We start from the raw sequence: 57,671 nt of genomic DNA, 5'->3' as shown, positions 1-57,671 counted from the left end.
ACGGACCCTCGCGCGGCTCCAACATCTCGCGTACTTCTTCCTTGCCGATTAGCTGCATACCCTTGCCTCCAAGTCGTTGTCGTGTCCCTATCTGAGTCCGATCCTACTCTGTGACGATGAGTAAGAAGCGCCGATCCCCACTGCTGACAGGACCGAGAACCGACAGGAGAAGCCCAACGCGATTCGACGAAGGGTGGGAGGTCGTGAGGCTGCATGCCTCAGCCCGTTTCGAATGGCCAGCCGGGGAGTTCGCAGCGGAGCGGGCGGTCGTGGCGGTAGCCTAGTTCGTACTCCGCCTGCATCAGCGTATGGATCTCTCGTGTACCCTCGTAGATCACCGCGCCCCGGCTATTTCGCAGGTACCGCTCTACGGGGAACTCGTCGCTGTACCCGTAGGCACCGTGGATTTGCACTGCGTCGTTGGCTGCGGCAAATGCGTTATCGCAGTTGATCCACTTTGCCATGCTCACCTCGCGTGTGCAACGCATGCCTTGGTTTTTCATCCACCCACATCGGTAATAAAGAAGACGTCCTATGTCTCGCGATGCCGCCATGCGCGCTACCATCTGCTGGATGAGCTGATGCCTGCCGATCTCCTGGCCGCCCGTCCTTCGGTCCCGGCAGTAGGGGATGCACGCGTCTAGGCACGCGACGATGATGCCGACGGCGCCGCTCCCCACGGTGTATCGCCCGTTGTCCAGCGCCGACATCGCGATCTTGAAACCCTCACCCTCTTCACCTATTCGGTTTGCAACGGGTACGCGCACGTCTTCCATAATCAACGTGCCCGTGTCTCCAGCTCGTACACCCAACTTGCCATGGATCGGTTGTGTTGTAAAGCCGGGCATACCGCGCTCCACAATGAACGCTGTCATGCCGCGTGCCTTCTTCTCGCGGTCAGTGTATGCGACCACCAAGAAGTTGTCCGCCAGGTCGGCCAGGCTGATCCACGTCTTCTCGCCATTCAGCACATACGTGTCGCCGTCGCGTACCGCGGTGCTCCGAATGCCTATCACGTCCGAACCGGCGTTGGGCTCTGTTAGCCCGAACCCGGCGAACTTCTCGCCCTTCGCCTGCGGAACCAGGAAACGTTGCTTCTGATCCTCTGACCCCCACTGAAGCAGTGCCAAGCTGTTCAGTCCGACGTGGACGGACATGATGACGCGGGCCGTGCTATCGGCTCGCTCCAGCTCTTCGCACACGAGGCCCAGGCTGATGTAGTCGGCGTCCTGTCCCCCATACTTGGCGGGAATGCACACGCCGAGAAAACCCGCTTCCCCCATCTTCCTCAGCAGCGTGGGGTCGGGCTTTCCTTCTCGGTCACGCTCCTTCAGGCCGGGTAGCACCTCGGTCTCGGCAAATCGGCGCGCGCTCTCCTGAATCAACTTGTGCTCGTTCGTTAGGGAGAAATCCATGCGGCGAAGTGTACCTACGCGACTAGAGCAGTCCTGCCAACCCATCAGCCTCCGCAACGCCAATGCACTTTGCCTCGGGCTCGATGCGCCGCAACAACCCACACAGCACGCTGCCCGGCCCACACTCGAAGAACTCCGACGCTCCCTCGCGCACGGCGGCCCGGACGCAGTCGGTCCATCGTACGGGCGACGCAATCTGCCGTGCAAGCAACTCGGGCCATGCCGAAGCGTCCGTCACGAAATCGCCCAGGACGTTGGATGCCACACGGGCGGTGCCGGCAGCAAACGATACAGTCGCTAGTGCCGAGCGCATCGCCGCGGCGGCTTCCTCCATCAGCGGCGAATGAAATGCGCCCGAGACGTTCAACGGGACCACCCGTCGCGCTCCCGCCGCCTTGGCGCTCGTGCAAGCCGCTTCTACCGCGGCAGGCTCACCGGAAATGACCACTTGTCCCGGTGAGTTGTAGTTGGCGACCACCACGATGCCGTTCGAGACACCCGAGCAAGCCGCTTCCACCTGGGCATCGTCCAACCCGATGATTGCGGCCATGGTGCCGTTCTTTGCTTGCGCCATCAGCTCTCCCCGGCGGTCCACCAGCCGGGCGCCGTCTTCCAGCGAGATGACTCCTGCCGCCGCCAGCGCTGCATACTCGCCCACGCTGTGGCCCAGGGCGAACGACGGCACGACGCCTTTCTCTCTCAGCGCCGCGGCCGTTGCGACGCCGCACGCGTAGAGCGCGATTTGTGCGTTCTCGGTGAAGCGTAGCGTTTCCTCATCGGCCTCGTCGCATAGCGCGGCAACGTCGCGGCCGACCACCTCGCTAACCCGCTCGAACGCCTCGTGGGCTACCGCCGATGCCTCGCGGATGCTCCGACCCATGCCGGGAACCTGGGAACCTTGACCGGGGAACAGAAAAGCCTTACTCACGGATCAGGCTTTCTACGGCAGGAGACCTATCCCTGCCCAGAAGCCCGCAACGGTCCCGGTGGAACCCGTCGGACCTTTTGGCAGTATAATAATTGCAACGTGGGGGCGAACGGGCTCGACAGGGTCGGTTTGCGCTCGAGCTGCGAGCCGAGGTGCCGTTGGCCTCGTAAAAAAGCGGCACAAACAGTAAGTGCGAACTCTTACGCTTACGCTGCCTAATTAGCTGCAGCCGTCTCCCAGCGCCGGGTCGGTAGGCGCGAAGGAGGCGTGGACAAATCCGACTAGCGTCTCCGGCTTCGGTCCGTAGCACGGAGAGGCGAGAAGAAACCGGACTGGCGAGAGTGGCATCCCCGCCTGCGGGTTAGCGCTCCGCGAGATCAGAAGGCAGGCTACGCTCGTAGACGCCCGAGAGGCATCGGCTTTGGAAGGGGGTTCAACTCCCCCCGCCTCCACCACGGCATCCGCACGAACCAGCCAGATTTCGGAGGCTGGATCTGGGGTGGCCTTACAGCCAGAGTGCGATCGAGATTGAAGGTCCGACTCGGCGAGTCTCTGGTTTCCCAAGGTGCAACGGCACCTGTTCTGGGACTGAAATCTCCATGCCGCTGCGTCGAACCCATTAGGAAGGGTCGCGATCGCGTTGCGGGGTGATTGCGTCGGCAGCGCGTAACGGTAGTCGGTGTTGGGGGAGTCGTCTGGGGCTGGGACAACTCGCACCACCCCGGTTGCCGCTTGGAACGTTCGGCAGGAGCAGTGGGCGCTCCCTGCTCAATGTGCCGGGTGGACCTGCCGACCCGGTATGGAATACCGGCTTCGGGAGACGCCACTCATGACGAGACGCACGCGACGCTATAAGCCCAATAGTGTGTTACCGGTTGTCTGGTTGTCACTATCGGCCGTGTGCTCAGCGAGTGCCGCCGACGCGAATGTGGACGAGCCGGTCAGACCCGCTGTAAGCGTTCAAATGGAGTTCTTCACGCGCTACGTGTGGCGTGGACTGGCGTGGAGCGAGGGGCCGGTTCTTCAGCCTTCAGTAACTGTAGGCTCGGGCCCGTTCGAAGCAACCGGATGGGCAAACTTCGGTCTCGATCGACGCGATGGCACCTCGCTGAACGAAGCGGACCTTTTCCTGTCCTATCAGACGAATGCGGGAAACCTGGGAGTGGAGACGTCTCTCCAGTTCTTCGCGTACCCTAACCAGGCGGACTCACCGGCGACTGGTGAAGCGGTGGTGTCGCTGCACTATCCCGTCGGGCCCTTTACCACATATGTCTCCCATGCCGCGGACTTTGTCCACTACCGCGGCGCGCACTACACCGAGATTGGTCTGTGCTACTCATACGAGATGGATACTCGGACCTCGCTCGACGTGTCGGTGGGCGTGTCGGTCGGTTCGCGCAAGTTCAACGATGTGTACGTGGGCGTCGGGAAGGCCGCGTGGAACGCGGCCACACTGCAGATGGCGCTCGAGCACGAACTGCTACCCGGCTGGAACCTATGCACCTCCTTGTCTCTCACCGAGTTGCTCGATTCCGATCTACGGGCTAGCGGCGCGGACCGCAGACTGGCTGTCATCGGATTCAGCATGTGCACCTCGTTCTAACGTCTCGCGGGCCTGCGAGGCGACCGGTCAGGTACGGCTGCCTATTTCGCCTGCGTGTTGACGGTATGGGGACGCAGGTGAAGATACTCCACGTCGCGCTGCGACGCCCTCCGACGGGCGGGCGGTGGGACAGCACGTCGAGACTGCGAGGCTGGAGCTTGACAGTCCTGCAATCGGTCGCCCGGTCCGGGACGGCTCGCATCATCAGATAGGAGGCTAACTATGAGCGAATTCCAGAAGGCGCTGCTGCGCTTCCTGTACGTCGTCTTCGTGGTAGTGATTGCCTTGGTTGGGTGGTCAATGCTCCGGCCCGCCGCGAAGGCCGAGGCAGCTACCCCAGTCGGGCCCGATCTGTACGGGCGGCCCATCGGTGTGACCGCTACTGGCACTTGCATCGTTCGTACGAAGCCCGAGTTCGCCGAAGTGACGATCGGCGTGTACCAATCGCAAACGACGGCGAAGGCGGCCAAGGATTACGTGAAGTCTACCTGCGCGAGAATCCTGTCTACCCTGGGCGAGGCAGGTGTGTCGAGCAAGGACATCAAGACGCAGCGGTTCGCTCTCGCGTCGGAGTGGATTCCTCGCAGTCAGGACGCTAAGAAGTGGAATTGCGAGGAGTCGTTCCGCGTGCGAATCCGGGATCTCAACAGAGTCGCCGAGATCGTAGACTCAGCGGTAAAGGTAGGCGCCAATCGCGTCGGCGGACTGGTGTACTCGGTGGAGGACGTCAGTAAGATCCGGGCGGCGGGACGCGGCAAGGCAGCGGAGACGGCTCGCAAGAAAGCCGCAGAGCTCGCGAAGGCGCTCGGTGGCAAACTCGGTCGCCTGACATCGTGCAACGAAGGGTATCCCTACGACTACGGCCGCTACGGCGGGTACTACGGATACGCACCGGCTTCACCCCACGCACAGACTACCGTGGATCTGCAGCCTGGTGCGGAGCCTGAAGATGCGGAGGAGGTGACGATCCAGCCAGGCGATCTGGTGACGACCGTGGTTGTGACGGCAACCTACGAGGTGGAGTAGAGAACGGGTAACAGCAACCGATTTTCGGGCGGGTCATAGCAGGGCCGACAGCTGCTCTCTATCGCCGGCACTGACCCCTCGAGGTCTGGATAGAGCAGCTCGCACGCCCTCCCTCTCGCTCCGGGAATCACCGGTCTTCCCTCAGGCGACCGGCAGCGAGCTCGAGGGGGCGTCGGCGGGACTTGACCCACGGCGGTCGCGGCAAGTACACTCATCTCACCTCGGACGCGCCGCTCGAGCGCGACGTTCCGGACCATTCGGTTCGGGTTCCGCTAGCGGGGCCCGATGCTCGCTTACCATCAAAAGTTCTCGACTCACTGGAGGGCATCCCGATGAGTGTTCACGCACACAAGACACGCACGCTCGAAGAACCCATGTCGAGGGCTGACGATGGGTTCAGTTGCCCTCGCACCTCGATACCTCGCGGGCTCCGTCGTTAGCTCGGTTCCGCCCTGCCAGGAGAGGATCTGATGCAGGGCGTGCGTCGGTTCATCCCCCGCTTCGGTCCGGAACTGATTCGTCAGGCTACTCCGGCCGATGCAGTCGTTCTGGTAAGTTTGGCCGTGCTGGTGTACATCGGCGCGGAGCTCGCTCGCCAGGCGCCCGAGGTGGTGCAGGGACCGCGCATCAGCCTCTCTCCCTCCGCGCTTCCATTCTACGCGGTGCTGTCTACACTGCGAATGTCGGCGGCCTACGCCCTGTCGCTACTGTTCACTCTCGTCTACGGATCGGCGGCTGCCGCAAGCCGAAGAGCCGAACAGTGGCTGCTTCCCATCCTAGACGTCCTCCAGAGCGTCCCGATCCTGTCGTTCCTGCCCGTGGTTCTGGTGGCGTTTGCAGCCATTCTTCCTGAGCGCGTCGCCGCTGAAATCGCCTCGGTCGTTCTGATCTTCACCAGCCAGGTCTGGAACATGACGTTCAGCTGGTACCAGTCTCTGAAGACGGTCCCGCGAGAGCTCCGCGAAGCCGGCGCCATCTTCGGCCTCAACCCGTGGCTACGGTTCCGGCAACTAGAGCTTCCATCGGGCGCGATCGGGCTGATCTGGAACAGCGTCATGAGCTGGTCCGGAGGCTGGTTCTTCCTGATGGCAGCAGAGATGTTCACCGTCGGCTCGCGAGACTTCCGATTGGCGGGTCTGGGAAGTTACCTCCAGACTGCGGCAAACGAAGGCAACGTAACTGCATTGTGCTGGGGGCTCGTCGCACTCGTAGCGGTGATCGTTCTACTCGACCAGCTTGTGTGGCGGCCGCTGCTCGCGTATGCGGAACGGTTCAAGCTGGAGATGATAACGTCCGAAATGCCCGCTCGCTCCTGGGCCTACGAGACTCTGCACCACTCTCGAATCGTGCGATGGTTTTCGAATGCCGTGCTGCGGTCACTCGGCGAGCGAGTGGATGCGTGGATGTACCGACGATATTCGCGGCGTCCCGTGACAGCCGCTCGAGATCAGAACCCACTCTTGCGAACCGTACTAGGTATGGCTCTCGTCATCGCGCTCATCTGGGGTGCATATCGGACGAGTGACATGATCATTCGTGTCACCGCCGAGCAGTGGGTGGAGATAGGCATCGGACTTTTTGCCACGTTCGCCCGTGTTGGCGTGGCCCTAGTCATAGCCACGGCGTGGACGGTGCCTGTCGGTGCGATCATCGGAACCAACCGAAAACTAGCATCATGGCTCCAGCCGATTGCCCAGACGGCGGCCGCAATCCCAGCCACGGCGCTGTTTCCAGTGCTACTACTCGTGCTGCTCGGACTTCCCGGTGGGCTGAACATCGCTGCTATACTGCTGATGCTGTTGGGGACTCAGTGGTATCTGCTGTTCAACGTGATCGCTGGAGCGAGCGCGATGCCCCAGGACCTGAAGTTCACTGCATCGCTGCTCGGATTGCCGAGGAGCCTGCGCTGGAAGACCCTTATCCTACCATCGATCTTCCCATCGTTCGTCACAGGCGCCATCACCGCAAGCGGCGGCGCATGGAACGCGAGCATTGTCGCGGAGTACGTCGAGTTCGGAGGCAGGACTCTTTTCACCACCGGCATCGGCGCAACTATTGCGAAGGCAACGGCAGCGGGAGATTATCCTCTGCTCCTTGCAGCGACGCTGAGTATGGTTCTCTCCGTCGTTTTGATCAACAGGCTGTTCTGGCGCAGATTGTACCGACTGGCCGAGAGGCAGTTCCGATTGGAGTAGTAGTATGACGAATGATAGCAGTCTGGTTCTGTTGAAAGACGTTACTCAGCGATACCGGGGGACGCGGCGGGAGTTCGTCGCGGTCAAGGATATCAACCTCGGCATCAAAGAAGGCGAGTTCGTGCTTCTCGTCGGGCCGTCGGGATGCGGCAAGAGCACCCTCCTTCGAATCGTGACGGGTCTACAGCGTCCCACCGAGGGTGAGGTGATCTACCGCGGACAACCTCTGGTAGGAGTCAATCCCCATTCCACGATAGTCTTTCAGACCTTCGCACTCTTCCCGTGGCTGAACGTACAACAGAACGTAGAGGTTGCGCTGCAAGCGCGCGGTGTGCCGGCCGAAGAGCGGAGGAAGCGAGCGATCTCCTTGCTGGACATGGTAGGTCTGGACGGGTTCGAGACTGCCTACCCACGTGAGCTCTCCGGTGGCATGCGCCAGAAGACGGGGTTTGCACGTGCCATGGCGGTAGAGCCGGAGCTACTCTGCCTCGATGAGCCATTCTCTGCGCTGGACGTACTGAGTGCGGAGTCACTTCGGGGCGAGTTGATGGAACTGTGGCTCAGTGGTAACATCCCTACCAAGGCCATCCTGATGGTGACACATAACATCGAGGAAGCGGTGTTCATGGCAGACCGAATCGTGGTGATGGATAAGGACCCTGGCAGGATCATCGCACACATCAACGTCGCACTACCACACCCACGCGACCGTCACTCGCGAGCGTTCGCGGAAATCGTGGACCAGCTCTATGCCACGCTTGCCGGCCAGACGCAGCCGGAGTACCTCGAGATGGGCACGGCTCCGGGCGAGCCCGGGCGGACACGTGCGCTGCCGGACGTCGAGATCGACGACCTGATCGGTATGATGGAGCGGCTTCAAGAGGAGCCAGAGCGTAAGGCCGACATCTTCCGTCTGGCGACCGATCTCAAGGCGGACTCCGATCATCTGCTGGCACTAACAGAGGCAGCCGAGTTGTTAGGCTTTGCCACGCTGGCGCAGGGGGACATCTCATCCACACCGCTAGGCGACACCTTTGCCGAGGCGAGCATCCTGGCGCGAAAGGAGATCTTCGCCATGCGGCTTCGCAGGCTGCCACTGTTCCGATGGTTGCTACGACTCCTGAGGGCGGCCGACGACAAGCGGCTGGAGTACGACGTGACGCTCGCAGCGCTGGAGCTGGAGTTTCCGCCCGAAGATGCCGCGCGGCAGTTGGAGCTAGCCATCGCCTGGGGCCGCTACGCCGAGCTGCTCGCCTACGACGACAGCACCTCGACCATCTACCTGGAAAAGCCGGAACCCGAAGTCGTCCGAGCCGGCTAAAGGGCAACAGCAGGTTCCTATGGTGCGCCACACAGCACATCGCTAACGCGGCCGCGAAGCTGGTGAAGGCTGAGCCCAGGACATTTGGCGGGTGGGGGAGGGAGGCGAGCCGGGATGGAGAAGTAGCGCCTGGTCCCCAGACGGCGCATCAGCTCAAGAACTAGGAGAACACCGATGAAGCTTCGACCCGTGCCCTTCACCCAAGTCACATTCGAGGACACCTTCTGGGCCCCGCGCCAGAAGACCAACCGCGAGGTCACCCTGCATCAGCAGTTCGAGCAAATCACCGGAACCGGCCGCTTGAACAACATCCTGAGGGCAGGCGGCAAGATGGAAGGGGGCTTCGAGGGCTATCGGTTCAACGACTCGGATGTGTACAAGTGGCTCGAGGGAGCCGCCTACTCGCTTGCCACGCATCCGGACCCCAAGCTCGAAGCCGCCGTAAACGAGAGCATCGAGGCGTTCGAGGCGGCGCAAGAGGCCGACGGCTATCTGAACTCCTACTTCACCGTGGAGCACCCCGAGCAGAAGTGGCAGAACCTTTCGATGAACCACGAGCTGTACTGCGCGGGGCACCTGTTCGAGGCGGCCGTAGCGCACTACGAAGCGACGGGAAGCAGGCGCCTCTTGGATATCGCCGTGAAGAACGCCGACCACATCGCTTCCATCTTCGGTCCCGGCAAGCGGCTCGGTTATTGCGGCCACCCGGAGATCGAGCTCGCGCTGTTTCGCCTGGCGCGTGCCACGGGAGACGACAAGTACCGCGAGCTCGCGCAGTTCTTCATAGATGCGCGAGGCAGTCGCCCGTCGCCCTTCGAGGCAGAGCTTCGCGACCCCAACGCACCACGAAACATCGTGGATTGGGCGGGGTTGTGGTTCAAGCGCGGGGAGTACGACGGCGGCTACACCCAAGACCACTTGCCCGTGCGCGAGCAGAGCGAGGTGGTAGGTCACGCAGTTCGCGCGCTCTATCTGTTCTCCGGCATGGCAGACCTGTACGACTGGACGAAGGACGAGACACTGCTAACAGCTCTACACCGTCTGTGGGACAACCTAACCAAGAAGCGTATGTACGTGACAGGTGGGGTAGGTCCCTCCGCATCGAATGAAGGCTTCACACGGGACTACGACCTGCCGAACGAGACTGCCTACGCAGAGACCTGCGCGGCCATTGCGCTGATTCTATGGGCGCATCGCATGTGGCTGATCGAAGGCAAGTCGGAATACGCCGACGTGATGGAGCTGGCGCTGTACAACGGTTTCCTTTCCGGCATCTCGCTGGACGGCACGAAGTACTTTTACGAAAACCCACTAGCGTCGAGTGGTACGCACCACCGACAAGAATGGTTCGGGTGTGCGTGCTGTCCACCCAACATCGCGCGTCTCCTCGCATCGCTCGGCTCGTATGCCTACGCGGTTTCCGGTGACGAGGTGTGGGTGGCACTGTACATAGCAGGGTCGGTGCAGGTGGAAATCGGTGGCCGCAAGGTAGTTTTGCGACAGGAAACGGAATACCCATGGAACGGCAGGGTGAAACTCAGCGTGCAGTGCGATGGGCCGGCGGAGCTCGGCTTGCATCTGCGCATTCCGGCGTGGTCCTGCAACGCCGAGTCGCTGCGCGCCGGCGGGTGGCACGTGTCCGATGGGTATGCCACCATGCGACGCGTGTGGTCGAACAGTGACAGCGTAGAAGTGGACTTCGGCATGACGCCGGAACCCGTGTATGCCAACCCGCTCGTTCGTGCCGACACCGGACGCGTGGCTTTTCGTATGGGACCTATCGTGTACTGCGCCGAGCAGGTAGACAACGGGCCCGGTCTGCCATTCGTCAAGGTGGAGCCGAAGGTCGAGGCGCGCCGAGGTGAGGTGCTCGGCGGCGTGCACCTGTTAGATGTGGATGGCGTAGTCGTGCCCCCATCGGCGTGGGAGGGAAAGCTGTACTCACCGGAGGTACCTCCGCAGACACCGAAGAGGCTCACGCTGGTCCCGTACTGTCTGTGGGACAACCGCGAGCCGGGTGAGATGGAGGTCTGGCTGCCGCGGAGATAGCGTATGTACGCAACCCTGTCCGTGGCTAGTCCCAGCCCACCACCGGCCCCAACCGCCGGATGCCTGCTCGGGCGGCCGTTAGGGTTTGTTGCGCCAGTATTCCAGGAGCTCCGCGGCACGCGAGCCCGGATCGATCTTGGCGACAACCCCGCCCGATCCTGGATCGTGGTCGGGGTCATTATCCAGGATCGAGAGTGCATGCATCGCTCGGAAGAGCACGCGAGCGCTGGTGTGCCCCAAAACACCCTTTACTGCGGCACGACATGCGACCCGCTTGCCCCGGGTGATTTCCTCCAGGGTTTGAACCAGGACTAAAGGATGCTTGGATTGCAACAGCTTCTTGTAGGCGACGTCCGGGTCCGGCGCTCGTCTGAGCCACCCGATCACGTCGGTGGCTACCGACTCGGACTTCTCAGTCAGCGCAACGACGCGGTCAGCGAACTGCTCCATGTACTGCCAGTCATCGTTGTACAAGAGCACGCTTAGGGCAAGTGCAGCCTCTTGGTCGTCACCAGACTGTGTGCGACTCAGAACAGCGGGGTAGATGGTCCTACGGAACCACGCTTCATAGTCTCCTCCAACCTGGGACAGTCCAACATCCGGAGTGGGGATGAACGGCCAACTCAAGCGAAGCCGGGCTGGTGCAGCCCATGCCAGCAGCTCGAGTCCACTCGCTCGGGACGCATGCTCGGGAAGCACGAGCGTGGAGGCAACGCCATTCACCAGGCCACGGAATGCCAGCTGCTCGTGGCACTCAGCAACTGGCCACCCGACTGGCCAGAAGGACAGGGGGCTTACCAGGTCCAGCGGACCGACTACCGTCGGCCCGCCGTCCGGAGGCCGCACCTCGTAGAAGAACACTCCCGGCGAGATGCTATCCAGAAGAAGGTAGCCGCGGCTGTCGGGTCGCTTGAGAAACGCCAACACCGCCCGCCCTTCCGGCGAGCTCGGCAGTATCGCAGCGTCTCCCTTTGGCGGTGGTGGCCAAAGCAGAACAGCGATGCGCTCCGGTAGCTGACCCTTGGCAACCCTGAGGACGTCGCACGGCACAAGACGGAATGCGCGATTCTCGATCAGAATACTCCCGTCCGCTCGCTTCGCCAACAGGTTACCATTCTCGTCTGTTAGGAGTGAGCCTCGGGTGTCCACGACATCGAGCCGAATCGTGGTCGCTTCGGCGGGCCTGGGCCGAACGTAAGCCACCGCGTCGGCCAGACACCATAGGCCCAACACGCCGTCAGTGAAGGCGCCGCGTCCTCCGTCGGACGTCTGCGCCACCAGAAGTATCGACCATGGTATGAGGTTCAGCATCCCATGAACTCCAGTCTCTCACTATCACCAGTGAGCCGTCGCGTCGGTCCACATGCTCATCTGGAACTCACCGACCTTGCATCCCCCATCGTTGGCAAAGGCGCCCTTGGTTCCCGCCCAATACTCGTGCCGGAGCGGACCGAGCCCTGGCGGTCCATCAGAGGGCCATTCCCTAGTATCGGCTAGTATGATGTGGTCGGGTCCGAATGTGCCGAAAGGCCGAGTTGGGTTCTGAGCGTTGTTAATCAGGGTGATCCAGTAGGAACCGGTGGCACCGTTCCACAGGAACGGCTGAGGCAGGAGCCTCCCGTCATTGTAATGCGTGGGAACACCGTCGGGGAAACGCTCTTGCACCCACACGCCTCTCATCGCAGCCGAGAGCTGATCGAAGAGCGTGTAGTAGTAGTCGTCCTGGTATACCCATTCCGGAGGGCCGATTACCGATATCGTGTTGATCGGGTTCACCACCATCTCGGCCAACTCGACGCGGATCGGCTTGTGGCCCGTGAAGCGTCTGTAGTTCGAAGACGGGACGTTGTGGGGTGGCCTCGGCACGTTGTCCGTGTCGTCCGGCACCACGGCCGTGCCCCAGCCGGGGATGTCCAACTCGTATTCCAGGCGAACCTGGATCTGGCCCGGGTTGCTCGGGCCGTTCGCCTTGATCGTGATGCTGGTGGCTTGGGTCGTACCGTTTAGGGCGGGGTTAGAGGTGAAAACACCAGGATGCGTGACGGTCCAGCGAAAACGGGTTCCCGGGGGTTGTTGGGCTGCACGGTCGGCTGATATCCAAGCCTCGCTGGTCGCCTGCTCTGACCTCTTGCGCGGGACGAGGTAGCCAACGTTGTAGCCGTAGTATGATAGATACCAACATGTCGTGCTGTCCTGATGGATATCGTAGTGCTGGGGGTGATCCCTAATCTGCACACTGATGGGCCCGCCCAGTACATAGACATCGGCTTCGGCATGCCAAGTCCGCGTACATCCTTCCGATCCGTTCTCCGACACATCCACAGAGACGTGGCAAACGCCAGGACTGGTGAACCGCAGGTAAAGCTCCGCACCCGGCGGATGATGCTCGGGGTCCGCGAGGTGCGCCCCACAGCCCTGGAAGGTCCATTCAAAGCTGAGTGGAGTACAGCGAACGTCAATCGGGGGAAGGCCTGAGACGCGCAGCCACATCTCGGCTTCCTCACGCCCGCTCTCCGCGCTCCAATCCAGCGCAGCGAACGGATACGGAAGTGGCTCTATCATCGCGCCCTGCGCCCACCCGAGCAGCGGGCTCAGCGCCAAGATCGAGGCCGGAACCCAGTAACAGCGCAATCTCCACCTCCAACGCCATATTGACGTCTGCGGCCCCCTGATGATACGGGCATTCTCGCTGGTTGTCAAGAGGTTTCATGGGTTCTGCTAAAAGAAAGCACCAGCTAGACTATCATAGTTCACATAGCAAACTCTCGTGCTACGAGACATGGCCGTTTGGCTTTCACTCCTCCACCGGAGCTAGCGAACTCGGCGACGAGCGCGTGAGGCCCACCCCCGCCAGCACCACCGCTCCGGCGAGCACCTGCACTGCGGTAAGCCGCTCTCCCAAGAAGAGCCAAGCCGCAAGGCCGGTGAACACGGGCACCAGGTAGCTTACGGGCGCGGTTCGGATCACGCCGTGCCGTGCGATGGCCCAGTTCCACAGCATGTAGGCCAGATACACGGGGAACACCGTCGCATACGCGAGCAGCAGCCACCCGGACGTGTCAATCGCGGCCCAATCCTGCCGCATTACGTCCGGCAGCGACACGGGAATGAGCGGGACGATGCCGATGAGTAGCCCGTACGCCATCAACCGCACCGGGGTCATCCGTTCCAGCAACGGCTTATTCAGGATGCCGTACGCTGCGAAACACGCCGAGCTGCCGAGCGCCATCAGGTCGCCGGGACCGAGCCTCGCCTGCCCGAGCGAGCCGCCCTTGGTGATGAAAAGCGCGACACCCGCCATGGAGATGGCAATACCCGCCCACTGCCCGCGCGTCACCGTCTCCAGCCGAAACAGCGCCAAGATCAGCGCCGAAAACACCGGCGTCATGGAGAGCAGCAAGGCCATGTTGGACGCCTGCGTGCGCGCGAGGCCGGAGATGAACAGCGACTGGTAGATGCCGAAGCCTAGCAGCCCGGAGACGATCATCGGCCGCAAGTCGGACCGCCGCAGCCGCAGGTCGCCCTCCGAGAACCACAGCGTGGCGAACGCGAGCGGGATCATCAGGGTGAATCGCGCCAGGTTGAAGGCATGCGGCTGGAACTGGTGAAAGGCCACCTTGAACACCAGGAAGCTGCCCACCCAGATAGCCAGCACGGCCAAGAGGGCCGAGTCTGCGGCAAGGTCCTTCCTTTGGCTCACTGCGATATCACGCCGAGCACACGCATCGGGCTCATTATCCCGATCGGCACGTGCTGCCGACGCCCGCCGGTTCTTCGGTCCCGGCGCGTGGTGCGCTAGAAGACGCTACCGCCGGCTACACCGCCGGTATGCGATGCAGATAAGGAGCAATCCCAATCCCAACGCTCCACTCGGCTCGGGCACCGGTGTGGATAGCCAGACGTCCGCCAGGTTCGTACGAAGGTCCACCGCGATTCAGAAGACGTGGCCGTTAGGGCCTATCTTGACGCCCTTGCAGGTGTAGTTCCACACGTCGTCGCCGAGCGCATTCGCCGAGATGTCCAGCGAGTCCACGAAGGTCCGCACCCACCCGTTGAACTGCGGGCCGTACGCCCACCACATTACGCGCCCCCAGTTGTCAATCTGCGGTGCATCGGTGGGAGTGCCGGTGGGCCCGAGATGTTGGTAGTGTCCCGCCAGATGGTGTTCTTGAACTCGAGTCCCTTCCGGAAGCCGATCCATACCGCTTGTCCAGTGTTGCTGATGCCCATCGGGAATGCCGCACGAGGTATATCTCCGTACACAGCCAGCGACAGGTTCTCGTGATTCTTGAAGACGTCCGAGTAGCCGTAGGCGAGGTTCCAGTCGATGCCCGCCCAGACGATATCGCCATTGTCGTTCATGCCCCGCGAATAGGCATGGTAGTTTCTGGGCGCGTTTCCGAAGTGCGATCGGCTGTAGTTCACGTCGTCGATGAAGATGTCGGTGTAGCCGTCCAGGTCCGGGCGGGTCCATAGCACGTCGCCGCGGCGGTTGAGATACGCGGCCCCTGCGGAGTAGTCGGGACCCACGATGCTGCGCGAGAGAGGGTAGTCGTCGAGGAACACGTGGGACTGGCATAGTACGCTACTTCCCCCTTCGCGTTGGTCCATACTACTGCGGAGTGGCTGCAACATCGTAGACTTGGGAAAGCAGCTTTTCGTGGCGGCACTGCTCCTGCGCCAGCGCATGGGTGCCTAATTGCACGAACGCTGTGCATATCGCCGCTACGAGATGGCAAACCTGCTTCATGATGTCCCTCTTTTGCAGGCGACGGTGACGCCTAGACGCTACATAGCGCGCCTTAGGCGCCACCGCACCAACGCGCGCCTAACTCCGCTTAGCCCAGATGGCGCGCATCACTCCATCTCTTTATTGCGTTTCCGATCACCTCGGGCGCACGGCACTGGCCGTGGATTCAGACCCAAGGGACCGTGCCCATATTGTATCACGGCTTGGCACGACTCGCGACTCTTCGAGCCAGTGTCGCCCACCTGCGCCTAGTTAGTGCGGTTGCGCTCGCCGCCCTGTCCACCGGGCGGAATGCCGGCCAAGAGGGTAAACTAGCATTTCGAGCGTAAGGCGGGGCAGCCCCGGACCGATTACAAAGGTAATCGGCCCGCTGTTCTTAGGGGGGCGCGCGCCGATCCGCCAACTAGTCTACGGAGGAATCTGGGAATGAGAAAGGCCATCGTTCTGATCGTAGCGGCAGCGGCCCTGGCCCTGTCCGCCAGCAGTTTCGGGGGGCGAAACTGCTGCCAGCCGAGCAGCCTCGGGGCTCCGGATTACAGCATTCTGCGGCACACGGGCAAGTTTCGTGCGATGAAGAACTGCGGCGATCTGTGTGGGCCGTGTGCGAAGTCCACATGCGGCTCCATGGTCAAGAAGTCGGCCTGTTGCCCTGCGAAGATCACCTGCTGCGGCGCGGCCGCCAAGTAGTTCTGCTCGGCAGAAAGGTCGTCAGGCCCGGCCCCTCGGCCGGGCCTTATCGTTAGCGTCATTCATGTTGACGTCGGCGACAGGCACCCCGCCATAATCAGTGCACTCACGACAGACTTGTCCGACCCATGGAGGGTCTTCGATGAAGAAGACACTGCAAGCGCTTGCCTTTAGCCTAGGCTCCGCCATCCTGGCGACAACGGCCGTCGCCCACGTTGAGACCTACGAGCCCAAGCTCGGTGCGCCGGACGTCAGCATTCTGCGCCACACCGGGAACTTCCGCTACAAGAGCAACTGCAAGACCTACGGTCCATGCTCCAAGGGCATGTGCCCACATGCAATGAAGCCAGTCGCTAAGTAGGGCCGGTGTCGGACCCGGTCTGTCGGTTCGTCAATCCCCGAGAGGATGCAAGGCAGTTAGGTCCGCCGCGGCTTGCTGTCATTCCAAGATAGGTCCGGGCTGGGCTACCGTCATGCTGAGCCTGTCGAAGCATGCCGCCGGTTGTCGCAAACGTAGTATCCTGAGCCGGGAGCATGCGGCTTGCGGGGACATGCTTCGACAGGCTCAGCATGACGGAGACGGGCTCAGCATGACGCGTGCTTCGACAGGCTCAGCATGACGTTTGCTTCTGCAGACTCAGCATGGCGGGGTGGGCTTGTGGGGTGCTCTCGCGCGTGCAGCAACAGCCTCTCAATGCTACCTTCCCGCGCACCGCGATGCTATCACCGGGCGGCGAACCCAAGGGACTGTCATCCCGACGGAGCGCACGCCTATGCCGAGAGCTAGTAGTGATCCTACGATAGCGACTGAGCGAACCCCTTGTGATCGCGCGTGCAGCGTGCGGGGATTTGGCCACCGGGGTGCAGCGCTTCGCGGGAGGAACCAGAAAGGGTTGCCTCAGTTGCTCGTGGCAGGCATAGTGTGGCAGAACAGGCTAGCTGCCGATCCCTCGGGATGACAGTGCGTGGAATCCCACATGACCCTAACGATACGTCACGTCTCAGTCGGCCTGGTTATCGGTCCTTTGGATGCAGTCCTATCCCGCTCCTGTCCGGATACTCGGGCGTCTTGGGCGCCACATAGGGCCTGCGCTTGAGTTCGTCCAGCATGTGTCGAATCGCAGCGTCGAGCTGCGGATCGCCACCATCTACCATCAGCGCGGGATCGTCAACCACCTCGATGTCCGGGGCCACGCCGTAGCCCTCCACTCCCCACGTGCCGTCGGTCTCGAAGAAGGCATGCCTGGGTACGCGAAGCACCCCACCATCTATCAGTTCCGGATTCCACGAGAGGCCGACGAGGCCGCCCCACGTGCGCGTGCCGATGAGCTTTCCAACGCCTGCCTTGCGGAAGTAGTAAGGGAATGCGTCGCCGCCGGAGCCGGCAAGCGAGTTGATCAGCATGCACTTCGGTCCGAGGTGTGAGATGCCGGGCACCGGGTCGTTTCGCCCGTTCCGTGTGTGGAAGTATGAGAGTGCAGGGCGATTGAGCAGTTCGATGAACTTGTCAGGAGATTGTCCACCCCCGTTCCAGCGCTCGTCCACGATGAGCGCTTCTTTGTTCATCTGCCCGATGAACTGGCGGTTCAGTTCGTTCAGCCCGTTGTTAGCCGTATCCGGCACATGGATGTAACCGACACGCCCGCCACTCCTCTCCTCGACATACTTACGGTTCTTCTCCACCCACGTGCGGTAGCGCAGTGCTCCTTCGTTGGCTGTTGGCTTGACCACTACGTCGCGCGCCTTCTCGTCCATCACCGGGTTCTCGCTCACGGTTATCGTGATCGTACGCCCCGCGGTGTTTAGGAACGCAGCGTGAATCTCCTTGCTCACGTCTATAGGCACACCATTCACTGCCAGCACGTAGTCGCCCACCTTCACATCAACTCCTGGCTGACCCAGCGGTCCACGCGCATCGTCATCCCAAGCGGCCCCACCGAGAATCCGCGAGATGCGATACGCTCCTCGGTGGACTTCGTAGTCGCAGCCTAACAGCCCGACGTTTGCGGGAGGTGCCTGCTCCACGTCGCCGACCTCCCAGATGTATGCGTGCCCGACGTTGAGCTCGCCTATCATCTCACCCAAAATGTAGTTCAGGTCGCCCCGGCTCGAGCAGTCTTCCAGCATCCTGGAATATTGCTCCCGGATAGCTGGCCAGTCCACGCCGTGCATGTTCCCAGCATAGAAGTAGTCACGGAATAGCCGCCATGCATCGTTGAATATCTGCCTCCACTCCTCGCGAGGCTCGACGTTCGCAGTCATGCCCTGCATCGGTACCATCTTCTCTGTTTTCTGGTTGGGTGACGCAGAGATGACCGCCAGCCCATCACCCACGGCTACGAGCAGCTTCTTGCCGTCCGCCGAGATGGTGAATTGCTCGACCCCCGCGAGCACCGGCTGCTCTTGCGCCTGCGGTCCGCTCATCTCGAACAGCTTGATGCCCGATCCGCTCCGCGTGTACATCAATTTCCCGTCCGCTGTGACGTTCAGGCTGTGAAAGGAGCCCGGAGGAACTGGTAGCCGAATAGCTCTGGATTCGAACCCATCCAGGTCTATTGCTAGGGGCTTCTCCTCTTCTCTCGATTTGTCCCCGTCACTGGCCGGCTTGTCGTCCTTCTTGTCACCTTCCCCCGCAGGCTTAGTGTCCTTCTTGAAGCTCTCCTCGTCGCTCTTGGGCAGGAACGGCGACTTGATATCTTTTCGCAACGGCACGGCGAGCAGCACGTCCGTGTTAGCGTAAACCGCTCTCCACCCTCCGAACTCGTCGAACACGGGCGAAGTCACGTTTCGATTGCTGGCGAGAAACAGATAGTCGCCCTTGCGGTCGAACACGGGCCAGCTATCGGGGAACACGCCCGCCGTGACTTGCGTCGCCTTGTCTTCTGCTACGTTGTACAGCCACACTGCCGACAGGCGGGTGTTCGACAACTTCGTGTAGACCAGCCAGGAGGAATCGTGAGACCACGCAACCCTGGAGTTGTAGCCGCTTCCGTCAGTGTCCACCACCTTCGGCTCGCCGCCTTCCGCCGAGATAAGACAGATACGGCCCTTCTCGTCCTGGAACACGAGATTCTTCGAATCTGGCGACCACGTCAGGTTCTGGCGATAACCCGCTCCGAGCGAAGTGAGTTTCTTCGTCTCACCCGAGCCGTCCGACGGCATCAGGTACAGCTCGTACTCCCCGCTCTCGTCGGACCAATAGGCGATCCACTTGCCGTCCGGGCTCCATGTCGGCTCGCGCTCAAACACGCCGCTCGTTCGCGTCATGTTGCGCAACGTGCCTTCTTCGGCGGGCAGCGACCAAACGTCGCCCCGCGCCGACACCACGACGCGCTTTCCGGTGGGCGATAGGTCAAAGGAAGAAAGGTAGCGCGCCGCGTTGACGGCGCGAGCCCTCAGCGTCGGCCTAGCTCCCGGAATACGAACCTCCACCCTCTTGCTCTCGCCCGTAGCGAGGTCGAGCAGGCGGATATCCGGTCCGTGCTGGTACACGATTTCTCCTTTTCCATCGGGACCCGGTCCGATGGAAGGCCACTTCACGTCGAAGTCTGCATACCTCGTAACCTGTCGTCGCCGACCGCTCTTCGTGTCGTAGGCCCAGATGTTGAGGCGATGAGACGGACCGTCGTCGGACAGGTAGTACACGGTGTCGCCATGCCACATCGGGAGCGAGTCCGTGCCCATCCAGTCCGTGATCTTCTTCGACTGGTGGGTTTCTAGGTGGAACAGCCATATGTCCGTCGCCTGCCCTCCGGTGTACCGCTTCCAGGTAGAGAAGTCCGTCGAGTGCAGCACGTAAGCCAGCCACTTTCCATCCGGGCTGATCGCTCCGTTCGCGCCGTACGGCACCGGGAGTTTTTTGGGCTGCCCTCCAGATGCAGGCACACGCATCAGTTGCGATTGCGAGCCATGCAAGTCCCTGCCGTACGAAAAGAAGAGAATGTCACCGGACGCCGTCCAGTCGCACGGGATTTCTTGGTTGGGATGGTATGTGACGCGGAACGGCACTCCGCCCTCGACCGGCAGCGTGTAGATATCCGAACCGGCATCATAGCCGCCCAGGAAAGCCACCTGCGAGCCGTCTGGGCTGAACTTGGCAAAGACCTCACCCCCGACGGCGCTCGTGAGTGGCTGTGCAACCCCTCCGGTCCGCGGCATAACCCACAGATTGCCCGAGTATGTGAACACGATGTGCTTCGCACTCACATCCGGATAGCGGATCATCCCCGCGTGGGGAGCAACGCTATCATCCTGAATCAGCAGCACCAGGGGCATCATGCAACCGATGCCGCCCGTGGCCAACACCCCGAGCGACGCAGCCGTCAAAGCCGAACGAAAGAACCCGATCATCGTTTCGCCTCCAGGCGAGGGGTTCCATGCCGGGATTCTTCTTCCTTTTCTGGTCCCAGAGCCCAGCATTCAACGGGTCAGGGCCGCTCGTCGGGAACCGCAGTGCCGTTCTGGTTGTCCGTTCCATTGAGCGTGGCTATCGGGTACGGCCCTGCCACGCAGGGTTCAGCGTGGGTCGCTCGGGACGGTTGGCCCGCCCAAACTCGCAACGAGTGCGGAGCCGTCTGACTCGGCACGCAAGGCTTGTTGCAAAGATAAAAGCCTCGGAAAGGGGAGTATATGCGCTCAAGCCTTCGGCAACTTCTCGTCTTCATACCCACAGCCCTCGCGCTCGCGGGTAGTGCTCAACCATGGCCGTTCGACGGTCCGAGGGCACAGGCGAACGATTATCCCGACATCAACGTGCTCTACATCGAGCGCACCCCCCGGCTGTCGTTCAACCCCAATGATATGACTTACAGCAGCGGGCTGCCGAGTGTGGGCCAGGCGGTGACTTACCTGGCACATATCAAGAACTGGGGACCGGTTACCCAGGATGTCGAGTACCTGTGGTACTTCGACGGCGTGCCGGGACTGGGTGGTATGGTGCAGATTCCGGCAGGGCAGACCGTGCAGGTGGCCTTCGACTGGAACTGGGACCCCGCCGATCACGACCTGAAGATCGTTGCCGACCCCAACAACCTGCTCACCGAGCTGACCAAGTTGAACAACACCGTGGAGATCAGAACTAACGCGCTCCTCGTCGGTCTGTGGGTGGAGCAGGGCCTCTACGATTATTTCCACGAGAATCAGTACAAGCTGAACGACGGTGCGAACGGCTTCGAGGATTGGGGGCAGCGGATGATACGCCGCTGGAACGAGATGCACGCGAAAGCCAAGTTCCCGTTCTGCCCTAACGGTGCGCTGGACAGAATGTCGCTGGACAAGGTAGTGGTGGTGCCGAACGGTGCATTGCCCCTGAACGGCGGCATTGCCACCAACAACCCGGATCGGCTTGACCGCACGGTGGACATGATGTGGGGATATCCCTACAACCCCAACGATATCCTGCCCGGTGCCTTTTATGGCTTCCGATGGAACGGTCCGTTCTTGATTGACATTGGTAGCATCCACGAGATGAACCACGCCAGGTTCATGATTGACAACTACGGCTTCGACGTGCACCAGAGCGAGAGCGCGCCTTGGTCCATAGATGTCCGCGACGATGGCGGCAATATCATTACAGGGACCATGTACATGCCCTTCATCTCTTGGCAAGGAGTGCACTACAATAAGTGGTCCGACATCATGGGTGGGCCTGCCATATACGATGCTTACACGGCAAGCGTGTGGAACTGGAAGCACCACAAGCGCGGACGTGGTAACCAAAACTCGCCTCCGGATATCGGCGTCTTCCTGACCGACCTGCCACAGAACAACCACTTCCAGTTCATAGACGAGAACGGTGTGCCCTTGGCCGGGGCAACGGTGGACGTGTATCGCGCGACGGGCGGCACGGGCTGGTACGCCAAAACATACGACAACGTGTCCGACGCAACGTTCACGACGGACTCCAACGGCTATATCACGATGCCTCAGAACCCGTTCGGAAGCCCCATCCGACACACCTATGGGCTAGCCAATACCGTGATGATCTTGAAAGTCCGCCACAATGGACAGCTCTACTTCACATTCCAGGAGATTACGGATTTCAATCTGGCCTACTGGAGAGGGAATACCACCAACGCGTACTACGTGCGCCAGATCGACCTTCGCGACAACCCCGCCACCGTGCCGAACAACGCTTGGCTCGGCAACTACTTCAACGGCACCAACTACCAGACGTTCGTCACGAGCCGCACGGATAGCGGCATAGACTTCGAGACTTCCGGCGCTCTAGCACCCGGCCTGGACGAAGACAACGTGAGCGTCTTCTGGCACGGGAACTTTACTTTCACGGACGGATGGAAACGCTTTACGATTACCACGGACGGCGGTGTTCAGCTCTTCATCGACGAGAGGCTGGTGTTCGATGCGTGGAATAACACCACTACCAATACTTTCACGCCGGACATCTATACGATGAACTGGTCGAACTACGTGAACCCCGGTCAGGCGAGTGCGGACACCACGAGACACAGAGTGGTGGTGCGTTACCGCCACGGCACGGGGACTGCACGCATCCAGGTTAGCTGGACGGACCAGCCGCCGCCAGACGAGATACCCTATGACGCTTGGCGAGTCGATCTGTATAGCCAGAAGAACTTAACAGGCTACATAACTAGTAGACTGGAAGATCGAATCGATCACGAGTACGGCAGTGGGAGCCCCGATCCTGCGATCAACGGTGACAACTGGAGCGTGCGCCGCACCGGATACTGGTACTTCCCGGCGGGTACGTACGACTTTACCGCTAGAACCGACGATGGCATACGCATATGGATAGACGATGTTCTGGTGCTGAATAAGTGGTTCGATCAGAATGCGACCACCTACACCTTCACTCATGAGATGGACGAGGGCTACCACCTGATACGAGTGGAGCACTACGAGAACGGATCGTCGGCCACAGCCAAACTGACGTGGGAGCTTCAGACACCGGTCTACGGAGGCGAGGTCGTGCTGGGCCACTGGTCGGCACCGGTCGCAGGCGTGCAGCTCAACTTGTTGGTAGGTACGTCGCAATACACGGTTACTCTTGATGCCGAGGGCAAGTTCTCGATGCCCGGGTCGATTCCGGCCGGCACCCATGACGTGAAGCTGTGGGGCCGGGCCTGGTTACGAAGGACGGTGCCCGCGGTCACCTTCCCGCTGACGGAGACACTCCACTTCAGCCTCCTTAATGGTGATTGCCAGGTTAACAACGCGGTGGATATGGGTGATCTCGCTCGCGTGTTGATCACGTACGGAGGCACCGATCAGACCGCTGACCTAGATGGAGTGGACGGCGTCACGCTTAATGACCTGAACATCGTGCTGATCAACTTCGGTAGGCAGGGGGATAGCTAGCCTGGGATTGGCGCACACTGACAGGTTGCATCGGTCCATGCAAGTGAAGGAGAATCGATGAGATCAGCCATCCCGTGCCTGGTGTGCGTGTTCGCTGTAGTGTCGGTCTGCATCTGTCATGCGGGTCCGCAGCACTGGGGGTTCGGCTTCTCCTACTTCGCAGCTCTCGAGGAGGTCGGTGGGCAGCGGCGGCTCGTCGTGTACGAACCCCCTTTGCGTGCGAAGGACGGAATGTGGCCCAGCCGTTGGATAGACCGAACCACCTCCTTCGACGATGTGCCGGTAGGTGGACTAACGGTGGGTAACTTCTGGCCCGCCAGCTTCGACACGGACCACATCGTGGCGATTCGGGTGGTGGGTAGCCAGGTCTTCATGTACGTGTACGAGCCGCCACAGCACTTTGCGGTCCGCCAGTGGTCACAGAAGAGCGTCTCGACGGGCGTAAGCATCAGTGGTACCTTCCTGGGTGCAGCCGGCGGAAACCCGCGTGGGGCTACCAAGGATCAACTGCTGATAGCGACCGAGTACAACGGAAACGTGCGCATCGCTATGCTGAATCCTCCTACTAGCTCGATGGGTACTACCTGGAGCAAGATCGCCGAGTCGGACTTGCCCAACGTGCAGGGTAGCTTCATCGCGTTCGCATGTGGTGACTTCTGGGGCGAGAAGAAGGACTACATCGCTCTTGCCACGGTAGTTGGAGGCCAGACTCGCATCGCCTTCTACCGATACACCGTGGCAGGGAACCGCTTCGAATTCGTAGTGGACGACCGGGCGGGCGATCTGCCCAACTTGGTACCAGGGGGCTTGTGCGCCGCAGACTACCAGAAGGATGGGTTCGACGTGTTGACGCTGGTGCCTCCATTCGGCGGGTACCAGCTCCGTGTCGCGCCTGCCAAGCCGGGTGGAAAGTATGATCCAGGTCCGCAGTATGATGGCAAGGCGCTGTCAGGACAGTGGATGCCAGGCAATGGGGGCTACGCCAGCAAGAAGGTGATGACAGGGTTCTTCGGTGCGGAAGCGGGGAACAGGTTGGCCTTCGGCGCTGGGCGGCTCTTCGGGTATATCAACACCGACCTGAACTCGCGCTACAGCATATCGAACACAGCGGACGCCCAGATATCCTTTGCCAAACGCAGCCCACGCAAGGACGAGCGTCCCCCCTATGGCTGGCCTGCCTACGGCGAGACTGTCAGTTACGAGATCAACTTGCAGAACACCGGTGCGAGCACCATCCCGGGTGGAAGTGTTCGGCTCAAGGTGTGGGTGGATCGCGACTACCGGAACGCCGACACGGACCCCGTCACCTGTGATACGCCGGATTACGACTTCCTCATCGGTGAAGACATCCCCGCGTACGATGCTAACAGCCCGAGCTACGTGTCGCGCATCGTGACCCTCAGCTGGCCATACCAACTCATCTTGGCCGGTCCTCGTGCTACGTGGCGAAAGATAAACCTGGACGACGTGGGGGAACGGTGGATAATCGCCGTGTTGGAGTGGGCAGACGATGCTAATCAGCGGAACAACCGATACGAGTTCGCCATCCACGGCCTGACATTCCACCCCATCTTCCGAAGCCAGGCCTCGCTTGCGGATAGACAGCCCACGGTGCTGGGGGATCCACCCAGCAAGGAGTACCTTAGTCGCAAGCTAGCGGACGCCGTGCAGTGTATGTGGGAGCGATCCGCCACTCGTGACGGCCAAGATGTCCTGCAGCGGCTCTGGTTCGACAGTTACGAAATCGGATGGCCTTCCGACGCCGCGGATCCTAACCAGGCCTGGCAGATCGTGCAAGCCAAGTACGAGGGCTGGCGGGAGCTAGATGGCTGGTGGGGACACTACCAGGGTTGGGAGCGGTTCAACTGGGGCGACGGTGGTGCCGAACTGCACGAGACGGGTCACCTCTTTCACCCTCTCGGTGACCTGTATCAGTATTACGCACACCCAGTCTTTACTTCCGCTTCCCAAATGGCGGATGGGACACCTGTACAGGTCGCATCGTGGTGTTGGGCTGCTGATAGTTATGGACCCGGGCAGACGAAGATCTCCTGGCCTGCCTGCGAGATGATGAGGCGCTTCCTGGTGGGAGCTCGCAATAATAGTATCTCTGGATGGGAGTCGTTGGCCCCGGACCGCACGTGGGTGCGAGTGCTCGACTGCGATGGCAGACCGGTGCAGGGGGCCGAGGTGAGCCTCTACACGTATGGTGCAAAGACCCCCCTCGCTAGTGGCACTACCGGGTCTGATGGAAGATGGGAGATCACATCCCTGTTCGGCAGTTCTACGACCGACGCTTTCGGAAGAAGGCATTACACACAGAACCAATCGCTGATACACAGTCTCGCACAGGTGTTCACGGTCCGTATAGGTCAACACTACCTAGATGCCACGATCTGGGGCATAGAGGACACGGCATCTCACAGCCGTCATACCTACATGGGTCATTCGATGGTGAACGAGACTGGGTGGACATGGGACTTCCACACGAACTATCGTGCAACCGCGGCTCCTCCTGATTTCACCGTCACCGCTGCCGTCGAAGGGCGCAAGGTGAGTCTCGAGGTATCGGGACCGCCCAACGCGACGTACCGCGTGTACCGCCGTTGGCAGCCGACGTTCGTTAGGTACGCCATCGGGGATTTCGCCGCCGACGGCAATACAGTGCGTGTCGTACAGGATATGGCGGAGGCCGACTCCTTCGACGCTAATCGATACCGCGCGATGTACGAAGTGACTCGCATCGTAGGTACTGCCCCCGCGACTCCTGGCGGCGTTCAAGACGCCGTGGAAACTCTTCCTCGCAGCGTCTTCGTAACCGGCTTGTCCAACGCGTGCGGCATCAGCGATGACGGACAGGGCAGAATGCTGGTCGCCTCCAACGCTGGAATCGCTAACCCCTTCTGCCAGCTTTTCGATGGGACGACACCCTACCGCGAGCTCTTCTATCACTTCCGCTTCGGCCACACGGCACAGAAGGTCGTGGCGTCGAAGCTTACGGCGGGCAAGTATTACGCAACGCTGCAGTTCGCTGACATGACACCCGAGTACCGCTTCGACCTCGTCACGGCTCCCACGTCGGCCCCCTACGGCTATGACGTTCGCAACGACATACCGTCCTATCAGGCGAGCTCCTTCAGTAAGACCCCACCATATTGGATACAAAACTCTCAGGCAGCGACTCGCTATCTGCCCGGAGACTTGGTTATTGGTACCGCCACGTCTTCCAGAGTCAACGCGGTATCGGGAAACCGCATCTACACCGATGCGTTGGTGTTCAATCAGTCGGACACGAATCCGTGGTTCTCGGGCAGTCGCCTTGCCGGCTATACAGGTACCGACTCGGCTCGGCGGGAGCTCCAGTCTGCCAGAGGACTTGCAGTGTTCTTGCGCTCCGGCGCAGAGTACGTTGCCATCGCAGACACAGGGAACCGCAGGTTGGTCGTGTGGGATGCGAACACGAAGTACGTGACACACTATCAGTTCGAGGACGCCGGTGCCAAACCCGCGGCGGTCGCGGCGCATCCGCTGACTCAGGGCAAAGTATACGTTGTGGATCGCGGCATGAACCGTCTGTACCGCTTCTCCTTCGACGGGTCCTCGCTGTCTGTGGACTCTGGCTTCCCAGTGTCGGTGGTGGCAGGCGATTGGTCGGGTGGTAAGGAGGTGGGCCTTGCGACAGCCAGTGCAGACGGCTCGACCGTGCTGTTGGCAGTGACAAATGCATCTTCAAAGGTAGTAAGGGAGTACAATGAGCAGGGAACCGTGCTCGCCACGTACAACGTCCCCACCGGCAACTACATGGGCAACGCAACGCTCGACGCACCTAGCGACGTGGCCTACGTTACGAGAGAAGGGCGACTCGGCCTCTACGCTGTGGATGGACTGGATCGGGTAGTACTGCTGGTGGAACGCCCCGGTATAGGTGCCCCTGGTCGAGTTAGTACTTCTCCCGCCGCCATATCCGAATTGGCCGTGTCCAGACCGGTACGATTGTTAGTACTAGATGCACGGGGGGAGGAAGACACCTTCGGCCAGGACCTCGTGGATGGCTACACGCAGTGCCTTTTCGAAGCCAGCCATGGTAGGGTCGAATACCGGGTCGTCGAGTACGCTCTCGTGCGTGGGAGTAGCCTGCACCAGCTTCTCCGGCACGCCGAGGTAGCAGTCCGAGTGAACGCAGGCAACGTGGACGAAGTACTCGTTCTGGTCTCGAACGACTCTCTAAAACCCGGCGCATTCATGTTCGGCGAAGAGGCGATCGAGCTCGATGCTAGTGGTATCTCCAAGCCTCCCTACCGACGGACGTTCGTAGTGACGGTGGCGGATGTTCGGGAAGGGCTAGGCGGGCTCCTGGCGACCTACTGTCGAAGGGCAGAAAAGTTGCTGACCCACGCATTTGGTGGCTGGAACGGGTATCCGCCACGACACGATTGGGACCGGTTCACGTTACACGAAGCCATCGCACCCGGTGAAGCGGCGTGCGGCACACTGTCGCACCCGCCTGGTGACACCACGGTGCTGAGCTCATCCGACGACTGGCTGCACAACTGGCCCAACCTGCGCGGTACCCGTAGGGCGCTGAACCCCGAGGAATGGGGCTCCGGCGAGACGGTCGCTCACGCCAAGTGGTGGCTCAGCCACCTTCCACACGCTGCCGGCCGAGATGCCGCGGGGAAACCCCTCGACTGGTGGTGGCACATCGTCCTTCAATCCCCCGTCGCGCCATCGTCCACGCGGCAGCCCGGGCTTTCGCCGTCTCGGCAATAGGTTGCCCGACCATCCCCGGCAGGGATCACACCTTCCCCGGCGAACACCATCCGCATGGAACAGCCCGACCAGAAAGCCGACAAGAACGAAAAGAAGGAAGAACGCTATCCGCTGACCACCGACCAACCGCCGGTCGTTACCTCCCACAAGCTGCAGATCGGCCAGAAGACGCTAGCGTACGAAGCACACACCGGCATGCTGCCCATCAACGGGCCGACCGGTGAGACCGAGGCGGGAGTCTTCTTCATGGCGTACTTCAAGAAGGGCGCGGACCGCGCGAAACGACCCCTCATGTTCTCGTTCAACGGCGGGCCGGGTTCGGCCTCGCTCTGGCTGCACCTGGGTGCCGTCGGGCCGAAGCGCGTGCGGTTGCAGGACGACGGGAACCTACCGCCACCGCCCTACAAACTGGTGGACAACCCGGAAACCTGGCTGGAGGACACGGACCTGTGTTTCATAGACCCCGTCGGCACAGGTTATAGCCGTCCCGCCACCAAGGAGCTCGGCGAGAAGTTCTGGGGACTGAAAGGTGACATCGAGTCGGTGGGAGAGTTCATTCGGCTGTTCCTAACACGCTTCGAGCGTTGGACGTCCCCGCTCTTCTTGGTAGGCGAAAGCTATGGCACGACTCGCGCTGCCGGCCTCGCCGGGCACCTGATTGAGAAAGGTATCGCCTTCAACGGTATCATCCTCGTCTCGTCCATTCTCAACTTTCTAACAGCCCGATTCGTCAAGGGCAACGACCTGCCGTACGTGCTCTTCCTGCCTACATACACCGCTACCGCGTGGTATCACAAGAAGCTGCCGAAGGACCTAATGAAGGACCTTCACAAGACGCTGGCCGAGGTGGAACAATGGGCGGGCACCGAATACACCCTCGCACTCGCAAAAGGTGACAGGTTGTCAGTCAGGGAGAGAGACGAGGTGGTATCGCGTCTCTCGCGGTACACCGGGCTGGAGCCCAGGTTCATCCGTAACTGTGATCTTCGTGTGAACATCCACCATTTCTGCAAGGAGCTGCTCCGCGACGAGGGACGCACGGTCGGACGGCTCGACAGCCGCATCAAGGGTATGGACGCTAGCGGAGTAACCGAAAGGCCGGAGCACGACCCTAGCATGGCAGCGATTCGTCCCCCCTACACTTCCATGATCAACGACTACATCCGCGGCACCCTCGGCTACAAGACCGACGTTCCTTATTACGTGCCTTATTACGTGTTAGGCGAAGGTATCGAGAAACCGTGGGACTGGGGCTCGGCGGGCGAGGGCCCTCCGGATACCAGCGAAGCACTCCGATCGGCGTTCGCGAAAAACCCCTATATGCGTCTCATGGTGGCATCGGGCTACTACGACCTCGCCACACCCTACTACGCGACGAAGTACACGCTGGCGCACATGGGGCTCGATAGATCGCTGCGGGATCGTATCAACACATCCGAGTATGAGGCTGGGCACATGATGTACATCCACGGCGTCTCGCTGAAGAAGCTGAAGAAGGACGTCGCCGCGTTCATCAGTTCCGCTCTCGAGTAGGTGCGATAGCAGTGTTGCCCCCGCCGCCGGATCGATAGGCAGGGCTTCTGAGACTGCGCGAGCCTGCTCGCTTTGAATGCATCGCGGTCGGTCGCTGTCAAAGGCACAAGCAGGTTCGCGCAGTCCGGAAACCAGCGGAGCATTGCCGAACGCGAGGGAAGTTTTCATTCTTTTGAAAGCATCCGGGTTGTTGTCATACGCCCCCGTTCCTTACCCGCCGAGTTTGGGCATGGGGGATGCGAACCGGCAACAGTGCGGGTTACATGCCGTGGCGCGTACGACGGCGCGAAGTGTCGCGTAGAATGGAAGCGTGCCGAAGGTGAAGGAGTGCCGCATCGCCGCTCCTTTCGCCCTGGAGGAACTGGTGGCGGCAGCAAACGGCCTGCTACGCACACGCCCCGACATCCTGGTCGGCAGGCGCGCTAGGCGGGTATTCTTCCGCCCCCGACCGGCGCTCCGAAGTACGCCCGCTACAGTTACGAGCATCTTTTGCGCCTGCTCCTGGCTCAGGGGCTGCGGTTGGTGGCGATCCGGGCGAGCGTAGAGGACCTCGCCCGGGGCGGCCAGGCACGCCTTGAGGAACCACAGGAGATTGTCGACGGCGGTCCGCCGAATGACGATTGTAGCGCGAATGCCGGCGAATCTCGCAGTCGAGGAGCCATCCTTGCGCCGTTGAGCGCAACTCCTCACGTGATAGGGGTGCCGGCGAACCGACAGAACGAAGCTCTGTTTTTCCATTTGCCTTCCAACAGGCCCCTCGGAATTGACCGAGACCTACAACGAAGTCCTGTTTTCGACCCTGAAGGCTCAATGGAAAGTGAGACTGGAGCCCATGACGAGAATCGGACTCGTGACCTCTTCTTTACCAAAGAAGTGCTCTACCACTGAGCTACATGGGCTTCTGGTGGCGCGACTAGGATTCGAACCTAGGTAGGGTACTCCCGACAGATTTACAGTCTGTTGCCATTGACCGCTCGGCCATCGCGCCATGAGAGACGGGGAATCAAATACCATAGTGGGAGCCGAATCGTCAAGAGAAACCTGATTGCAAGAGACGGCCGTCTCTACACTACGCGAGAGCCTAAGACGCTCAGGCCTGAGGCTTCTCGGCGTGCCGTCTGCGGCGGGGCTGGGCCGAGCGGAGTAGGACGCCACATTCGGCCAGATCGGCAGCCAGCCTCTCCGCGCTCCAGCCCTCCCGCAGCGCTTCGAGCACCATCTCGAGGAGCGTCGCCTCCACCCGCCCACTCTCGGTGACGGCCTCGAACCGAGCCGTGCAAGGCACGTTCCCGAGATACACCCCGAAGGTGACCGCCTGGGCGATGTCTACCAGCGGGTCCGGCAGCGCCTCGTCTGGCACGGGCCAGTCCCCGTGCAGAGCGTGAGTTCGGGGGCGGGAGGACTCCATCAGCTCGCGAATCAGATTGGCCGCGGCCGGCCGCTCGGAGCCCCAGTGGCTTACTGCCAGCGACACTTCCTCCGGCCAGCGCCCTTCAAAGCCGACTAGCCCACCAACCAAGAACGGATGGAAACACTCGGTCGGAATGCCCTCCGCGAGCCAAAAGCGAAGCAACTTCAGGCCACGTCGGCACTGAATGGAGGGTGGAATCCGCGAAGGGGGAGGTTGCCATTCCATCTCTCGCTCGATCTCGGCGATCTCGCGGGCAAAGCGAACCAGCAGCTTAGCATGGCGCGAAGGACCGACCTCGGCGCGCGCCTGCTGCCACTGCTCGGACCACCAGGGCGGACGGTGGAACCGCAGCGTGAAGTCCAGCAGACTGGTGATGACGCCGACCAGATTGTCCAGCGCTTCAGAGCGCGCAGCGACCAGGAATCGAGAAGGGCCCAAGGTGTCTCCCAGTTCGCCCATTGCGCCCACCTTCTCCTGCTTCGGGCGGTGGCACCGAGGTTTCCATGCCCCAATACGACATGTATAGCGTCCATGGGTGACAGCGCGCCACCCGTCGGGGGGTGGGCCGCGTACTACGGCGGGCGGAACCAATTGCATCTGGACCTGCACGCCGCTTGGCAACGCCGCAACGTGCGGCAGTAGCAATTACGTTCAACTTTCAAGCGCGAGTCGGGATGTGGCGCCGCGCGGTTCCCGCCCTTCCTCGAACGGTCGTAGGCATCGCGGACGGGCGTCGGAGCCATCGTGGAACACGAACCACCCGGGATAGCCACCGCGATGACCTCATGCGCCCTCCGCGGATCTCTGCTCGCTCCGCGTGGAAGCCCTTGCCGGCACCGTGCTGTAGCTCGTGTAGCTGCGCATCACCAGGGCACTGCTCTGATTGCCACGCAAGGTTCGCAAAGGGCTCGCCAGGATCGCAGCCTCCGGCGCCAATCTGCCCTGGGCCGGCAACTGGGATTGGGTCAAAGGGACTGCCGAGGTCGCCGAACATGGAATATTTGGCCATAATAGCAAAAAGACAAAAATGTAGGAGCACACCTGACCATGCTCGACGACACCACGCGGGCCGCCCTCGAGGCCAAAGCCGCAGTTATCAAGGCCCTCGCACACCCGACTCGTCTCTTCATCGCCATGGAGCTTGCCAAGGGAGAACGGTGCGTGTGTGAGCTTACGGACCTGGTCGGTGACGACGTGTCCACGGTGTCACGTCATCTGTCGGTCATGAGGGCAGCGGGTGTCGTCGCCGACCGCCGCGTCGGCACGAAGGTGATCTGCTCGCTGCGCGTGCCTTGCCTACAGGGATTCCTGGATTGCGTCGACAGAGTGTTGGAGGCGACCGCCAGGCAACGATATGAGCTGGCGATGGCGACACGCTCCGCACACAGCGATTGATACCACACAACTAACAAGTACCTACTGGGGGACGGGATGTACGATTGGCGGAAAGAGTGGCGAGTTCTTCTTCTCATGCTCTTCGTCTTCCTCGCCTTTTTCTATCTGCCGATCGAGTGGCTCCGGGAATCGCACCGCGTCAAGAACGCCCTGTGGGAAGCGCTCTATCTAGCGAGGTGGTATGCGCAGGAGCACGTCCTGCTCTGTCTCGTGCCCGCCTTCTTCATCGCCGGCGCGATGGCCGTGTTCGTCAGCCAGGCATCGGTCATGCGCTACCTTGGTGCCGGCGCAAACAAGCTGTTGTCGTATGGCGTGGCGTCGGTGTCTGGTACGGTGCTAGCAGTGTGCTCGTGCACGGTGCTCCCACTGTTTGCAGGCATCTATCGGATGGGGGCGGGATTGGGACCGGCCACGGCATTTCTGTACTCCGGTCCGGCCATCAACGTCCTCGCTATCATCCTGACTGCGCGAATCCTAGGACTGCAACTAGGGGTCGCACGCGCCGTTGGGGCAGTGGTGTTCAGCATCGTGATCGGTGTGTGCATGCATCTCCTGTTCCGCAACGACGAGATGGCAAAGGCATCTGCGGCCGCCAACACAGTCCAGCCCGAAGCACCACGTCCGCTTTGGCAGAACGCGCTGTTCTTCGCATCCATGATCGCGCTTCTGGTCTTCGCCAACTGGGCCAAGCCGGAGCAAGGTGTGGGTATATGGTCGGCCATCTATGGCGTGAAGTGGTGGCTGACCTCGCTCAGCGCAATCGCGCTCGGGTTCATCATGACAGCCTGGATGGGTGTGAAAGCCTGGAAGCTCGCGTGTGTTGCGCTACCGGTTGCGATACTGGTAGTCGTGGTGCCCGGTGCCCCCATGATCTCCTTCGCCGCAGGTGTGGTCGGGCTTTCGCTCGTACTAGCCACGGATTCGGGCGAGGGGAAGGAGTGGTTCGGCTCGTCCTACGGCTTCGCAAAACAGATCATGCCGCTGCTATTGGGTGGTGTGTTGATCGCCGGAGCGCTGCTCGGGCGGCCCGGGAGCGAGGGCTTGATCCCCTCCGAGTGGGTAACAGCGGCGGTGGGCGGCAACTCCCTGTGGGCCAACCTGTTTGCGTCGGTGGCGGGTGCATTCATGTACTTCGCCACGCTGACCGAGGTGCCGATCGTACAAGGACTGGTAGGAAGCGGTATGGGCAAAGGACCTGCGCTGGCGCTCCTGCTCGCAGGACCCGCCCTGTCGCTCCCCAATATGCTCGTGATACGTAGCGTGATGGGTACACGCAAGACCCTCGCGTTCATCTTACTGGTAGTAATACTAGCAACACTCTCCGGTATCGTGTTCGGAGCGTTCTTCGGAGAGACGACGTCATCGTGACGACTGGATTGAGAACGATAGGAGGCGGACTATGAAGCTTCAGATACTAGGAACCGGATGCCCGAAGTGCAAGCTGCTGGCAGAACACGCGGAGACGGCTGCAAAGGAGCTGGGCTTGCCGTACGAGATCGAGAAGATTACTGACATTGGGCAGATTATCCAGCTCGGAGTAATGATGACTCCTGGGCTGGCGGTGGATGGCAAGGTGGTGTCTTCCGGAAAGGTGCTCTCAGCGGAGGCAATCAAGCAACTTCTGCAGGAGGGATCGTAACCGTGGGTGGTTGCGGATGTGGGGGCACTGGCCTACCGATGGTCTTCGCATGCTCTGGCGCGTCGGACGTCGGTGCAATCACGGACCAAGTGGCTCGCAAGTTGTCGCGTCGTCGCCTGGCAACGATGAGCTGTATCGCAGCGATCGGTGGCAGGGTCGAGGATATGGTCGAAAAGGCCCGTGCGGCCACTTCCATTGTCGCGATTGATGGGTGCGACCATGAATGTGCGCGTCGCACATTGGAGAGTGTCGGCGCTGCGGGCATGATGCACTTCGCCCTCCAGGAGATGGGTATGGAGAAGGGCAACACGCCGGTATCCACCGAGAATGTAGACAGAGTGTACGATTCGATTGTCCAGATACTGAAAGGAGTCTTCTGATGCTCTCCGCTAGCTTAGTGAAGTGGGGTCTTCTCCTGTTCGTCGGAGCCAGCCTGGCCTATCTCGGGCTGGGAGGGGGCAACCCGCAGAGCACCCAGAGTACGTCGAGTCCCGGACCCACACAGCAAACGGAGATCCGAGCTCCCGATCTGATGCTTTACTACTTCCACCGCACGCAGCGCTGCCCGACCTGCCTCAAGATCGAGGACCTGACTGGCCAGATCGTCCAAGAGGTGTATGCCAAGGAACTCGAGAGTGGGCGCCTGGTGTATCAGGTCATCAACGTGGATGATCCCGGCAACGACTCGTTCATAAGGGAGTATGAACTCATATCGAGCAGCCTCATTGCAGCCCGGTTCGTCAAGGGCAAGCGCGCAGAGTGGAAGTCTCTAGACGATGTGTGGCTACTGACATCGGATCCCGCGAAGTTCCGCGATTATTTGACCAGAAAGATCGACGTGATGCTGGCTGCCGCCAAGAAGTAATGACGGAAGCGATCCTGGCGACGGGTACGGCATTCTGGCTGGGCCTATTGACTGCCGTAAGTCCCTGTCCCTTGGCCACGAACATCGCGGCACTCTCGTTCGTGTCGCGGAAGGCGAGCGGCACGATGGCGGCGCTTGCTACGGGGGGGCTGTACACACTCGGACGCACTCTCGCCTACACGGTGCTAGGGGTATTGCTCGTGTCCGGCTTGCTCTCTGCTCCACACTTGTCCAATCTGCTGCAGAAGCACATGAATCAACTGCTGGGTCCCCTGCTGATCCTGGTGGGAATGATACTGCTCGGCATACTATCACCGAAGACACCTGCCGTTTCGGTAAGCGAAGGACTCGGTCGTCGGACAGAGCAGATGGGATTTGCTGGAGCGTTGTTCTTGGGAGTGTTGTTCGCGCTCTCCTTTTGTCCCGCCTCTGCTGCACTGTTTTTCGGAAGTCTGCTGCCAGTGGCAGTGCATGCGAAGTCGAAGGTGTTGGTCCCTGCGGTGTACGGCGTGGCGACCGGCCTGCCGGTACTCGTGTGCGCACTGCTACTCGCGATGGGAGTCCAAGCCGTCTCTCGAGCCCACCGCGCCATCACACGCTTCGAGTCGGTGGCGAGAAGGCTGACGGGGGCAGTTTTCGTGCTCGTGGGAATCTACTACTGCCTGGTGCACATTTGGCGGATCATCTGACCAAGAACGAGGCGAGCGCAAGCAGTAGCAGGGCCGTGGGCAAGATGCATCCCGTGCGATAGGACATACCGGTTCCCGGTGCACCGACCGATACCTGTTTCTTACCCCTCGGGTTGATACTGAACCTGAGCCCGCGGCGACCGACGCTAAAGCCGACGCCGCCCTTACTGAGATTGGCCCACAAGCCCTTGCCGAGGCGAATTCGACGCTGAAACCGAAAGCCCATCGGGTGTTACCTCCCCACACACTATATCACAGGTTCGTTCAGCGCACGTGACAACTGCCCAAGCCACGCTTCGCCAAGTACTGCTGATGGTAATCCTCGGCGCGATAGAATTCCTGTGCTGGCTCGATCTGCGTCACGATGGGCCTGCCGAACCGGCCGGAGGCCTCCTGCGATTGCAGCGACGCCCTGGCCTCTTGCTCCTGCTCAGGCGAATGGAAGAAGATAGCCGATCGGTATTGCGAGCCGATGTCAGGGCCTTGGCGGTTAGGTGTGGTCGGATCGTGGATGCCCCAGAACAGGTCCAGCAGCTCCGAGTACGACACCACGGACGGGTCGAACGTGACGCGAACCGCCTCGGCGTGGCCCGTGCGACCGGAGCACACCTCGTGATAGGTCGGGTTCGCGACAGTACCGCCGGTGTAGCCCACCTCGGTGTCCAGCACTCCCTGCACTCGCCGGAACGCCTCCTCGACCCCCCAGAAACAACCGGCAGCGAACGTCGCGACTTGGCTTCTCATCTCTGTCTCACCCCCTGATAGGGGTATAGCGGTGCCGCGCCAAAATGGTTCCCAACGCGCTAGTCTACATCTCCCGGCGCCGCATCCGGGCTCCGGCGCAGTTCCGTAAGACCGCAGTCGCGGCTGCAGGCGTAGTGACCGGCGAGACGCCGGAACTCCGTCCGGAGGCGAACTGGTCCGTCGCTTAGCGCGAGAGCCGCTCCAACAGCTCTCGCCGCGTCTGCCGAAAGACCGTGACGTCAATCTCATACCGGTCGAAGGCCAGGATGTGCCTTCCTGCGAGGCGATTCGCCGCCTCCGGATCGCGCTCCGCTAGCATACATAGCAGCTCGTAGTCCGCAATGCCGTCGCGCATCGTCTCCCAACGGATTGAGTCGACGGGTCCGTCCTTGCCGGGATACACGATCCACGCATCTCCCGCCGGCAGGTACCCATGGCTGTCGAACGGCCCGGTCAAATGCTCGTAGGGATTGGCCTCGCCCCAATGGTTGTATCCCCAGTGCAAGTACCCAGTGATCCCATAGCGGTAGTTGATCCAGTGCAGCAGTCGGGTCTTGATCAAGGGGTGTTCGATGAAGCGGTTCGCATACTCACCCATCGGATAGATGCACGTATAATGCCACACCTCCTCACCCTCGGCCTGACGCTGCTGGTAGTGCTCGAAGTCTTGGTGCAGGTAATTGAGCTGCGGGACCCACACGTCCACCGAACCAACGAGGTCTTTCGTGTGACACGCCTCGACGATCGGCACTCCCGGCGCATACTTCCTAACCAGAGCAGCGAGGGCTCTGTAGCTGCCGATGTTGGAGGCGATCGGCTCGTCCGCCAGGTGTTGCATATAAATGTCCAGCCACCCATTGGCCTGCAGGTTCTCTAACAGGGCAGGGAAGAACTGCGCGTAGAATGCGTCTGCCTCGGGGCTATCAGCGGGCAGGTTCGCCATGCGCACCGCGCCATCCACCACGGTCGGAACCTGCGCCAGGAACTGCGACTCCCAGTCTCCCTCGCGCCCCCCGATGTGACCACCCTCGATCCTTCCAATGACCCCCGCTCTGACGAAAGTGTGCACCCAGCGATTGAAGCGCGAGAAGTCCATGCTCCATCCGCCGCCTTCCTTCGGGCGGAAATCCGTCAGCGCCAGCACAGGGACGATGGCCACGTTCTGGCGATGCTCTGCCATGTTGAGTGCATATCTCGCGAGCAGTGCCCAATACTGTGGGGTGTCTACCTCGGCGCTTATCTGCATGTGTCGTGAGTTGTTCCAGAACCAGTTCGTAACCCAAAGACGCGACTTGCCAACTGCGACATCATAGACCCGGAGGCGTAGCTCATGCTTGCCGCTTACGGCTCTTCCGTTGCACTGCCCCGAAAGAGTCAGGCTCGCTACGTACTCACCGGCCTTTGCATCCATCGAGACAGGTAAGCTGATCCACACGGCGTAGGTCGTACCGGCCTCGATATCGGGTGCAGCTTCGAGCAGTGGGTCGGGGTATAGGCATGGGGGAACCCGAAGCCTGTCTGCCGGCGGTGCCGGGAGACCCCGGTCCACCGGCACATAGCCGACGAAGCGCACACGCGCACCCGCCAGGTGCGCATCACCGCCGCGGAGCGCGAAAGCGCTGACGTCAGCATCGAGGGCCTCTGCCGGCAGGTCACAGCGCAGCGCAATCTGCCACGTGGCCGTCTCTCCCTTTGCCACCTCGCAGGTGAGGGCTGGCTGCACATCGGGTCGGCTGTCAGGGAACACTTTGACCAACGGGTCCACTTGCCACGTCTGCACCTTGATCACCTCCGGGGGCTTGCAGCTGCCGCTCTTGGCTGGCGCCACCACCTGCGCGCCAGCACTGGTTACGAGCGAGACACCTATCGCTAGTCCTACCAAGCCTCTCATGTTCTCCCACTTTCTCTCGATCCGTGACGCTGTCTCCAGGCCCGTCATGCCGTCTCCATATCCGTCATGCTGAGCCCGTCGAAGCATGTTCTGGGTAGTCGCATGCCGCTGTGTTCAGGTACTACGCCCGCGGCGAGCGCAGTCATGCTTCGACGGGCTCCAGCGTGACGGACCTCTAGCTCTGGACCGGTGCATGTCAACTAACTGCACTACCCGCGTGTGCGCCCTAGAACCGCACCTGCGGTGCCTCGCGCTGCTCGGGCGTGGCATCCAACTCGAAGTACTCCTCCTTGCCGAAGCCGAACATCTGCGCGAGCAGCACGGTCGGAAACGTCTGGCGCGCGTTCTCGTACAACATAACGCTGTCGTTATAGATCTGGCGCGCGTAGCCGATCTTGCTCTCCGTGTCGCTCAGCTCGTCCTGCAACTGCAGAAAGTTCTGATTCGCCTTCAGCTCGGGATAAGCTTCCGCGACGGCGAACACGGAGCGCAGCGCCTGTGTCAACATGTTCTCCGTCTGCGATTTCTCGCTGACCGTGCTCGCCGACATGGCCTTCGCGCGATACTCGCTCACCTTCTCGAACGCCTCTTTCTCGTGCGCAGCATAGCCCTTCACCGTCTCCACCAGATTGGGGATCAGGTCGTGACGTCGCTTCAGTTGCACGTCAATCTGCGCCATCGAGTTGTGGCAGCGGTTGCGCTGCGTGACCAAGCGGTTGTATGAGCCGATGAGCCAACCCGCTACAACCAGCACTGCCAGAATCAGGATCACTAACACCCAAACCATGTTCCTGCTATCTCCTTCCTTCTGTCCGAAGCCCGACCGACCAGGCTAACCCGCACTACTACTACCGCCACCGCCACCGCCTCCGCCGCCTCCGCTGAACCCCCCTCCTGACGACGTGCTGCTCGATAGAGCTTTCGCCATGCTGTTGAAGTTCGACATGGACGAGGATAGTTTGTTCAGCGATGCGAGGTTCATGGAACCCGGCACACCGCTTCTACTATGGAACCACACGGCGGCAGGCAGGTCTTGGTGGTACTCCTTTGCTACCATCTTGAGGTTGTCGAGCAATTTGTCCGCCACACCTAGGGCGGTGGCGTACACGAGATACAACTCCCAAAGCGGCAAGTATTCTGGCCCTGCGCTCTTTAGGGCAGTGAAATCGGTCATCATCCTCTTAAACGCTTGCCACCGGCGATACTCGAGTGCCGCCTCAGGAGTGCGTCTGCCAATAGACGCTTGCGCTATGATGACGCACAACAGGACGGCACCAGCCCCGGCGAACCAGCCGAATGGCGGGGTGGTAAACAAGAGTGGCACGGCCACTAGCACGCTCGTTACCGAGAGCAGCGTCTTCCACCGGGCGCTAACCTGGTCGTCAAGCTGAAAGAAGTTGTTCTCGAACCACATTCGCAGCTCCGGTCCCCAACTTTCGATGAAGATGAGGAACCGGCTCTTCTGCCCCACCATCTCCTTGCCCCACTTCTCGATCATGTCGCTGGTTACCGCATCGCCCGAGCCGGCTTCCACGAATGCGACACGAAGGACATCCACCTCGAATGGCTGGAGCGGACGTTCCTTGCGCTTCAGGTCCACGGGCCGCCCCGCAAGCAGCGCTCTCCCTTTGTCGGTCAACGAGTACACCAGGTCCGTACCCTTGAAGAGACCCAGGCCCAGAAACCCCGAGTCTTCGACCTCTCGGATCTCCAGATAGCCCAGCCTCGCCGCTTCGAGGAGCGTAGCAGCAAACGCGTTGCCCATCGCCGACTTGTCGTAGCCCACTTGGGGCAAGATCGCGGGCACCACGGCAGGCGGAATCTCGCGCGGGGGCTCGCGCTCATAGACGGCGTCGTAGGCGATCCTCGGCTCGCGGCCATGCTCCCGATACGCCCACGCCAGCGCACCCATCTGAGCCACGAACAGCAGCCCTGCGAGCACCCAGAGGCCTTTGTCTAACCTCTCCTTGAGCCGCATCGCAGCGTAGTCCTTGCTCACCTGCTCGAAGTTCCGGCGCTCATCTTCGAGCAGCGACTCGTACGTCTGGCCGGACGACACCTCGGCGTTCACGAAGATGGCCGGGTCGAGTAACACACGCAACTCTACGAAGCTGGCCTCGGGTATGTCCGACTGCTCGACGTCGGCTTGACTGAAATCGTCGGCGAAGGTGAGTCTGCCGGGGGCGGCGAGGCTGTGGACAAACACCTTGAACAACGTTGGGCTCGGCTTGGGCGGCACGATCCGTATGCGCACCGTCTCGATGGGTGCATGCTTATCTTCGATGGCCTTCCAGTAGAAGTGAGCGGCGTCAGGGTAACGCTGGACCGCACCCGTGATGCGGTAGCGTAACTCGAAGCGCTTGACCTCGTCCTCCGCCTTGTAGCTCCATTTCAACACCTGCTCCCCGCCTGCAGAGAACTGCTCTGAGGGAAGCTCTGCACCGGTATCTGCGTCCTTCACCCCGAGGTACTCGATGCCGTAAGAGCCGTACTGCCCGGTCGTTTTCAGTCGTAAGTCGGCCCACGAAAAGGAACCACTGAAGCGGTACGTGCGAATGTCGGTGACCTCGGCGTCCCCGTTCGGCAGCAAGCGAAAGGTCTGCTCGATGAGCGGGTGATCGTATGACTTGGCGAGCGCGAGCGCGGATGTGCCAAGCAGCAGCACCGCACACACGGCGCGGTACAAGCGGCTTCGCCTGTCGCTCCACTGCCTTGTTGCTTTCACGGCAAGGACCTCCCTCTACCTGCTTCCATCGTCGGAGTTCACTGTCCGCTCTATCAGACCTGCCAAAATCTGCTCCTTAGGGGAGTACGCTGGTGTTCCGGCTGCGTTGCGAAGGGCCTATTGGCGAAAGGAACCGGCGGACCTCGCGGCGAAATGTGCGTACGAAAGGACCGGTCTCGAATGGAAACCCACGACCAAGCCCCTTGCGCTACGAAACTCCCCGCACTGCCCGGCGACGAGGTTCGTCAGATCATGTGGCGATTCGCCGATCGGTTCGACCTGCAGATGCTCGTGCAGTCCGCACGTGGTGTGGCGCGGGGACCGGTCGCGCGCGTCGTGGCCGAAGGCGGACGCAACACTCACGAGTGGACGGACGCCAAGCACTCGCTGCTTGCGGAGTTCGACGCTGCCGGTATCACCACGGCATTCATGGACCCCGAGCACGGCGGCTACATCGAAGGGCCTAAGAACCTCGCGCTCGCCCTCATCGCTTTCGAACTGGCATGGGTGGATGCCGGCGCAGCAACCTGCAGCCTGGCGGGCAACTTAGCGCTCTCACCCATCCACGAGCGTGGCACTCCCGAACAGCGCGCGCTATACCTATCGCGCTGCGTTCCGCCGCAGCCCGGGGAGGACCGGGAGCAGTGGCGTGGTGCCTTCGCGCTTACGGAGCCGCTGCCCTACGTGGGTGTGGACACCAATGTCCTTTCAGGGGCGGCGCGCGTCGCCGAGTGGCCGGACGGCGGCGAGCCGATCCTGCAGATAGACAAGCGCGGTCGCTTCATCACCAATATGGCGTTCGCCAACTTCGTGACGGCCGCAGTAACTTCGACGGACGAGCGACTCAAAGGCAGCTTCGTCGTGATCCTGCACGAAGACGACCCCGGCACGTTCGATCGTGGCGTGCCGACCCGGAAACTGGTGCACCAGCTCTCGTCCACACGCGATCCGGCGCTCAGTCTTCGAGTTCCGGCTTCGCGAATCGTCGGCGGCTACACCCTGCAGAATGGGGTAATCGTGCCCAACTTCACCCACTCCGAGATCATCGAGGCGGTGTTCCGCCGTACACGCGTTACGGTCGGCCTGATGACCTCGGCAAAGCTGCTCTCGGCGATCGAGCCGGTGATCCGATACCAACGCGGTCGATTCCGTGGGGGAACCGCTGCGGCACCGGGAACACCGCGTTACGAGCAAGGTCTGCAGCAGAACGAAGACGCCCTGCACCGCCTGGTGGATGTGTGGGCCACAGGCGAGGCCAGCGCGTCGCTCGGGTTCGCCGCGGCACGGCTCTTCGATGAGTTCGACCCACTGGAGAAGGAGAAGGACCGCATCTTCAAAGAGAAGGGCATCGAGGGAGGGCGCGCTCAGCTTCGCGAGTTCCAGAAGTTGACGCCGGACGCGATTGACTTCTTGCGCATGGATGCCCTCCCGCCCGCACGGCGCGGTGCCAGACATGCCGAACTGAAGGCCGACCCGTTGGTTCAGTATGTCGTTCTGGACTCGCTCGCACAGGTGCTGTGCCCCGCGTGCAAGCTGTGGAACACCGGGCATGGCACGAACATGATGCGTGAGGCCGTGAGTCTGATGGGCGGTTACGGCATCACCGAAGACTGCCCCGGCTTCCTCGGGCACAAGTGGATGGATGCGCAGCTCGAAGCCACCTACGAGGGGCCAGAGGCTGTCCAGCGCCGCCAGCTCTCGGTCACGATGGTGAACGAGGTTTTCCTGGAGCAGGTCCGACTGTGGATCAGGGAACTTAGAGGTGTCGCCGGGAGGCGACCAGGCACCGGAGCGTGCACACTCGCTTCGGCCTTCGACTTGTGGCTTTTCACCCTGCGACACCTGCGCGAGGCGAAAGATGCCGATGGCGAGGCGCTCTTCCACAGCCGAAGGCAAGGGGTCGCCTTCCCGATGGCGGACGCCCTGTGCTGGCTGCTCGCGGCCAAGTGCCTCATCTCGGATGTGCTGGCGCTGGAAGAGCAGGGGGCCTCGGCGATGCCTCAGGATGCACTCGATGCGTACGTGCAGTTCTTCACCGACCTAGTGCACGTACAGGCTGCGCGTGCCGCCGGAGAGGTAGGACGCATCTGCTCCGAACTCGTCTACGGCTACAACCGGCATCCAGCCTGGGACGGCCAGTCGGAGTCGTGCTATTCGCCTCCCGACGTGATCACGCTGGAGAGCCTGATACCCGGCATGGGGGCGAGTGCCCTGGTGGAGGGCGACACGATTGACGAATCTGGTTCGCACGCCGACAAGGCCGGACCGTGTGTGCGATTCACCGGATTCGAGACCTTCACCCGATTGAGAGCGCGTCTGGACGGGTGCCTGACCGGCGCTCGCCTTGCCAAGGACCGTGCGGCGGAGGCACTGACCCACGTTATGATCCCCGAAGCGCTGGATTACCCGCAGTGACCTCCGGCTTCATTCTGCGAAGGCGCGCTATCCCTTCGGCCCAGTACTTACAGCACGGGTGCGAGAGTGACTGAAGAGGTGCTGGAGAGCGGGGCGGCCAGCTCCAGGCAAACCATCGAGGCGGACATCGCCTGCGTCGGCTTCGGGCCAGCTATGGGAGGCTTCCTGACGGTTTTAAGCCGCGCGCTTTCGGAGGAACCCTCTCTACAGAGCAACGTACTGCCTGGTATGCCGTTCCAGGTGATCTGCTTCGAAAGGGCCGACGACCTAGGCTTCGGCGTTTCAGGGGTCGTCACACGCGCGCGGGGGATTCGAGAGGTCTGGCCGGGCCTCGAACCCGCTTCGATCCCTATGGCCCATCCGGTCTGGCACGAAAAGTTGGTGTACCTACACGACCCGATTGGGGCGAGTAGGCGTTCGGCGGGTACCAAGTTGCTCGATCTTCTGACCCGCCCGCTAAGAAAACGATGTGCCGTAGAGTTGCCCTGGACCCCGCCGTTCTTGCACAAACACGGTGGTCTCATTCTCTCCATCGGTCAGTTCAACCAGTGGGTCGCGGCCCAGATCATGGCTATGGGCACGATCCAAATCTGGCCCTCCAGCCCGGTGGCGGAAGCGTTGCAAGAGGGCGAGCGGATCGTAGGGATACGCCTAGCGGACCAAGGGACGGAGCAAGACGGCACCTCGTACCTGCCCGGCATGGAGGTGCGTGCTGCCCTCACCGTGGTGGGCGATGGTCCCGTGGGTGCGGTAGGGCGCCAGCTCACGCGGCGGTTCCCTCGCGAGGACGACGAGAAGGCCGAACACTGGGCAGTGGGCATGAAGTTCGTAGTGGACTTGCCCGAGGACACAACACTCGAGCCTGGTACGGTACTGCACACCTTCGGCTACCCCGAGCCCGAGATCTTCGGCTTCCTGTATGTCCATCCCGAGAACATCGCCTCGCTCGGAATCTTCGTCCCATCGTTCTTCGACAGCCCTGTGCGCACCGCGTATAGGTATCTCCAACACTGGATGCGACACCCCTACCTGTGGCGACATCTGCAGGGCGCGACGCTTCGCTCTTGGGGAGCGAAGTCGCTGAACGAATCCGGCCTCGCCGCGCAGCCTGCCGTCGTCGGCGACGGCTTCGCACGGATCGGCGAAGGTTCCGGTAGCACCAATGCGCTCACGGGGTCGGGTGTGGACGAAGCTTGGACCACCGGGTCGCAGCTTGCGGAAGCAGTGGTATCTCTTCTTCGCGAAGGCAAGCCCCTATCGCGAGAGAACTTGGAGAAGACGTACCTCGCCAAGCGGCACGGAAGTTGGGTCGAGAGGGAAGGCCGCGTCGCTCGTCGTGCGCGCGACGGCTTCACCAGCGGCTTCCTAAGAGGGCTGATCGGTATGGGCCTGGCCGGCTTTACGGCAGGGCGGTTGGCCTGGCCCGCCAAGAAGCACACGAGCCCCAAGAGCCTCGAAGAATACTACCGTGGCCGGCTCACAGCCGCGCAGATCGAGGAAGCCAGACAACAGGCCGCAGCTGCCGGCCTGCCGCTCCACGACCTGCTGATGCGTCTTGCCGGGTGGCCGGAGATCGAGTACGACGGCAAGTTGTTGGTATCGCATCAGGACGCGCTGCTGCTGGGCGGAAAGGTTCAGGGGGCTCCCGGTTACGCCGACCATGTCGCCTTCCTTTACCCCAACCTCTGCGAGCAGTGTGGCGTGCAGCTCTGCGTGGAAATCTGTTCGGGCCAGGCACTCACCCCAGGCGAGAACGGGGTACCTGCCTTCGACCGTGAGAAGTGCGTGCACTGTGGTGCTTGCGTCTGGAGCTGTCCTCAGCGGCTTCCGGATGGGACGCGCGGAAACATCCAGCTGCGTGCCGCAGCAGGAGGGCTTCACTCTGCAGAGAACTAGCCGAGAGCAGGCTGGCAGTGCGCCTAGGAGTTTGGCCCGATGAGCGTAGGCTATCACATCGTCGTTTGCGGCAGCTTGGTTCCCGATCCACTGCAGACCCTAGAACCCGTCGAAACCCCTAGCGGCCCGGGACTAAGGAACGAGGCCATGCTTCCCGCTGTGCTCGACCCGTGGGCGGCGCACGCCCTCTACGAAGCTGCGAATCTGGCTAAAGACACCCCCGACAGCCGGGTTTGGTTGGTGAGCCTGGGGCCGAAGGCCAAGCTGCAGCAACTCATGATGTCGGTTGCGCAGAAGGCGCCGTTCGATCTTGTGGCGCTTGACGGGTCGGCGGGCGGCTTCACCGACGCACACGAAACGGCCAACGCACTCGCGGATGCCATCCAGCAGATAGAGGGACTGGACCACACCCGACTACTGCTCTTCGGCGGGTGGGCCTCGGCCTCTCGCGATGCGGGGGTGACGTTGCACATGGTGGGCGAGCGCCTCGGTATTCATGACCAGTTCGCGGGAGTGGACCAGCTGAACCCGCTGCCGGACGGCTCATTCACGGTGAAAGAGCGCATTGAAGGCGGGCAGTACCAAGTCTCGCGCTGCGCGGGGCCGCCCGCACTGCTCGCTTGGGCCACCGGCAACCTACCGGAACCACCTAACAACCCACAGGTGGGCATGGCGAACATGCGCGGCGTCATGCCCGCGCTGCAGCGTTCAAAGCCAGTTGCCATCACCGTCGGCGACGTTGCGTTCGGCAAGGTTGAGTCCCCAAAGCAGCGAAGGGATACGCGGGTGGTGAAGGACGTCCCACCAGAAGACATCGCACGGGAACTGGCAGAGTGGGTGCGTGGGTAGCCTCCCCACGTCTGTTGGCGTTATGTCACTGAGTCACTTGGAGATGTACTGAAATGTCCATTCTGTACCTCGCTCTGGTCGAAAACAGCGGACTGCTGACGAGAAGCGCCCTCGAAGGGCTGAGCGCTGCGCTTTCGCTGTCTACCGAGGTCGGCTCGCCTCTTAACGTCGGTCTGCTCGGAGGGCGTACGGAGTCGGCTGCTCAGCAGATAGGTGGTTGCGGCGCCATCCGCTTTCTAGCGGTCGAGGCCCCCGCATTCACACAGCCGCGTTACGCCTCGGATGCAGCCGCCGCCGAAGCCCTGATACGAGCCGCGGGTGCTCACATCGTACTCGCCCATGCCTCCTCGCGATGGGCTAGGGCACTCCCCGGAGCCACCGTCCGTGTCGGTGGACGCATGGACACCCGCATCAGCGCTCTTACGGTGGCTGATAGCAAGCCGATGGCGCAGCGCTGGTTCTACCGTCAACGCATCGTCGCCGAGTTCACACGAAGCGAGCGGCCGTGGATTATGCTGCTCGAAGCCGGCATCGCCCCCGCATGGCAAGGCCCCCCCGCCACGGTTCAGATGGAGCGCGTGGAGGTGCCCACCGACCCTGCATGGGACCGCACCCAGGTGCAGGGCACCGAAGCAGCGAGTCTCGGCGAGCAGACTATTCGCCCAGACGCCGATCTGCTCTTCGTCGCGGGCGCAGGCTGGACGAAGAAGCAAGCCGACGGGCAGGTGCATGCGACGGAGGCCGAGGAACTAATCAGGATCTTCTTGCAGAGGAGTGGGGCATCGCTCGGAAGCAGCAAATCTCTGGTGGACCAGACCGGCGAGGGCGGCCAGGTGCTGTCTCTGCTCACGCACCTCAACCAAGTCGGCCAGACTGGCTCGTCCCCGAGGCACCCGAAGGGGCTCGCGACCTGCTGCCACGGAGAAGAGCCGCACGTGGTGGGCTGGCGCTTCATCACCGAACGGCGAGCCGTCAATCTCGACCCGAACTGCGGATGGGCTCAGGGCAAGGCGGACGTGCTGTACGTCGCCGACGCCTTCGAGGTGATGCGCAAGCTGAACGAGCTGCTCGCGAGCCGCTAGGCGGTGGACCTCCCGCATCTTCTAACCGACCCGCCGCCCGACTGCCGGCCGTGGACGCGCTGGTGGTGGTTCGGCGCGGACATCACGCCAGAGCAAATCGAGCGAGAGTTGTCGTTCATGGCAGAGCACGGGTATGGAGGCGCCGAGATTGCATTCGTATACGCTTGGCCTGGCGCCGACCCCGGGCCCAAGCCGCTGTCTCCCGAGTGGACGGAACTGCTGAAGCACGCCGCGCGGACGGCCCAACGGCTGGGCCTCGGATTGGACATCACCTGCGGCAGCGGCTGGCCGTTCGGTGGACCGCACATCTCGGAACATCTGACCGCATGGACAGTGCATGTGGCCGATTGCGAAGAGACAATCGGGTTGGACCAGCGCTTGGTAGCGACAGTTGCGGCACCCATTCTGAAGCAGGGTTCGCCTCCGATTGCAGACGCGGGAATGGTCATGCGGGTGGATGGTGATGCCCCGGCCGGCTGGGTCATCGCGCGAGTGTTCGCACGCCACTCCGGGCAGCAAGTGAAACGGGCTGCACCAGGACAGGAGGGGCCGGTGCTGGACCACTTCTGCAAGGCCGCTCTGGAGGCACATTTGGCAGCGTGGGGCCCGCCGCTGCTGGAGGTCGCTGGCGCAGCCCCCGTGCGTGCGCTGTTCTGCGACAGTTGGGAGGTGGAAGGTCCGTACTGGACGCCTGCCTTGCCACAGCAGTTCCAGAAGCGGAGGGGGTATGACATCGTCCCTCTCATGCCCTTCATTCTCGGCTTCTGGCAGGCGCCATTCCCGGGCGCCATCTCTCAAGTCCTCCACGACTACGGGCAGACGCTGCACGAGATGGCGATGGAAAACTTCTATCTGCCCTTCGCGGAGTGGTGCCGAGCACATGGCTTTCTCGCTCGCGTGCAGACCCACGGCTCTCCTACCGAGCCGCTGGAGTCCTACGGAACGGTGGACATCCCAGAAACCGAGACCATGCTGCTGCCCTTTGCAAACGCTCGGCTCGCTGCATCCGCCGCACGCCTGTGGGATCGTAAGGTAGTTACCAGCGAGACCTTCACCTGCCCCTACGGATGGCCGGATCGTCGCATGTTCGCCGAGCGGCCAGACGACCTGAAGCTAACAGCCGACCAGCAGTTCGCGCATGGCGTGCAACAGGTCGTCCACCACGGATTCGCATCGTCGCCGCACTCAGACGCCGGGCCCGGCAGGCACTTCTACGCCACTACCCACCTGAATCATACACTACCATGGGCACGCGGACTGCGCGAGTTCAACCGTTACCTAGCACGAATATCCTGCCTGATGGGTTGTGGGGTCCCGGTGCCGGATGTGGCCGTGTACCTGCCTATTCACGATGTGTGGCGACGAGCGTCCCAGAGCTCGGTGGAAGAGATGTTCTCTTGGGATGACAGGCGAAGTGCACTGCACATGCCACAGGCCCTTGCAGGTTACTGCTATGACTGGGTGAACGATGCTGCGGTACGTGCCATGGTCGCACACGAGGGCAGGGTACGCTTGCGGGAGATCGAGTATCCGGCCCTCGTACTACCCACACTCGAGTACCTACCATCCGCGACGGCTGATGCTATCCACCGATTCGCCGCTGCCGGTGTGCCGGCCTACGCGGATAAACCTGTTCCCGAGTCGCTTAGCACCCTGGTGCTACCCATCGATCGGCTGAACTTACCACCAGCCGTCCAGGTCTCTCCCGGACCCGCCGCGTACCAGCACAGGCGGCTCGCAGGCGGAGACATCTTTTTCATCGGCCCACGCGTAAGTGGTCCCACCTATCCCATGCCCTATCGCTTCGCCCGCTCTCTCTCCGATAAGCAAGAGGTCGTGCTGACCTTCCCGCGTCACACAGCCATGCAAACCGCCTCCCTTTGGAGCGAAGCGGAAAGCCAGTCCTTGCGAAGCGGAAGAGGAGGCTTGGGAAGGGTGTCAGACTCCGTTCCTCCTCATCTAACACGCATTGATGCATGGACCGGCAGATTCGAGCGAGTGGCTCCCCAGGTGGACAACGGAAACCTAGTAGTACATCTCGGCTTGCCGGCCGCGGAACCTATCATCCTGTTGCTATCCGACTACTCAGTCGAGGCTGATGACCCCTACCCACCACTGGTGGAGTGTCGCGTGCCTGGCTCGTTCGTCCTCACACTTCCCGATGGCACTTGTCGCCGGATGGACCACCTCGAGGATTGGAGAGCGATCGCCGGCCTGAGGGACTTCTCTGGCACCCTCGAGTATCGGCTCGATCTCCACTTCGACGTGCTTCCGCCATCACCTATTTTCCTCGACTTGGGCGAAGTGGAGATCATGGCAGAACTCACACTGAACGACGTGCCGCAAGGTCTCACTCTGTGCCGACCACATCGCTTCCGTCTCGACCCGCATCTGCGCATCGGCAGCAATCGTGTCACCGTGAAAGTCACCAACCTCGCGTTCAACTCTGTGCAAGCACGGCGAAACTCGCTCGGGGCCCCGATTCCGCTACCCGGCCTAACAGCAGAAGAATGGGATGAATTGCTCCGTGCCGGTATGTTGGACGAGCCGAATGAGCGTTTGCCGTCGGGCCTGTTGGGCCCCGTTCGCCTACTACACGCAAGAAGCTAATGTGCTAACACGTCGGGGGCGGTGGCGGACCGCCGGATGTCGGGTAAACGTAGATCGTGCCGTAGTCCTTTCCTTGCGTCGGCACCGCAATAGGCGCCTTACAGGTTCCTGGCCCGAAATTGATGTCGTACACGCCCGTACCGTACCTCCAGTTGAGGTAGTAACCGCTTGGGACCGACTCGAGAAACATGTGCGTGGCAGTAGTGGGGATGACCGCGCTCCACTTGCCGTCCTGCCCGCTCGTGGCTCGCCCGACCTCGAGCTCAGCAGCGTTCCAGAAAACCACGACGACGCCCCGCACTGCGGTGCCCGCACCCTCCTCACGGACTACTCCCCTGACATTCACCTTGGGTGCCACGATGGTAATCAACGCGGGCGTGGCATCCATTCCAGCATACTTAGCAGCGATGGATGCTTGTCCGTCGCTGGACGGAGTTAGTACACCGTCACCGTCCAACGAGCCCATCTGGGGCGGGCTGCAAGTCCAGCTTCCAGGGTCCGGTGCGACGTACACCCTGCCCGAGCCATCGTCGGCTGTCAGATAGAACCGTGGCCTAGCGCTAACCGAGATTGCGGAAGTCTCGATTCCCTCGGCAGGTTGCACTCGCAAGTCCGAGAGAGCGCCTGGCGTCACGACCGACACATCTACGCTCGCTGTCTGAGTGGCGTAGGTAGCAACTACCGTTCCACTAGCAGCCATGTCCGACGTTTGCAGCGCACCATCGGCCCCGATCGTGCCAATTCCCCCCGAAGCCTCCCACGTCGGAGAGATCTCCACTCGAGCCCCATTGGTGTATACGGCCGTAGCGCCGAGCACGAACCGCGTACCAGCTTGCAACCGGGAGCCGGAAGGGATGCTGACCAGGATCTCTCGGATGGAAGTTCCGCCACCCCCACCACCTCCTCCGCAACCGGCGGAAAGGGCCATCGCGGCGCATACGCCACCAAGAGTCACACTTCGCATCCGTGACAGCGATAGGTGTCGGAACATCGTCTCTCCTTAGTACTCACAGCCGGGGGGTGGCGGTGGCGGGTCGTTCGTCGAGAACAGATAAACAAAACCGTAGTTGCGACCCTCGGTGGGTGTCGCGATCGGCGCCCCGCAAGTGGCAGGCTTCCCCACCCAGTAGTTTACTCCCTGATATCGGAAGATGTCGAAGTAGGCGAACGATACCGTCGGCACGTACAGCATCGTCGAGCTGGTCGGGATCTTGCCCTGGAACGTACCATCGGTGCCTGTGGTCAAGCGAGCCGACTCGGTGCGGTCAGCATACAAGAAAGCAATCGTCACATTCGGTATCCCTGCCAGCGTCCTGGCATTGCGGACGCTGCCGGTGACTCGCACGGTCTGCACCACGCGAATCGCCAGCGGCGTCGCAGCGGTACCACCCACCGATGCACTAACACTACCAACACCCAACGACCCCGCAGCGAACAGCCCCGTGTTGGCGTTGATGGTGCCTACGCCTCCGCTCACCGACCACGTTCCGGCATCAGCTCCCACGTAGATGCGTTCGCCGCCACCACTCACTGCGGTGAGATAGAACGGTACCTCAGCGCCGAGTGCGATCGCGCCGGCCACCACTCCGTCTGGCGCCTCCACCCTGGCATCCGACAACGTTCCCGGGGCTACCACGTTCACGGCTATACTAGCGGTCGCGGTCTGGAAGGTAGCGTGGATGGTACCGAACGCAGCCTGACCTGCTGCGATGAAGACTCCCTGCGAGTCCACGTCTCCGACGCCCCCGGCACTCACCCAACTCGGAGTCACCCGCACTACGGCTCCGTTGCTGTACACAGCATCGGCCACGATGGCGAGGCGTGAACCCGTGGCCACGCTGATCGGACTCTGAAGGCTCAATACGAGGCCCGTTAGTGTCGGGCCGGTACCACCGCCGCTGCCACCTCCGCATCCCGTAGCGAAGAGGACGGCCAGCAGGCCGATGGTCAGTGCCATCCATCGAATGATCTTCACCAGCATCCTTCCTTCCCTGTGTCTACACGTCGGACGTTTCGCAGGCGCTTCCGCTACGGCTCCAACGGCACAACCAGCACCGAGCTGGGTCTCGAGCAGTACTTACGCGCCACGGACAACAGCTCCTCTGCGGTGACCTGCTCGACGGCCTTAGGGAACCCGACATCCATCTCGTATCCGCATCCTACCATCTCCCACCAGCCAAGCCAGAAGGCTCGGTCGCGTAGCCGCTGGTGGCCCTGAACGAACGGTGCAGGCATAGCTCTAGGCGGATCGGCGAGCTGGTAGTCCACGAGCAGTCGTCGCTTTACCGAAGCGAGCTCGGCAGCGCCCAGACCGTCCTTGGCCAAGGAGGTAAGCGCGTCTTTCGCAAGCTCGCGTGTCTTGGTGAGAACCACTTCGGGACGGTGCGTGGTCGGGTCAACCTCGAACGGGGAGAACTGCACCGTGGCGAACAGCAGGCTACCCGAAACGGTTGGGACCAGGCCCGTTCCAACTTGATACGCCGCTCCACTGCCTCTCATCGTCCGTGCCAGCACCGAAGTTTCTCCTTTTCCCAGAGCCGCGGCCACCAGGGCGAAAGCAGGGAAGTCTTTGGACGCTGGCGGAGGTCCCACGAAGCCGGCAGCCAGGTAGGCCGAGGTCGTGCTCGCGGTCCGCACTAGCTCGAATGGTTCCTCGGGGGGCAGGATATCCGGCGCAGGCGAAGGTTCGGGGCCGGAAGCAGTCCAGCCGCCGAGCGTCTGCCGGGCAACACGCAAAGCCTCTTCTCCTGGAACTTCCCCGGCAATCACTAACGTGAGCAGGTTGGGCCGAAAGAACCGTGCGTAGTAGTCGCGGCAGTCCTGAATCGTCACCGCGTCTACCTGCTCCAGCGTCGGCCGTGTGCCGAAAGGGTGCCCTCCGAAGGCCTCGAGCAGCAACTTGTTCACCGCCTCGGCAGCAGGGCCGATCGGGGCGGTTATGCTGGTCTTCACCTCGTTCTTGGCAGCCTCCACCTCGTCCGCGGTCAGCTCTCCATGCTTGGCTGCACCGCCGAGGAGGAATAGAGCGTTTTCCAGCCACTTCCCGGTGGTGTACACCTCGTAGCGCAGGTGATCCCTCTCTATGAACAGTTTCACGCCCCCACCTACCGCAGCCGAGATGTGCTGCAGCTCGGAGGGAGAGAGCAGTGCATGGCGACGATAGGCCGCCTGCGCGGTGACCCACCGCGTTCCCGGCTTGTCCTGGTCCGTATCCTCGCCAGCCTTCAGAAAGGCCATCGCGATGACCCACGGCGCGCCAGGCTCCGGCGACGTGATAAGCTTGGCCCCGTTCGGCAGCACGGTGCGCACGGGCTGCGCGACTGCGACGGCAACCGCGAGTGCGAAGACAACGAGCGTCCCCCACCGCATCATCGCCCACCACCCTTCGGGGGATGCCACTGGACACGGATCTCTTTGGCCGGATCGAACACCTCGGCGCCCACCCGACGGGCATCTCCAACCGAGAGAGTGTTCAGTGCGGCAAGGTAGCGCTCGGCGATGCCTTCCCCGCCGACAATCAGCCAGTATCCCAGAGCGTGCGCCCGTCCAGCATTGGTCTCGGTGGCGTACAGCTCCTGCGCCCGCACCCGGTTTCGCGCGGCAATGAACTCGGTTTCGGTGAACGAGCCGGAACGAAGACGCCCGATCTCCTCGGCGAGCTTGGCGGTTGCGTCCTTGGCCCGTTCCTCGTCACAAAACAGCGAAGCTACGACCAATCCCGGGTGCGACAACGTCTGGTATTGCGCCTGGAAGGCGAGGGCGTAATCCTTTAGCGGTCCGGTAGCGGCGCGCTCCTGTAGCAGAGCTACAAGGACGTCTAGCGCCGCGGAGTCTTCGATACGCGACGCAGGGATCGCAGGGTACGCGAAAGCCGCCGCGGCCTTGGTGTAGGGGCCCACCTCGTCCACCACCTTGGCTCCTGGGGGGGGAGGGGCTTCGAACGGCTCTCCCGCTGCTCTTCGCAGCCCGCCGAACCACACCTCCACCTGCTTGGCCGCCTCGCCCGGATCCACGTCACCAACGATAGCGACCACCGTGTTGCCGGTCGTGTACCATCTCTTGTGGAATTCGCGCACGTCTTCCAGGGTGCGTCGCCGCACATCCTCCAGCGAACCCGCCGCTCCACGTCCGTACCCGGAGGAAGGGTAAGCGAGGACGTGCACGTGCTCGGACAGAAACAGAAGCGGGTTGTCGCGTCGCCCGATCAGCTCTTGCAACACCACGCGCTGATGCCGGCGAAACACTTCTTCCGTGGGTGCCAAGTTCACCACAGCGTCGGCGAGCAGTCCCAAAACCTCGAGCCAATCCGCCTTGAGGCAGGAAGTGAAGTAGCGGACGATCTCCGATTGTGTGTTGGCCTCTAGGCTGTAGCCGAGTTCCCCCGCGCGTTTGTCAATCGCATCGCCGGGATGACTCGGGGTTCCGGCAAAGGCCAGGTGTTCCAGGAGGTGTGCACAGCCTGCTTGCGAGGCCGTCTCCCGCGCCGAGCCTGCGCGCACCATGACTTCGATGGCCACAGTTGGGGTCGAGGCATTGCGCTCCACGACGAGCATTACGCCCGATGGCAGCTTGCTGACAACGGCTTTCGGTGTGGAGGACTGGCTTGCAGCAGACGGAAAGAGCGCGAGGGTCAGAAGGAGCGGCAGCATGGTCGGCAGATTCTACCTTCGACTGCGGCTGACCCGACAAAGCATCGCGGCCCGTCCGTCTCGGACGGGCCGCAGTGCGCGTGAAGCGGAATAGGAGGACTACTGCACTGACATGATGCGCCCGGTGGCAGGGTCTATCGAAACTTCGGTTGCTCCGTCCGGCGCGACGTTAACCTTACGCTCCATATCGATCGCCGCTCGGACCGCTCCCCGGATGACGAACCGTCCGTCCTCGAACACGCCCCCGGGCCCTTCGGCTCGGCTGCGACCGATAGGCACAACGCTCATCAATCTGCCTGTCGTCGGGTTGAAGAACAACTGCACTGCATCCGAAGTGGCGGGATAGATGCCGCCTGTTCCGATGATGCGAGTGGGCGACATCAGCCTTCCGTTGTCCTGCAACATGCTCGTAATGGTAGTGCCGGTGACCTGCGCTCCCACCAACCCCGCATCGTTCCCGAGGAACAAGGGGTCTATGTACAGGGCCGAGCGCTGGCTACCGTCAATTGAAATCACGTCGCCGACGACCGAGCCTGCCAGACTACAAATGAACCCGCCGACAGAAGTCCCGAACACGGGATTGCTTCCCATGTCACTGCCCGCCGCCCCCACGAACACGCGTCGGGGCATCGCCGAGCCCGACACCGAGGGCGCCATCTCGAACGTCGGCTCGTTCGTAAGTCGAACCGGAGTCCCCGTGCCGTCGCGGTTGGCAACGAAAATGTCGAGGTTGTTTCCCAAATCGACGGTGTACACGATCTTCTGCCCGTCCGGCGAGAAGTCGGGCTGAGAGCGCACGGGAAGGCCGGTCAGAACGGGTGTTACCCCTGTCCCATCCGGCTTGATGGTGTAGACCCAGCCGGATGCGCTCACGAACGCGATCACCTGGCCGTCGGGCGACCAGCGCGGATCCACCTCGGAACCTCCGCCGCTCGTCACTTGGTTGATGCTCCCGGTGGTCAGGTCCATGCGGAAGATGTGGCGGCGTCCGTCGGCGCGTGTGCTCACCCAGCACAGGTGCGAGCCGGTTGGCGAGATTTGGGGCTGCTCATCCACGGCGGAGTGCTCGGTCAGCCTACGTTGATTGAGTCCGTCGGGACCCATCATCAGCACTTCGCTGTTGCCGAAGCGGTTGCTCACGAACGCGACCATGCTGCCGTCGCGCGACACGTGCGGCTGCGTCTCAGAAGCAGCGGTGAACGTGAGCTGCCGTTCCCCGGTGCCGTCCGTATTGATTACCCATATCTGCGGCGTGCCGGTGCGATCCGATTCGAAGAACACCTTGGTACCGTCTGCGGTGATACTGGGGTTTCGATCGGCTGCCGGGTGAGATGTGAGCTGTCTCACGTTCGTGCCGTCATAGTCCATGACGTAGATGTCGTAGTTGCCCGCCCGGCTCGAAGCGTACGCGATCTTCGAGTTGCGGAACAGGGTCGGTGTAGGCGTGAAGGCCAACGAGGTCACGTCTCCTCCAGCGGCTGAGATGAACACCGCCGGGCCCGTGGACGGAATGGGGAAGACCTGAACGCCCCGTCCTCTACCAGAGAAGCCGTTGTCGAAGTCCTGGCTCCAGTCGTCCCCACCGGTCAGCCCCCCGCCCGCTCCGCAGCCAGAGAACAGGGTCGCCATGGCCGAAGCGCCGATCCCGAGGCACAGTCGTCGCACACATGTGGTCATCAGCCGTCTCCTGATCGCGATACTTCCGCTGTTTCCGTTATTCCATAATCGGAGCCCGGGAACCCAAGGCTTTCGCTGTGGACTGCCGTGGCACAGGCGAATGCGACACAATGCGAGGTTGTGAGCGACGATCTGGTATTCGTACCTGTCGAAGTGAGCCTCAAGCCGGGAGCGCGATTGCCTGCGTATGCGACCAGCGGATGCGCCGGGATGGACTTGCACGCATACTGTGACGAGCCGGTAACACTCGCACCGGGTGAGCGGGCACGCATCTCGACGGGCGTACGCATCGCCCTCCCGGAAGGGTATGAGGCTCAAGTGCGACCTCGGAGCGGCCTCGCCGACAAGCACGGCATCGGCCTGGTGAACTCCCCAGGTACCGTGGACGCCGATTATCGCGGGGTCATCCAAGTGATCCTGATCAACTGGGGCGCGGAGCCATACACCGTGCAGCCGGGCGAGCGCATTGCGCAGATGGTAATCGCGCCAGTGTGCCGGGCAGATCTCAGAGTGGTGAGCGAGCTTCCCGAGACGGAACGCGGGAGCGGCGGCTTCGGTCATACCGGGAGAGAGGCATTATGAGGATCTGCGACAAGTGCATGGCCGAGGTGGGACCCGACAGAAAGCACTGCCCAGAGTGCGGCGCACCGCTCGATGACAGCTTCGAGGCCGTCGAAGGCGCAGACAGGGAGGTCTATCCGCTGCTCGCCCGGGCCAACCTGATGCGGATGCGAGGCGATGCGAAGCAGGCCGAGAAAGTCTGCCTGGAAATCCTACGCCGCTACCCGAACCACGCCACTGCCAATGCGCTCATGGGAGACATCCTGCTCGACCAAGGGAAAGAAGAGGACGCCCGGCAGTGGTTCCTTTCGACCCTGGAGATCGATCCGGCAAATTCGCAGGCCAAGGCCCGATTGCAGCACTTGGCGGAGCGACCTATTGTTGCACCAACGAGCGCGCCTGCTGAGGCCGGTGGACGCCTCGGGCCGTGGGTCTGGGGCCTGTTCCTATTGGTCGCCGCGACGGTTGCTGTTGCCGGTTTCATCGCAGGGCGCCGAATGGCAGAAGCCCCCCCCGAACCCGACCCCGATTTCGTGCAGCGACGCCTCGAGTACCAGGGTCCTCCCGTGGCACAGCAGACGGCTCGGGAGGTCGAGGTGTTGCGGCGCATCGGGGCGACGGCGGCGGCAGTCGCCTCACGAGTGGTCGGCCTCAGCTTCGACCCGCGTACGGCGGAGACCACGCTCACCCTTCGTGCCGAACCGCCCCTCACGCGGGCCTCGGTTGCCGCACTGGCTGTGCAGGCAGCCGTGGCAGTCTTCCAGTCGGACGGAGATACGGTGTCCGCTCGAGTCATCGTCCTCGGCCCCGTGAACGGTCAGACCGAAACGCTTTTGACCGCGGATGTCCGACGGAATGCCCTGCAGCTTCCGGCCAACCCGAATGAGGCCGATCTGATGACGGTGCTCGAGCGGCCGTGGCGGCACGCTCTGCACCGGAGGTGGAGGCTGAAGCGAGG

General features: G+C 61.9%; 45 protein-coding genes, 2 tRNA genes and 1 other RNA gene (1 of these 48 running past the window's edge). 24 read left to right on the top strand and 24 right to left on the bottom strand.

The genetic code is table 11. The annotated features are described in order from the left end of the window. The 3 genes from HRF45_01570 to fabD all read right to left on the bottom strand — a co-directional run. A protein-coding gene (locus HRF45_01570; protein ID MEP0765217.1) for a hypothetical protein crosses the window boundary here: on the bottom strand, positions 1-58 show its 5' portion. Its footprint begins 1,073 nt before the window's first position; only the first 58 of its 1,131 coding nucleotides appear in the window; its start codon is at positions 56-58; its stop codon lies beyond the left edge, outside the window. Positions 59-218: 160 nt separating this feature from the next. Next, complete coding sequence (locus HRF45_01565; GenBank protein MEP0765216.1) at positions 219-1,415, bottom strand: acyl-CoA dehydrogenase family protein; 1,197 nt, start codon at positions 1,413-1,415, stop codon at positions 219-221. Between the two features lie 22 nt (positions 1,416-1,437). Further along, complete coding sequence (gene fabD / locus HRF45_01560) at positions 1,438-2,343, bottom strand: ACP S-malonyltransferase (GenBank protein ID MEP0765215.1); 906 nt, start codon at positions 2,341-2,343, stop codon at positions 1,438-1,440. A gap of 101 nt (positions 2,344-2,444) precedes the next feature. On the opposite strand from fabD, the gene ssrA reads away from it, so the two are divergent. The 6 genes from ssrA to HRF45_01530 all read left to right on the top strand — a co-directional run bounded on the left by ssrA (position 2,445) and on the right by HRF45_01530 (position 10,537). Then, positions 2,445-2,798, top strand: a transfer-messenger RNA (tmRNA) gene (ssrA, locus tag HRF45_01555). Between the two features lie 374 nt (positions 2,799-3,172). Next, the gene (locus tag HRF45_01550) at positions 3,173-3,946 is read left to right on the top strand and encodes a MipA/OmpV family protein (protein ID MEP0765214.1); all 774 of its coding nucleotides are present in this window, start codon (positions 3,173-3,175) and stop codon (positions 3,944-3,946) included. Positions 3,947-4,168: 222 nt separating this feature from the next. Then, positions 4,169-4,972 (top strand): SIMPL domain-containing protein, encoded by an 804-nt coding sequence (locus tag HRF45_01545; protein ID MEP0765213.1) that lies wholly within the window; start codon positions 4,169-4,171, stop codon positions 4,970-4,972. Positions 4,973-5,442: 470 nt separating this feature from the next. After that, the gene (locus HRF45_01540; GenBank protein ID MEP0765212.1) at positions 5,443-7,167 is read left to right on the top strand and encodes an ABC transporter permease subunit; all 1,725 of its coding nucleotides are present in this window, start codon (positions 5,443-5,445) and stop codon (positions 7,165-7,167) included. 4 nt (positions 7,168-7,171) lie between these two features. Then, complete coding sequence (locus tag HRF45_01535) at positions 7,172-8,488, top strand: AAA-associated domain-containing protein (GenBank protein ID MEP0765211.1); 1,317 nt, start codon at positions 7,172-7,174, stop codon at positions 8,486-8,488. Positions 8,489-8,662: 174 nt separating this feature from the next. After that, the gene (locus HRF45_01530) at positions 8,663-10,537 is read left to right on the top strand and encodes a glycoside hydrolase family 127 protein (GenBank protein MEP0765210.1); all 1,875 of its coding nucleotides are present in this window, start codon (positions 8,663-8,665) and stop codon (positions 10,535-10,537) included. A gap of 78 nt (positions 10,538-10,615) precedes the next feature. Here HRF45_01530 and HRF45_01525 read toward each other — a convergent pair whose 3' ends face one another. The 7 genes from HRF45_01525 to HRF45_01495 form a co-directional block, all read right to left on the bottom strand. Continuing rightward, positions 10,616-11,848: a hypothetical protein gene (locus tag HRF45_01525; GenBank protein MEP0765209.1), complete on the bottom strand. Its 1,233-nt coding sequence runs from the start codon at positions 11,846-11,848 to the stop codon at positions 10,616-10,618. 24 nt (positions 11,849-11,872) lie between these two features. After that, on the bottom strand, positions 11,873-13,168 hold the full coding sequence (locus tag HRF45_01520) for a hypothetical protein (GenBank protein ID MEP0765208.1): 1,296 nt from the start codon (positions 13,166-13,168) through the stop codon (positions 11,873-11,875). Between the two features lie 163 nt (positions 13,169-13,331). Then, positions 13,332-14,237, bottom strand: coding sequence for a DMT family transporter (locus HRF45_01515; GenBank protein MEP0765207.1), 906 nt, complete (start codon positions 14,235-14,237; stop codon positions 13,332-13,334). Positions 14,238-14,342: 105 nt separating this feature from the next. Continuing rightward, positions 14,343-14,465 carry a PEP-CTERM sorting domain-containing protein gene (locus tag HRF45_01510; GenBank protein ID MEP0765206.1) on the bottom strand — a complete coding sequence of 41 codons (123 nt, stop codon included), beginning with the start codon at positions 14,463-14,465 and terminating at the stop codon, positions 14,343-14,345. 6 nt (positions 14,466-14,471) lie between these two features. Further along, positions 14,472-14,618 carry a hypothetical protein gene (locus tag HRF45_01505; GenBank protein MEP0765205.1) on the bottom strand — a complete coding sequence of 49 codons (147 nt, stop codon included), beginning with the start codon at positions 14,616-14,618 and terminating at the stop codon, positions 14,472-14,474. Then, positions 14,618-15,148, bottom strand: coding sequence for a hypothetical protein (locus HRF45_01500; GenBank protein ID MEP0765204.1), 531 nt, complete (start codon positions 15,146-15,148; stop codon positions 14,618-14,620). Before HRF45_01500 ends, HRF45_01505 begins: the two co-directional genes overlap by 1 nt. A gap of 1 nt (position 15,149) precedes the next feature. Then, the gene (locus tag HRF45_01495) at positions 15,150-15,287 is read right to left on the bottom strand and encodes a hypothetical protein (protein ID MEP0765203.1); all 138 of its coding nucleotides are present in this window, start codon (positions 15,285-15,287) and stop codon (positions 15,150-15,152) included. 426 nt (positions 15,288-15,713) lie between these two features. Here HRF45_01495 and HRF45_01490 point away from each other — a divergent pair, with 426 nt between their 5' ends. Continuing rightward, on the top strand, positions 15,714-15,974 hold the full coding sequence (locus HRF45_01490) for a hypothetical protein (GenBank protein ID MEP0765202.1): 261 nt from the start codon (positions 15,714-15,716) through the stop codon (positions 15,972-15,974). A gap of 142 nt (positions 15,975-16,116) precedes the next feature. Then, entirely contained in the window at positions 16,117-16,335 is a 219-nt protein-coding gene (locus tag HRF45_01485; GenBank protein ID MEP0765201.1) for a hypothetical protein, read from the top strand. A gap of 653 nt (positions 16,336-16,988) precedes the next feature. On the opposite strand, the gene HRF45_01480 is transcribed toward HRF45_01485, so the two are convergent. Continuing rightward, positions 16,989-20,324, bottom strand: coding sequence for a PDZ domain-containing protein (locus HRF45_01480; protein MEP0765200.1), 3,336 nt, complete (start codon positions 20,322-20,324; stop codon positions 16,989-16,991). Between the two features lie 279 nt (positions 20,325-20,603). Between HRF45_01480 and HRF45_01475 the strand changes: the two genes are divergently transcribed. The 3 genes from HRF45_01475 to HRF45_01465 are packed head-to-tail and all read left to right on the top strand — an operon-like array spanning position 20,604 to position 29,615. After that, on the top strand, positions 20,604-23,312 hold the full coding sequence (locus tag HRF45_01475; GenBank protein MEP0765199.1) for a hypothetical protein: 2,709 nt from the start codon (positions 20,604-20,606) through the stop codon (positions 23,310-23,312). A gap of 57 nt (positions 23,313-23,369) precedes the next feature. Continuing rightward, positions 23,370-28,082: a hypothetical protein gene (locus HRF45_01470; GenBank protein ID MEP0765198.1), complete on the top strand. Its 4,713-nt coding sequence runs from the start codon at positions 23,370-23,372 to the stop codon at positions 28,080-28,082. A gap of 54 nt (positions 28,083-28,136) precedes the next feature. Beyond that, entirely contained in the window at positions 28,137-29,615 is a 1,479-nt protein-coding gene (locus tag HRF45_01465) for a peptidase S10 (protein ID MEP0765197.1), read from the top strand. Positions 29,616-30,439: 824 nt separating this feature from the next. Here HRF45_01465 and HRF45_01460 read toward each other — a convergent pair. From HRF45_01460 to HRF45_01450, 3 genes are all read right to left on the bottom strand, one after another. Next, positions 30,440-30,514: transfer RNA gene (locus HRF45_01460), tRNA-Thr, on the bottom strand. 3 nt (positions 30,515-30,517) lie between these two features. Beyond that, a tRNA-Tyr gene (locus HRF45_01455) sits at positions 30,518-30,603 on the bottom strand. A gap of 102 nt (positions 30,604-30,705) precedes the next feature. Further along, a complete protein-coding gene (locus HRF45_01450) occupies positions 30,706-31,485 on the bottom strand; it encodes a hypothetical protein (protein ID MEP0765196.1) in 780 nt (259 codons plus the stop codon). A 588-nt stretch (positions 31,486-32,073) separates the two neighbouring features. Between HRF45_01450 and HRF45_01445 the strand changes: the two genes are divergently transcribed. Genes HRF45_01445 through HRF45_01420 form a run of 6 tightly spaced genes read left to right on the top strand, consistent with a single transcriptional unit; the run spans position 32,074 to position 35,614 of the window. Then, a complete protein-coding gene (locus tag HRF45_01445) occupies positions 32,074-32,421 on the top strand; it encodes a winged helix-turn-helix transcriptional regulator (GenBank protein ID MEP0765195.1) in 348 nt (115 codons plus the stop codon). Between the two features lie 36 nt (positions 32,422-32,457). Then, positions 32,458-33,789: a permease gene (locus tag HRF45_01440; protein ID MEP0765194.1), complete on the top strand. Its 1,332-nt coding sequence runs from the start codon at positions 32,458-32,460 to the stop codon at positions 33,787-33,789. Positions 33,790-33,820: 31 nt separating this feature from the next. Further along, the gene (locus tag HRF45_01435) at positions 33,821-34,060 is read left to right on the top strand and encodes a TM0996/MTH895 family glutaredoxin-like protein (protein MEP0765193.1); all 240 of its coding nucleotides are present in this window, start codon (positions 33,821-33,823) and stop codon (positions 34,058-34,060) included. Positions 34,061-34,098: 38 nt separating this feature from the next. Then, positions 34,099-34,440: a zinc-binding protein gene (locus HRF45_01430; GenBank protein ID MEP0765192.1), complete on the top strand. Its 342-nt coding sequence runs from the start codon at positions 34,099-34,101 to the stop codon at positions 34,438-34,440. Further along, positions 34,440-34,925, top strand: a complete 486-nt coding sequence (locus HRF45_01425; GenBank protein ID MEP0765191.1) for a hypothetical protein — start codon at positions 34,440-34,442, stop codon at positions 34,923-34,925. Before HRF45_01430 ends, HRF45_01425 begins: the two co-directional genes overlap by 1 nt. Continuing rightward, positions 34,925-35,614 carry a sulfite exporter TauE/SafE family protein gene (locus HRF45_01420; GenBank protein ID MEP0765190.1) on the top strand — a complete coding sequence of 230 codons (690 nt, stop codon included), beginning with the start codon at positions 34,925-34,927 and terminating at the stop codon, positions 35,612-35,614. The genes HRF45_01425 and HRF45_01420 overlap by 1 nt, the downstream gene beginning before the upstream one ends. Here the strand turns inward: HRF45_01420 and HRF45_01415 are convergent. The 5 genes from HRF45_01415 to HRF45_01395 form a co-directional block, all read right to left on the bottom strand. Then, positions 35,607-35,840 carry a DUF4236 domain-containing protein gene (locus tag HRF45_01415; protein ID MEP0765189.1) on the bottom strand — a complete coding sequence of 78 codons (234 nt, stop codon included), beginning with the start codon at positions 35,838-35,840 and terminating at the stop codon, positions 35,607-35,609. The genes HRF45_01420 and HRF45_01415 overlap by 8 nt on opposite strands. 38 nt (positions 35,841-35,878) lie before the next feature. Continuing rightward, a complete protein-coding gene (msrA, locus tag HRF45_01410; protein MEP0765188.1) occupies positions 35,879-36,358 on the bottom strand; it encodes a peptide-methionine (S)-S-oxide reductase MsrA in 480 nt (159 codons plus the stop codon). Between the two features lie 184 nt (positions 36,359-36,542). Continuing rightward, positions 36,543-38,297, bottom strand: a complete 1,755-nt coding sequence (locus HRF45_01405) for a DUF4091 domain-containing protein (GenBank protein MEP0765187.1) — start codon at positions 38,295-38,297, stop codon at positions 36,543-36,545. 178 nt (positions 38,298-38,475) lie between these two features. Next, positions 38,476-39,036, bottom strand: a complete 561-nt coding sequence (locus HRF45_01400; protein MEP0765186.1) for a LemA family protein — start codon at positions 39,034-39,036, stop codon at positions 38,476-38,478. Between the two features lie 45 nt (positions 39,037-39,081). Continuing rightward, positions 39,082-40,974, bottom strand: a complete 1,893-nt coding sequence (locus HRF45_01395; protein MEP0765185.1) for a DUF2207 domain-containing protein — start codon at positions 40,972-40,974, stop codon at positions 39,082-39,084. Positions 40,975-41,154: 180 nt separating this feature from the next. Here HRF45_01395 and HRF45_01390 point away from each other — a divergent pair, with 180 nt between their 5' ends. The 5 genes from HRF45_01390 (at position 41,155) to HRF45_01370 (ending at position 49,826) form a co-directional block, all read left to right on the top strand. After that, positions 41,155-43,389: an acyl-CoA/acyl-ACP dehydrogenase gene (locus tag HRF45_01390; protein ID MEP0765184.1), complete on the top strand. Its 2,235-nt coding sequence runs from the start codon at positions 41,155-41,157 to the stop codon at positions 43,387-43,389. Positions 43,390-43,542: 153 nt separating this feature from the next. Further along, the gene (locus HRF45_01385) at positions 43,543-45,285 is read left to right on the top strand and encodes a 4Fe-4S binding protein (GenBank protein MEP0765183.1); all 1,743 of its coding nucleotides are present in this window, start codon (positions 43,543-43,545) and stop codon (positions 45,283-45,285) included. Between the two features lie 39 nt (positions 45,286-45,324). After that, on the top strand, positions 45,325-46,134 hold the full coding sequence (locus HRF45_01380) for an electron transfer flavoprotein subunit beta (protein MEP0765182.1): 810 nt from the start codon (positions 45,325-45,327) through the stop codon (positions 46,132-46,134). Positions 46,135-46,187: 53 nt separating this feature from the next. After that, entirely contained in the window at positions 46,188-47,216 is a 1,029-nt protein-coding gene (locus tag HRF45_01375; protein ID MEP0765181.1) for an electron transfer flavoprotein subunit alpha, read from the top strand. Positions 47,217-47,219: 3 nt separating this feature from the next. Continuing rightward, positions 47,220-49,826, top strand: a complete 2,607-nt coding sequence (locus HRF45_01370) for a hypothetical protein (GenBank protein MEP0765180.1) — start codon at positions 47,220-47,222, stop codon at positions 49,824-49,826. A 4-nt stretch (positions 49,827-49,830) separates the two neighbouring features. Here HRF45_01370 and HRF45_01365 read toward each other — a convergent pair whose 3' ends face one another. From HRF45_01365 to HRF45_01345, 5 genes are all read right to left on the bottom strand, one after another. Next, positions 49,831-50,817: a hypothetical protein gene (locus HRF45_01365; GenBank protein MEP0765179.1), complete on the bottom strand. Its 987-nt coding sequence runs from the start codon at positions 50,815-50,817 to the stop codon at positions 49,831-49,833. A 9-nt stretch (positions 50,818-50,826) separates the two neighbouring features. Next, entirely contained in the window at positions 50,827-51,801 is a 975-nt protein-coding gene (locus tag HRF45_01360; GenBank protein ID MEP0765178.1) for a hypothetical protein, read from the bottom strand. Between the two features lie 53 nt (positions 51,802-51,854). Then, positions 51,855-53,225 (bottom strand): insulinase family protein, encoded by a 1,371-nt coding sequence (locus tag HRF45_01355; protein ID MEP0765177.1) that lies wholly within the window; start codon positions 53,223-53,225, stop codon positions 51,855-51,857. Beyond that, positions 53,195-54,475 (bottom strand): insulinase family protein, encoded by a 1,281-nt coding sequence (locus HRF45_01350; GenBank protein MEP0765176.1) that lies wholly within the window; start codon positions 54,473-54,475, stop codon positions 53,195-53,197. Before HRF45_01350 ends, HRF45_01355 begins: the two co-directional genes overlap by 31 nt. Positions 54,476-54,574: 99 nt before the next feature. Next, a complete protein-coding gene (locus HRF45_01345; protein ID MEP0765175.1) occupies positions 54,575-56,152 on the bottom strand; it encodes a PD40 domain-containing protein in 1,578 nt (525 codons plus the stop codon). A 132-nt stretch (positions 56,153-56,284) separates the two neighbouring features. Between HRF45_01345 and dut the strand changes: the two genes are divergently transcribed. Continuing rightward, positions 56,285-56,734, top strand: coding sequence for a dUTP diphosphatase (gene dut / locus HRF45_01340; GenBank protein ID MEP0765174.1), 450 nt, complete (start codon positions 56,285-56,287; stop codon positions 56,732-56,734). Then, positions 56,731-57,671 (top strand): hypothetical protein (locus HRF45_01335; GenBank protein MEP0765173.1); only part of this gene is annotated, 941 nt, incomplete at its 3' end. The genes dut and HRF45_01335, both read left to right, overlap by 4 nt.

It is taken from the genome of Fimbriimonadia bacterium (genome assembly GCA_039961735.1).
Lineage (GTDB): Bacteria > Armatimonadota > Fimbriimonadia > Fimbriimonadales > JABRVX01 > JABRVX01.
The sequence above is the reverse complement of the archived record's forward strand: the minus strand, read 5'-3'. Positions and strand labels throughout refer to the sequence as shown.

Coding starts and splice junctions, on each gene's coding strand:
- HRF45_01485 (MEP0765201.1), top strand. CDS start 16,117: ATGAAGAAGACACTGCAAGCGCTTGCCTTTAGCCTAGGCTCCGCCATC.
- HRF45_01540 (MEP0765212.1), top strand. CDS start 5,443: ATGCAGGGCGTGCGTCGGTTCATCCCCCGCTTCGGTCCGGAACTGATT.
- HRF45_01505 (MEP0765205.1), bottom strand. CDS start 14,618: ATGTGGTGGGCGTACGGCCCGCAGTTCAACGGGTGGGTGCGGACCTTC.
- HRF45_01490 (MEP0765202.1), top strand. CDS start 15,714: ATGAGAAAGGCCATCGTTCTGATCGTAGCGGCAGCGGCCCTGGCCCTG.
- HRF45_01545 (MEP0765213.1), top strand. CDS start 4,169: ATGAGCGAATTCCAGAAGGCGCTGCTGCGCTTCCTGTACGTCGTCTTC.
- HRF45_01440 (MEP0765194.1), top strand. CDS start 32,458: ATGTACGATTGGCGGAAAGAGTGGCGAGTTCTTCTTCTCATGCTCTTC.
- HRF45_01425 (MEP0765191.1), top strand. CDS start 34,440: ATGCTCTCCGCTAGCTTAGTGAAGTGGGGTCTTCTCCTGTTCGTCGGA.
- HRF45_01565 (MEP0765216.1), bottom strand. CDS start 1,415: ATGGATTTCTCCCTAACGAACGAGCACAAGTTGATTCAGGAGAGCGCG.
- HRF45_01365 (MEP0765179.1), bottom strand. CDS start 50,817: ATGTTCCGACACCTATCGCTGTCACGGATGCGAAGTGTGACTCTTGGT.
- HRF45_01415 (MEP0765189.1), bottom strand. CDS start 35,840: ATGGGCTTTCGGTTTCAGCGTCGAATTCGCCTCGGCAAGGGCTTGTGG.
- HRF45_01345 (MEP0765175.1), bottom strand. CDS start 56,152: ATGACCACATGTGTGCGACGACTGTGCCTCGGGATCGGCGCTTCGGCC.
- HRF45_01470 (MEP0765198.1), top strand. CDS start 23,370: ATGAGATCAGCCATCCCGTGCCTGGTGTGCGTGTTCGCTGTAGTGTCG.
- HRF45_01400 (MEP0765186.1), bottom strand. CDS start 39,036: ATGGTTTGGGTGTTAGTGATCCTGATTCTGGCAGTGCTGGTTGTAGCG.
- HRF45_01435 (MEP0765193.1), top strand. CDS start 33,821: ATGAAGCTTCAGATACTAGGAACCGGATGCCCGAAGTGCAAGCTGCTG.
- HRF45_01385 (MEP0765183.1), top strand. CDS start 43,543: ATGGGAGGCTTCCTGACGGTTTTAAGCCGCGCGCTTTCGGAGGAACCC.
- HRF45_01380 (MEP0765182.1), top strand. CDS start 45,325: ATGAGCGTAGGCTATCACATCGTCGTTTGCGGCAGCTTGGTTCCCGAT.
- HRF45_01375 (MEP0765181.1), top strand. CDS start 46,188: ATGTCCATTCTGTACCTCGCTCTGGTCGAAAACAGCGGACTGCTGACG.
- HRF45_01350 (MEP0765176.1), bottom strand. CDS start 54,475: ATGCTGCCGCTCCTTCTGACCCTCGCGCTCTTTCCGTCTGCTGCAAGC.
- HRF45_01495 (MEP0765203.1), bottom strand. CDS start 15,287: ATGAAGCAGGTTTGCCATCTCGTAGCGGCGATATGCACAGCGTTCGTG.
- HRF45_01550 (MEP0765214.1), top strand. CDS start 3,173: ATGACGAGACGCACGCGACGCTATAAGCCCAATAGTGTGTTACCGGTT.
- HRF45_01450 (MEP0765196.1), bottom strand. CDS start 31,485: ATGGGCGAACTGGGAGACACCTTGGGCCCTTCTCGATTCCTGGTCGCT.
- HRF45_01475 (MEP0765199.1), top strand. CDS start 20,604: ATGCGCTCAAGCCTTCGGCAACTTCTCGTCTTCATACCCACAGCCCTC.
- HRF45_01500 (MEP0765204.1), bottom strand. CDS start 15,148: ATGGACCAACGCGAAGGGGGAAGTAGCGTACTATGCCAGTCCCACGTG.
- HRF45_01530 (MEP0765210.1), top strand. CDS start 8,663: ATGAAGCTTCGACCCGTGCCCTTCACCCAAGTCACATTCGAGGACACC.
- HRF45_01535 (MEP0765211.1), top strand. CDS start 7,172: ATGACGAATGATAGCAGTCTGGTTCTGTTGAAAGACGTTACTCAGCGA.
- HRF45_01420 (MEP0765190.1), top strand. CDS start 34,925: ATGACGGAAGCGATCCTGGCGACGGGTACGGCATTCTGGCTGGGCCTA.
- HRF45_01525 (MEP0765209.1), bottom strand. CDS start 11,848: ATGCTGAACCTCATACCATGGTCGATACTTCTGGTGGCGCAGACGTCC.
- HRF45_01445 (MEP0765195.1), top strand. CDS start 32,074: ATGCTCGACGACACCACGCGGGCCGCCCTCGAGGCCAAAGCCGCAGTT.
- HRF45_01465 (MEP0765197.1), top strand. CDS start 28,137: ATGGAACAGCCCGACCAGAAAGCCGACAAGAACGAAAAGAAGGAAGAA.
- HRF45_01480 (MEP0765200.1), bottom strand. CDS start 20,324: ATGATCGGGTTCTTTCGTTCGGCTTTGACGGCTGCGTCGCTCGGGGTG.
- HRF45_01390 (MEP0765184.1), top strand. CDS start 41,155: ATGGAAACCCACGACCAAGCCCCTTGCGCTACGAAACTCCCCGCACTG.
- HRF45_01430 (MEP0765192.1), top strand. CDS start 34,099: ATGGTCTTCGCATGCTCTGGCGCGTCGGACGTCGGTGCAATCACGGAC.
- msrA (MEP0765188.1), bottom strand. CDS start 36,358: ATGAGAAGCCAAGTCGCGACGTTCGCTGCCGGTTGTTTCTGGGGGGTC.
- HRF45_01405 (MEP0765187.1), bottom strand. CDS start 38,297: ATGACGGGCCTGGAGACAGCGTCACGGATCGAGAGAAAGTGGGAGAAC.